The organism is Rhodococcus sp. Leaf247 (assembly GCF_001426185.1).
GTDB lineage: Bacteria > Actinomycetota > Actinomycetes > Mycobacteriales > Mycobacteriaceae > Rhodococcoides.
This window is the reverse complement of record NZ_LMRP01000004.1, coordinates 57,672-112,943: the sequence shown is the minus strand read 5'-3', so window position 1 is coordinate 112,943 and position 55,272 is coordinate 57,672. Positions and strand designations below refer to the sequence as shown.

The following is a 55,272-nucleotide window of genomic DNA, read 5'->3' as shown; positions in this document are numbered from 1 at the left end:
TTCCTTGCGGTCGGTGTTGGACCACTGGACGAGAAGAGCGAGCATTACCAGGATCAGCGGAACCTCGCCCGTCGCCCATGCGATACCGCCGCCGAGGCGTTGGTCCTGCAGAAGATCCGAATTCCACGGGAGCGACAGACCGCGGAAGAACGTCTGTCCCATGACGGTGTCCTGGCTCATCAGCGCGATACCGAAGAACGCGTGGAACGGCAGGGAACCGAACACCATGGCCAGCTTGGTCACCGGCGACAGCCGACGCGGGGCCGGGTCGATACCGATGACGACCCAGTAGAACAGGTAACCGCTGAGCAGGAAGTGCGCGTTCATCAGCAGGTGCGCACCGTGCGAGTCGACCGACGCGCCGTAGATCCCGCCGAGGTACAGGGCGTAGAAGCCGCCGACGAAGATGACGGCAGCCACGATCGGTTGCGTCAGGAATCGGGAGAACGGACTGTGCAGGGCGGCCAGGATCCACTCGCGGGGACCCGGAATCCCGTCCCTCCCCGCTGCCGGCAGGACGCGCAGGGCGAGCGTCACGCCGCCGCCGAGCGCCAGCAGCACCGGCGTCAGCATGGACAGCACCATGTGTGAGCCCATGTGCACGCTGAACATGGCCATCGAGTAGCGGTACACCCCCGACGACGTCGCGAACAGCAGCGTCGCGCACCCGAGCATCCACGCGATCGTGCGGCCCACCGGCCACGCATCGCCGCGGGCATGCAGACGGCGCACGCCGAGGAAGTAGACGACGGCCATCACGACGGCTGCAGTTCCGAAGATCAGGTCGAACCGCCAGTCGAACAGGAAGCGTCCGAGCGAGGGTGGCGCGGTGAGGTCGTATCCGAGTTCCACCTCGGTGATCGTCAGCTCGCGGGCACTGCCGAGTGGGGGCGGGGTGCGTGAGAGTCCGACGGCCAGACCGATGGTCGCCGCGAACACCAGGACCTCGGCCCCGGCGAACCGGACCAGATTCCCGCGTGACGACGGGTCCGCCGCGAGAGCGGGCAGAGCGCGCCGACGCTGCATGTACCCGAAGACGCCGAGAACGACGAGCGCGGCGACCTTGGCCAGAACCAGTCGGCCGTAGGTGGAGTCGACGAGTTCCGCGGGCTCGACGCGCACCAGCGCGTTGACGACGCCGCTGACGCCCATGACGACGAACGCGACCGTCGCGAGCAGCGAGAACCGTCGTGCCGCGACATCGGTGTGTGCCCCGCGACGGGTGGCGTGGGCCAGCACCGCGAACAAGCCGCCGGCCCACAGCGACGCAGCCACCAAGTGCAGGATCAGGCTGTTGGTCGCCACGTCGTGGGAGCCACCGGACGAGGAGTGTCCCGACAGCGCGAGCGGCATCAGCGAGCCCAGCGCCACCAGCAGCAGCACGGGTGTCCACGACCACCGCAGCACCGCGCGGCAACCGATCGCCAGCACGATCGCGATGATCGCCGTCCACTGCCATGCCCGGGCGAGTTCGATCTGCTCGATGCCCGACCACAGGTTCTGCGGCTTCATCGCCTCCGACAACGGCTGACCGGAGGTGTCCGACAACGTCAGCGGCACCAGCACGATCGAGCACGCGGCCCATACGATTGCGGCCGCCGACGCGGTGCGCACAGCCCGGTATCCGTCGATGTCCAGTACACCCGACTTCTGCGGCGGAACCAGGAACGCGGCGAGCAGCAGGGAGCCGACCGCGATGACGGCGGCGACCTCACCCAGAGCACGAACAGCGGGAAGTCCGTACGTGGTGACCGGTCCGGGATCGGGAATGCCGAGCAGGACGAGAGCCTGCGACGCCGACAGCGCCACGACGAGCCCTGCGACCACGGCGGCGATCAGACCGGCGGTAACGAACACCCCGCCCGATCCGGTGCTGCGTGCGGCGGGCGCAGTGCGCTCGACCTCCGTTGTTGCCATACCTCCAGGGTAGGAGGTGACTGGCGTCGCAGCACCTACGGGCTGTAGTACTTCCCGTCACCAGTGATGACCCCCCACCGCCCGCGACGGGGGTTACCGGTGGATCCGGCCCTCCCGCTCGCCGAGGGGCCTACCGCCCCCACCCCACCGGCGCGCCACGATCTCCGCCGCGATCGACACCGCGGTCTCCTCCGGTGTCCGCGCACCCAGGTCGAGCCCGATGGGAGACGAGAGTCGTGCGAGTTCGTCGTCGCCGATCCCCACCTCGCGCAGTCGCGCAACACGATCGTCGTGGGTCCGACGTGACCCCATCGCACCGATGTACCCCACGCGCGGGAGTCGCAACGCCACCTCGAGCAGGGGCACGTCGAACTTGGGGTCGTGGGTGAGCACACAGATGACGGTCCGATCGTCGATCTCACCCTCTGCCTGCAGTCGCTCCAGGTACCGATGCGGCCACTCGACGATCACCTCGTCGGCCGTCGGGAATCGCTCGGGCGTCGTGAACACCGGCCGGGCGTCGCACACCGTGACGCGATAGCCGAGGAGCGTGCCCTGACGCGCCACCGCCGACGCGAAGTCGATGGCGCCGAACACGATCATGCGGGCACGGGGCGCGAACGAGTTCACGAACACGGTCATGCCCTCGCCCCGTCGCTGCCCGTCCGGACCGTAATGCAGCACGTCGGTGCGGCCGGCCTCGAGCAGTCCGCGGGCGTCGTCGACAACCGCCGCATCGGCGCGGGCCGATCCGAGGGTGCCCGACGCCGTGTGCGGCTCCACGACGAGCCGAGCGCCGACACGAGAGGCGTCGGGGTGCTCGATGACGGTGGCCACGGCCACCGGTCGGTGCTCCTCGACGGCCGCAGCCACCGAGTCGAGGTCGGAAAACGTTGTACGAGAGATGGTCTCGACGAACACGTCGATGATTCCGCCGCAGGTGAGTCCGACAGCGAATGCGTCGTCGTCGCTGATCCCGTAGCGGTGCAGGCCGGTCTCACCGCTCTGCGCGGCGTCGTAGACAGCACCCTCGACGCAGCCGCCCGATACCGATCCGACGACTCGACCGTCGGCGAGGACCGCCATCGAGGCACCCGGCGGGCGCGGCGCCGAGCGGAAGGTGCGCACCACGGTGGCAACGCCGACCGACTCGCCCGCACGCCAGGCGGCGAGCACTCGATCCATCACGTCCAGCACCACCGCAGCCTTCCCTCGAACCGTGAAGTCTAAGCCGCACCTGCACCCGGGGCGCGGTGAGCGGCCTCGCTACACTCGACGGCGCATCGGACACCGATGCGCGCCTCCGTAGCTCAGGGGATAGAGCAAGGGCCTTCTAATCCCTTGGTCGCAGGTTCGAATCCTGCCGGGGGCACAACAGCCGGCTCACTCGCCTAGGCGGTAGACCACACCGGCCGCGACGAGGACCGCAGCGAGTGCAATCACGGGCGCGCCGAACCCCAGTCCCCGGAATGCCGCGGCGCCCGCCACCGCCCCGGCGCCGAGGGACAACCACATCGTCGACGGCCGCACCCAGGATCCTGTCGACCGTCCTCGTAGGCTCGCGGCGACGTTCTGCCCGGCCTTGACCAAGGCTCCGGTCATGTAGGTCAGCCCGATGGTGCCACCGTCCTTCTCGAAGACCGCGTTCTCCGCACCCATCGCCGCTGCCAGAACCATGGCGGACACGACCGTCGCGGCACCCAGCGCATGCGCGGATCCGGCAACGGCGAGCAAGGCGGCGACCAGGAGCAACACCCCCGTTTTGCGACGCGACCCGGCCAGGTCCCCGACGACCGATCCCGCGACCACCCCGACGACGAACGCCGCGATGATCGATGTCCCGATCAGCACACTCGTCAGGTCACCGTCCACGAGGTCGACGGCGGCGCGTGTGGAGTTGCCGGTCATGAAGGATACGAAGAACCCGCCGAGTGCGACGAAGCCGACGGCGTCGACGAAGCCGGCCACCGCCGCAAGGCCCGCAGCCACCACGAAGTCGCGTCGCTCGATGGTCATCATGGGCAGTCATTCCACCACCACGAGGCGCGGTAGCGTCGTAGAGGTGACTCGGCACGCGAAGACCTTCATCGTCCTCGGGCTGCTGTGCCTGGCGGGGTGCGCGAACGATGCCCCGGAGGCCGCCGTTCCGACCGAGACTCCCGCCACCACCACCACCTCGTCGGCTCCGGTCGGGCCCTCGGTACCGACGGGTCCCGACGCCGTCGCCGCAGACGACCTCTTCATCGCCGGACTCGACAGCGGCGCCGTCGAGTACACCGACCCGGCGACGATGAAGATTCTCGGGCGCGGTATCTGCACGGAACTGCAGCAGGGTCAGCCCGTGATCGCCGAGGTCGACGCCGTCACGACGGGCAGCCGAGGCAAGTGGGACGAGAGCGCCGCGGGAGCCATCGTCGGCACGGCCATCGGCGCCTACTGCCCGGAGTTCCGGGCACTGCTTCCACCCTGACGGGCACGCCGCAGCAGGAATCGCTGGACCTTTCCGCTGGGAGTCTTGGGCAGGGCGTCGACGAAGTGCACCGTGCGGGGATACGCGTGGGCCGCGAAGTTCTCCTTCACCATCTTCTGCAGTTCCGCTTCCAACTCGGAAGTTCCCGAGACGTTCTCGGCCAGCACGACATACGCCTCGATGACCTCACCGCGAATGTCGTCGGGCTGACCGACCACAGCGACGTCCATGACCGACGGGTGTTCCACGAGAACGCTTTCCACGTCGAACGGCCCGATCCGGTAGCCGGCCATGATGATCACGTCGTCGTTGCGGGCGGAGAAGAAGTACGACCCGTCCTGCACTCGCCCGGAGTCGCCGGTCAGGTACCAGGCACCGTCCTCGGTGAATCGCTCGGCCGTCTTCTCCGGCGCGTCGACATATCCGGTGAACCACATCAGCGGACTGCCCGCCACCTCGAAACCGATCTGATCCTCGACGACGCCGGCGGTGAAACCCGGCAACGGCTTTCCCATCGACCCGGGTAGCACGGGCTCGCGGACCGAGTCGTGCCATCCGTTCACGATCACCATGCCGTGCTCCGTCTGCCCGTAGTGGTCGCGGACGGGCACACCCAGCGCAGCCTCGGACCACACGAGTACATCGGGAGTCAGCGGCTCACCCGCCGACGACGCGCGCCGCAGGGTGATACCACCGACGGCGGGATCCTTGCTCAGGCTGCGGTAGACGGTCGGCGCGGCCGCGAAATTGGTGACGCCGAACTGCTGCATCACCGACACGGTCAGCTGCGGAGTGAAGCCGGCGTGCAGCATCAGACTGCGTCGACCCATCGCCATCGGCCCGAGGATTGCGTAGTACAGCCCGTAGGCCCATCCCGGATCGGCGGCGTTCCAGAAGACGTCGTCCTCTGAGACGTCGAGACCGTAGGTCATGTAGGCAACGAACGATGCGAGCGCCGTCACCGGCACGGGCACACCCTTGGGCTTACCCGTCGTCCCACTGGTGAAGAGCTGGATCATGACACCGTCGCCGCCGACTGCCACGGATTCGAGAAGCGGTTCGTGCTCACGGATCATCGCGTCGAATCCCTCCCCTGCCTCGATGACGGTGATGCCGTCGAGGGAGTCGAGCTTGCTGCGCTGGTCGGGTTCGGTGACGACGACTCGGGCCGCCGCGGCCTCGACCCGCATGGCGATCGCCGGAGTCGCGAAAGCGGTGAACAACGGGACGTGCACGGCCCCGAGTCGCCAGATGCCGAGCAACGCCACCACGAGCTCGAGTCGCTTGCTCATCAGCACGCCGACGCGGTCACCGCGGGCGATCCCCATCGCGGCGAGACCGGTGGCGAAGCGGGCGGACAGGTCACGCAGTTCGCCATAGGTGAGGTCTCGCGAGGAAAGGTCACTCTCGACGAACGTGAACGCGACGGCCGACGGGTCGTGGTCGTCGCACAGCAGTGCCGCCAGGTTCGCGTCCGCGGATCCGTACTTCTCGAGCAAGGCCGGAACATCATCGGTGATCGTCGTCATGATGGGAGTGTGGCGCAGAACACTGGGCGCCCGATACCCTCCGAAGAGGGTAGGAAGACGGAGACGATGATCGATACACACTTCGAGGACGCGGTGGGCAGGCTTCGCGCTGCGTCCGGGGTCTCGCTGGCGTTCGGCGGTGTCGTCTCGGGCGAGTTGCTGACGCTGCGGCATTTCGCCGGCCGCTCGGTCGGCGCGCTCGACGGGGTCGCACTCGAAGCGGGCCAAGGACTCGGTGGCAAGGTTCTCCAGGTCAACCGCACCGTCTCGTTGGACGACTACATGCGCACCCCGAAGATCAGCCATCGTTACGACGCCATCATCTCCGCCGAGGGACTGCGCGCGATGATCGCGGCACCGGTCGTCGTCGGCCGCACCGCGGTCGGTGTCCTCTACGGGGCGATGCACACCCCCGGGAACATCGGCGACCGCGTTCTCGACGTTCTCACCGAGGAAGCACGCGTGTTGGGTCAGGACATGGCTGTCGACGAGGCGCGGCGCGATGCCGACCGTCTGCGCGAGGACGTCCGGCTCACATACTCGCGACTGCGCGCGATGACCTCACGTGTCGACTCCGCTGAGCTCACCACCGTGCTCGACTCGATGCGGGCGTTCCTCGAACCACCGTCGACCGGCAAAGTCGTGCCGAACGTGACCATGCGCGAACGGGATGTCCTGTCGCTGGTGGCGCTGGGCCGATCCAATACAGCCATCGCCGACGAGTTGGGACTCACCGTCTCGACCGTCAAGAGCTACATGGAGTCGATCATGTCCAAGCTCGACGCGTCGACCAGACACGAAGCCGCAGTTGCTGCCCGACGGGCGGGCCTACTTCTCTGACGACGTCCGCAGCGTCTTCTCCAACGGCGTCGGAAAGCTCGGGGTGATTGCGGAACCGTCCAGATGCGCTGCGATGCGTGCACTTTCAGCCGCCACGGCCTCGTCGTCGACATCCTCGAAGAGGCGTGTCACCACATCGCCGGCACCGCGCACTGCCCAACCGCCCACCACGCGTCCGTCCATCCACACCGTCGGACCGACGTTGCCGAAGGTGTCGAAAAGGTCCGGCCGATACTCGTCGGGCAGGAACCAGCGACGGTCCTTCCAGCCCATCGGCGTCGCGTCGAGAGCCGGCAGCAGCGCGACCCCACCGTGCATTCCGTCGATATCGCTGTCGCGGAGCATGATTCCTGGTCCGGAGGACAGCTCGACCTCGACCGTGTCCAGCGCCGCCACCGCCTTCGTGGTGTGTCCCTTGTTCCAGCCCGTCCACCACTGCAGATCATCCATGGTCGCCGGACCGAACGACTCGAGCCATGCGCGTGCAAGTTCGACACGCGCCTCGGCTTCGTCCATCTTCGGTACGCCGTCGGGCCACCAGTAAGCGACGGGCGCCCACGTGTGGTGGCGAGAAGTCCACGTACCCCGAGGTTCCACCCGAACTATCCGACCTTCGGCCGACAACAGGGTCAGCAGCTGCGACGTCACATATCGCCGGACGTCGTATGCCTTGTCCGTCGTCGGGAGGAACGCGGTGCGCAACTGCGGTACAGCCGTGGACAATTCGGCCCCCGTGGCGGTACCCGCTGCCGCGAGCGCCGCATCGACATCGCGCTCCACCCGATCCAGCCACGTCGGCACGTCGTCGATCACCGGATCCGTCGGCATGGTCGACAGTTGTTTGACGAGGCGAGTTCGCAGAGTCCGCGCCACTCCCGCGCTCGCTCCGGCCTGCACGATCGGCATGAACGTCCTGTCGATGACGAACAACGTGCGCCGCATCGCCATCACCCGCACCAGACTGTGATCGGTGTACATCGCGTCGCGCATGGCATCGAGCGTCGCCGTCGTCGACCGCGCCAGCACCTGCAGAGACACTGTGGCCGGATCCGTCGCGTGCAGGGCCACCAGTCGCGTCGTCACCTCCGCCGGCGTCAGCGCCATACCCGCGCCGACCGCATGACGGCGCACCAGCAGGTGGCGCCGCTCCTCGTCCGTCACCTTCATCGGCATAGTCTGACCGACCCCGCTCCCGTGCGCACGTGCCCCGCGGCGCAGTTCGTGTGGTGCTCCCCCGATGGGGAGTGCGCGGGACGAACCGCGGTGCGCGAGTCCCGGCCCTCCCCCAGAACGCACAACGGCGCCACACCCGCAGGTGTGGCACCGTTGTGCAGCGTGCTCTAGCGACCGTTCGAACGCTTGGACCCCTCGAAGTCCCCCTCGATCACTTCGAAGGTGCGCGTATCGGATTCTGCGCGACGCGAGGCCTCGCGCATTTCGATGCCGTCGGTGACCAGGTCACCGATCTCGCGGGTGACGTCGCGGACCGCGGTCGCGATGATCACCGCGATCCGCCCGACGTGCATGGCTGCCGATTCGGTCAGGTCCTGCACTGTGTCCTTGTTGCGTTCGAACTTGCCCACCATGGCACTTACCTCTCAGGCTGCAGCTTTTTCGCGCTCGATGATCACACCGGTAACCTTGTCCACACCGGTGAAACGGTCGGGAAGGGCGAGCCGGAAGATCTTGCCCCACACAGTACCGATCTGATGGAAGAAGCCACCAGTGTTGTACGGAAGGCCGTATTCCTCACACAGCGCCTTGACCTCGGGCGCGATCTGCGGGTAGCGGTGCGCGGGCAGGTCCGGGAAGAGGTGGTGCTCGATCTGGTGCGAGAGGTTGCCGGACATGATGTGGAACAGCTGCCCACCCTCGATGTTCGCGGAGCCCAGCATCTGACGCACGTACCACTGGCCACGGGTCTCCTGCGCGGTCTCCTCGACGGTGAACGTCTGCACGCCCGTCGGGAAGTGGCCGCAGAAGATGATGGAGTAGGCCCACACGTTGCGGACGATGTTGGCGGTGAAGTTGCCCACCAGCGTCGGCACGAACATCGGCCCGGTCAGCGCGGGGAAGACGATGTAGTCCTTGAGAACCTGTCGTCCGGCCTTCTTCCACCAGCCCTGGATGAGGGGCTTGACGTCGTGCCACTTGCGCTTGCCCTGGATGACGTTCTCGGCCTCCAGGTCGTGCAGCATGACACCCCACTCGAAGAAGGTCATGAGCAGGAACGCGTAGATCGGGTTGCCCAGGTAGTACGGGTTCCACTTCTGCGCGCTGTCCATCCGCAGGATGCCGTAACCGATGTCGCGGTCCATGTCGAGGATGTTGGTGTAGGTGTGGTGCATGTAGTTGTGCGAGTGGCGCCACTGGTCGCCGGGGCACGTGTTGTCCCATTCGAAGACCTTGGAGTTCAGGCCCGGCTCACGCATCCAGTCGTACTGGCCGTGCATGACGTTGTGGCCGATCTCCATGTTGTCGAGGATCTTCGACAGGCTCAGGGCGCTGACGGCGGCGATCCATGCCGGCGGGAAGAAGCCGAAGTACATCAGTCCGCGACCGGCGACCTCGAGTCCGCGCTGCGCCTTGATGATCTTGAAGATGTAGTCGCGGTCTTCCTGACCGAGGTCCGCGACGGTGCGGGCGCGCAGGTCGTCGAGCTTGCGCCCGAGTTCCTCCACGGCCTCGTAGCTCAGGACGACGGGTCCGTCGGTGCCCGGTTTGTCCATCACGTCGACGCCGGACGTCGTGGTGTCGGGCGCCGAGCTGGAACCGATGAACGGGAGAAAGGACAGTGAGAGTCCGAACATGGTGACCTCCTCTTCGAGTGTGTGGATGGGTCAGACGTCGATGTCGACGTCGCCCACGGGGACGGAGATGCAGAGCTGGATTTCGTTGTCCGGATCGGAGTCGAGCTCACCGGTCTTGACGTTGCGGGTGCATCCCGACTTCTTGATTGCCGTGCAGGTGAAGCAGATTCCCATCCTGCAGCCGAATTCCGGTGTCAGCCCGGCATTCTCGGCCTGCTCCAGGAGGGTGGCGCCGTCGTTCTCCGCCTCGACGGACGAACCCGAGAACGACACGGTTCCCGAGGCATCCCCGTCGACGACCGGAACGGCGGTGACGAACTCCTCCGAGAACAACGACTCGGAGAGTCCGAGGTCGTCGAACACCGACCTGACGCCTTTCATCAGCCCGGGCGGCCCGCACAGGTACGTCTGCGCCGAGGCGTGCCAGGGTGCTGCGGCGTTCAGATGCTCGGTGTCGAAGAATCCGTGCAGATGACCACCGTTCTGCTGATCGGTGTACGCGTACAGGACGTCCACGTTGTCGTTCTCGGCCGCGATGCGGTCGAGTTCGGCGCGGTAGCAGACGTCGTTCTCCGTGTAGGCGTAGTGCAGGAACGCCACGCGTCCGGTGTACCCCTCGTGCACCAGCGTGCGCAGCATCGACATCACCGGGGTGATGCCGCTTCCACCACTGATCAGCAGAACGTGGTCCGGTCGCGGGCTCGGTAGCTCGAAGGTGCCCGTGGCGGGTGCGAGATTGACCACGAGACCGGGCTTCGCCGAGGCGACCAGGTAGTTGGACACGATGCCGTCCGGCTGAGCCTTGACGGTGAGCTCGATCGTGTCGTCGCCGGTTCCGGCAGTGCCGGCCGGGGAATAGCAGCGCGTGTGTCGGACGCCGTCGACCACGACACCGATCTGCACGAAGTGGCCGGCGGAGAACCCCTTCCACTGCCACGTGGGGCGCAGCGTCAGCGTGACGGTGTCGGAGGTCTGATGACGAACGGCGACCACCTCGGCGCGCATGTCGTCGACGGTCATCATGGGGTCGACGAGTTCGAGGTAGCGGTCGACCGCATGCGGCGTCGTCAGCGTCTCGAGCAACCGGGGGCGCAGCTTTGACAGCAGCGAACTGCGACGGCCGCGCGATGTGGGTGTGGTGGCGATGCTCAAGTCGTCCTCCTCGTATGACGGGCCGGTGACCGGATGATTTCTCCAGTGCACACGCGTTCACTGGAATCGAGTGTGACAGCCCGTACCGGCAACTATCAAGCCAAATGTGACGACGGACACGTACCGTGATCTGCAGTGACGCGCCTGGCTCCCGTGATGCGGAAGTGCACACTCATACACTGATGTCGGTTAATGTCGAGGGATGTCCGAGAACTCCGCAGGTTCCGCGACGGCCAGCAGGGCCGAACGCAAGGAACGAACCCGGCGGGCCCTCGTGGACGGAACGCTCGACGCCATCGCGGACCGCAGCTTCTCCAGCGTGAGTCTCCGCGAGGTCACCCGTGCAGCCGGAATCGTCCCGACAGCCTTCTACCGCCACTTCGCCTCGATGGAAGACCTCGGTGTGGCGGTGGTCGAGGACAGCATGCGGGTGCTCCGCAAGATCCTGCGCGACGTCCGCCGCCATCCCTCAGCCGACAACGCCCGCGAATCGCTCGAGTTGCTTATAAGTGAGATCCGGGAGCACGACGTCCAGTTCCGCTTCCTCATCCGCGAGCGGTCCGGCGGCATCGTCGAGGTACGACGGGCGATCGAGACGGAACTGCAGATGATCGTTCACGAGCTGACCCAGGACCTCTCGCGCATCCCCGCGCTCTCGTCCTGGCCGGGCGAGGATCTGGACATGGTCGCCGACCTCATCGTCAACACGATGCTGGCAACGGTCGTCGACCTCGTCGAAGTGTCGCCGTCCAGTGCCGCCGAGCGCGACATCGTCGAGCGCGCCCTGTCCCAGCTGCGAGTGATCATGCTGGGGATGGGTCAGTGGAAGCCCCGACAGTTCGGCGCGGCCCGCGGACCCGCGACCGCGCTGCGCGCGTAGCCACGCCCGACGCGACCGACGAGCCGCTAACCTCGGATGCATGCGCATCTCTGTCGGCGACCTCACTTTCGACGCGGATCGGTACGGAACGGCCGGTAACAGACCCGCCCTTCTCCTGCACGGATTCCCCGAGACGTCCGCGAGCTGGCACGACGTCGCCGTCCGGTTGGCCGACGCCGGCCGGGACGTCGTGGTTCCGAACCAACGCGGCTACTCCCCCGGCGCCCGCCCCGAGGGCACGGAGTCCTATCGGATCGACCACCTCGTCGACGACGTCGTCGGGACGCTCGACAGCCTGGGTCTCGACGCCGTCGACCTGGCCGGCCACGACTGGGGCGCGATAGTCGCCTGGTACGTCGCGGTGCGGCACCCGGAGCGGGTCCGCACCCTCACGGCCGTGTCGGTTCCGCATCCCGCTGCGTTCGGGTGGGCCATCCGCGAGGACGAGGACCAGAAGAAGCGCAGCGCGTACATGACGTTGTTCCGACAGCCCGGCAAGGCCGAGGATCTTCTGCTCGAGGACGGCGCGCGCCGCCTGATCGCGATGTTCTCCGGTGCCGAGGATCCGACGATCGTCCACAAGCACCTGTCTGTCATGGGCGATCGTGCGACCTTGACCGCGGCTCTCGAGTGGTACCGGGCCACGACGCGGGACTTCGCCGATCTCGGACCGGTGACCGTTCCGACGACCTTCGTCTGGGGCAACCAGGACACGGCCGTCGGTCGCGTCGCGGCCGAACTCTGCGCGCAGCACGTCAGCGGCACCTACGAATTCGTGGAGCTGTCGGGAAGCCACTGGATCCCCGAGGAATTCCCGGATCGACTCGCCGACGAGATTCTCGCGCGCTAGCGCGAGACGGGCTGCCGCAGGATCGTTCTCAGCCTCGAAAGATCCACTCGCCGCGGGTCGCTCAGATAGATCTCGTGATGACGCCCCGTCATGCCGAGCGAGTGCGCCGGGACGACGACGTCGTGCATCTCGGCCAGTACGGCAGCCTCGTCGTCGTAGGACCCGACGTGCAGAGTCTGCACACACAGGCCCTCGTCGAGACGCTCGAGCCGCACGTCGGAGATGCGCGGTGCGCTCTTCACAGCCCGCACCTCCTCGAGATGGTCGGCGGTGATCCAGTCCGGCACCATGATCATCGCCGTCCATTCCCACTGCGACTTGTCACGCCGACTGGTGAACGACTCCATGTCGTCGGACCACCACAATGCTTCGAGGGGCATCACGACGTGGTCGCGTCCGAGCTCGTTCCTGCTCAGGAACTTCAGTCCGTAGGCCAGCGGGTACAGCGACGCGATCGCATCCGCGTAGGCCGCCGTGTTCGGATCGCCCCGTCCGTCGACCATCAGATAGTCCACCGAGGGCACGGTCACGATGTCGAACCGGCCTCGCGACGCCGAATAGGTCGGCAGGTCTTTCTTGAAGTCGACCTTCACGCCGTCACCCGCGCCCGATCACCGTCCGGAGCCGCGACGCGCAGCAACGCCAGCAGGCCGGCGCCGAGTACCAGCAGCAGCCCCAGGATTCCTGCCCGGTCGGCGTCGAAAAGGTAGGCGAACAGGCCGAACAACGTCGGCGACAGGAACGACACGGCACGTCCGGTGGTCGTGTACAGACCGAACATCTGGCCCTCTCGACCCGGCGGCACGATGCGCGTGAGAAACGTGCGTGACGACGACTGCGCCGGGCCGACGAACAGACACAGGATCAGACCGAAGATCCAGAACATCAGCGGCCCCGACACCGCGAGCAGGATGGCCCCGGCAACGATCATGGACGCGAGCGAGACGACGATGACCCGCTTCGGTCCGATGCGGTCGTCCACGCGTCCGGCGACCAGAGCGCCCAGTGCAGCAACCACGTTCGCAGCGACGCCGAACAGCAGCACGTCGGCGGCCGAGATGCCGTAGACCGTCACCGCCAGCACCGCGCCGAACGTGAAGACCCCGGCGAGACCGTCCCGGAACAGTGCGCTGGCCACCAGGAACCATACGGTGCGACGCTCGGTCCGCCACAGATCGGACACGTCTCGCCACAGCACGCGGTAGGACTCGAGATATCCGGCGCGTGCGGCGGCCGCGTCGGGATCGAGGGCCGGGAGTTCGGGCACCGCGAACATGACGGGAAGGGCGAACAGGAGGAACCACACCGCCGCCATGAGGGCGATCAGACGGATGTTCAGCCCGCCGTCGGTGCTGACGTCGAAGAATCCGCGTGTATCGCCGTCGCCGGTGATGAAGCCGAAATAGCACAGCAACAGCAGGAAGATGCCGCCGAAATAGCCCATGGCCCAGCCGAATCCGGACACCCGACCCAGATTGTCGGGCGTCGACACCTGCCGCAGCATCGCGGTGTACGGAACCTGGGCGACCTCGAAGAGCACCGAGGCGATGGACAGCAGCACCAGTCCGAGCCACAGATAGTGGTAGTCGTCCTTGACGAAGAACAACGCCGCCATGCACACGATGGTCGCTGCGGTCAGGACGAACAGGAGTCGTTTGCGACGTCCCTTCGCGTCGCTGCGTTGACCCGACACGGGGGCGAGCAGGGCTATCGACAGCCCGGCGATTCCCAGTGCCCAGCCCAACCACGTGGTCGCCGAGATACTGCCGGGCAGGTCCGCTCCGACCGAGTCGGTCAGATACACCGAGAAGACGAAGGTGAGGATGACGGCCTGGAACGCCGCGCCACCCCAGTCCCAGAACCCCCACGACAGCACCTGCTTCTTCGACACCGCGCCAGGGCTACCCACAACGACCATGCGTCGGAGCATAAGGTGCCGAGATGACCGACTTCCCCGTTCTCCTGTCCCCGATCGAGGTCGGCCACACCACGCTGCGCAACCGCGTGATGATGGGATCCATCCACACAGGGCTCGAGGACCGGGCCAAGGACGTCGACAAACTGGCCGCCTACTTCGCCGAGCGGGCGCGCGGAGGGGTCGCGCTGATCGTCACCGGTGGGTACGCGCCCAACCGCACCGGCTGGCTTCTTCCGTTCGCGGCGAAATTGACCAACCGACTCGAAGCTCGACGCCACCGCCGCGTGACCGACGCGGTGCACCGGGAGGACGGCAAGATCCTGCTGCAGATCCTGCACGCAGGTCGGTACTCCTACCACCCGTTCAGCGTCAGCGCCTCGTCGGGAAAGTCGCCCATCACCCCCTTCCGAGCTCGAGGTCTGAGCGACCGCGGGGTCGAGTGGCAGATCAGGAACTACGTGCGCTGCGCTCGACTCGCCCAGCGCGCCGGGTACGACGGCGTCGAGATCATGGGCGGCGAGGGCTACTTCCTCAACCAGTTCCTCGCACCGCGCACCAACCAGCGCACGGACAGATGGGGCGGATCGGCGGAGAACCGCCGTCGTATCGCCGTCGAGATCGTGCATCGCACGCGGGCAGCGGTGGGTCCGACGTTCCTGCTCTCGTTCCGCATCTCGCTCGCCGATCTGGTCGAGGGCGGCCAGACGTGGGACGAGATCGTCGCGCTGGCCACCGACCTGGAGGCAGCCGGTGTCGATCTGTTCGATTCCGACTTCGGGTGGCACGAGTCCCGCGTCCCGACCATCGTCACATCGGTTCCTCGCGCACCGTTCATCGACTTCACCAAGCGTCTCGCCGAGGTGGTGACCGTGCCCGTCGCGGCCGCCAATCGCATCAACATGCCCGAAATCGCCGAGGAGATCCTGACCGACGGCAGCGCGCAGCTGGTCTCGCTCGCACGACCGATGTTGGCCGACCCCGAGTGGATCCTGAAAGCGCAGAGCGGCCGACGCGACCAGATCAACACCTGTATCGCGTGCAATCAGGCCTGCCTCGACCACGTCTTCGTACACAAGAAGGCCTCGTGCCTGCTCAACCCGCGCGCCGGTCGTGAGACCGAGTTGCTCCTGTCCCCCACTCGCCGGGCGACCGACGTGGCCGTCGTCGGAGCCGGACCTGCCGGCTTGTCCACCGCCGTCGCCCTCGGTCAGCGCGGACACCGGGTGACACTGTTCGAGGCACGTGCCGAGATCGGCGGCCAGTTCGCCATCGCGCGGCGGATTCCCGGTAAGGAGGAGTTCGCGGAGACCGTTCGCTACTTTTCCCACGCCCTCGATGCGGCGAACGTGACCGTTCGGCTCTCGACAACGGCGACTGCCTCCGAGTTGTCCGGGTTCGACCGTGTCGTTCTCGCCACCGGTGTGATCCCGCGTGTTCCGTCGATCCCGGGGATCGACCATCCGAGCGTGATGACATATGCCGACGCGGTCCTCGGGCACCGGACCATCGGCCGTCGAGTCGCCGTCATCGGTGCCGGCGGAATCGGTGTCGACGTCTCGGAGTTCCTCACCTCCGAGCCGGCGCCCAGTCTCGCCGAGTGGCGTGCCGAGTGGGGAGTCACCGACGATCCCACTGCTCCCGGTGCCGTGACGGACACTGCCGCCACACCGGCCCTGCGCGAGGTGTTCCTGCTCCAGCGCACGGAAGGGCGCATCGGGACGCGGCTGGGAAAGACGACCGGATGGGTGCACCGCGCCGCGCTGAAGAGCAAGAAGGTGACGCAGCTGTCCGGGGTCGCGTACGACCGTATCGACGACGCCGGTCTGCACATCACCGTGGACGGGGCGTCTCGCACTCTCGCCGTCGACAGCATCGTCGTCTGCGCCGGACAGGAATCGGTGCGCGACCTGCTCGACGAGCTGGTGGCATCGGGAACCGTCGTCGACGTCATCGGAGGTGCCGACGTCGCCGCGGAGGTGGATGCGAAGCGCGCGATCGAGCAGGGCACCCGCCTCGCCGCATCCATCTGACCCGCCGCTGCCGCGCCGGGACCGCTCACGCTAGCCTCGGACACCGTGAGCCTCCCAGCACCCTCCGCAGAGTCCCGTGCCGTCGTCACCGGAGCGTCGTCCGGTATCGGTGAAGCACTCGCCACCGAACTCGCCGCCCGCGGGCACTCGCTGATCGTGGTCGCACGACGCGGTGAGCTCCTCGAGGCCCTGGCCACGAAGCTCACGGCCGAGCACGGAGTCACCGTCGAGGTGCGCGTGAACGATCTGTCCGATCCCGCTCAGCGTCGGACGCTGGCGGACGAGCTGGCCGGCCGCGACATCTCGGTGCTGTGCAACAACGCCGGCATCGCGACGTTCGGGCCCGTCTCGGCACTCGACCCCGCCTACGAACGCGCCCAGGTGCAGCTCAATGCCGTTGCGGTGCACGACCTCACCCTGGCGGTGCTTCCCGGCATGATCGCGCGCAAGGCGGGCGGGATCCTCATCACGGGGTCGGCAGCAGGAAACATGGCCATCCCCAACAATGCGACCTACGCCGCGACCAAGGCGTTCGTCAACACGTTCTCGGAGTCGTTGCGCTCGGAACTGTCCGGCACCGGAGTGCACTGCACCCTGCTGGCACCCGGACCGGTCCGCACCGAGACGCCCGATCCGGCGGACGCCTCCATCGTCGACAAGCTGGTGCCGGATTTCCTGTGGATCGACAGCGCGTACACCGCACGAATCTCGCTCGACGGCCTCGAGAAGAACAAGATGCGCATCGTGCCGGGCATCCTCAGCAAGGGAATGTCCGTCGCCGGGCAGTACAGCCCGCGCTCCATCAGCGCCCCGATCATCGGCAGCTTCTACAAGAAGCTCGGCGGTTCCTGACCTCTTACCTGCGTCGACGGCGACCCGTCCCGAAGATGCTGCGTGAGATCTCCCGTCCTGCTGCACTCGCGGCCGAGCGGAGGAAACTTTTCACGGCCGGGTTCGCCATGATGCGCTCCGCCGCGGACGGGCCGTCGCGCTCCGGTTCGGGGAGCGGCGGTAGGTCGTAGGTCTGCGGCAGCGGCGGGAACTCCGGTGCCTGCGGTGTCGGCTCCGGCGCCATGCGGGCGTTCAACAGTTCGTAGGCGGACTCGCCGTCGACCGTCGTCCCGTAGGTGGCGTAGAGCGGGCTCGCTGTCGCAGCCGCGGTGATCGCGTCGGTGCCGATGGTGTCCATCAACGACTGCGGCGGTCGGATCCTCGTCCACGCCACGGGTGTCGGCGCTCCACGCTCGGACAACACGGTCACGATCGCTTCTCCGGTGCCGAGTGTCGTCAGAGCTTCCTCGAGGTCGTAGTCCTCGCTCTTCGGGTACGTCCGGACCGTCTTGGTCAGCGCTTTCTGATCGTCCGGGGTGAAGGCACGCAGCGCATGCTGCACACGCGCGCCCAGCTGCGACAACACCGGTCCCGGTACGTCCGAGGGCAATTGGGTGCAGAAGAAGATTCCGACGCCCTTGGAACGGATCAGCTTCACGGTCTGTTCGACCTGCTGCAGGAATGCTTTCGACGCGTCGGCGAACAGCAGATGCGCCTCGTCGAAGACGAACACGAGTTTCGGGGCGTCCAGGTCGCCCTCCTCGGGGAGAGTCTGGAAGAGATCGGCCAGAACCCACATCAGGAATGTCGAGAACATCACCGGACGTGCTGCGAGAGCGCCCAGTTCGAACAGCGTGATCACGCCGCGACCGTCGGGTGCGATACGGATCAGATCCTCCGTGCGCATCTCCGGCTCCCCGAAGAACGTGTCTCCACCGTCCGCTTCGAGATTCACCAGTGCCCTCAGGATGACTCCGGCCGTCGACGACGAGACGCCGCCGATGCCCTTCAGGTCGGCCTTGCCCTCGTCGCTGGTGAGATGGGTGATCACCGCGCGCAGGTCTTTCAGATCCAGCAGCGCGAGCCCCTGCGTGTCCGCCCAGTGGAAGATCAGGCCAAGGGTCGATTCCTGAGTAGCGTTGAGCTGCAGGACTTTACTCAGAAGGATCGGCCCGAAGGCCGTGATGGTCGCCCGGACCGGGACAGCGCCGCCCTCGGTACCGAGCGACAGGAATTCCACCGGGAACCCGGTGGGCGCCCACTCCGTCGCCGCGGTCTCCGTCGCGCGGGCCCGCAGACTTTCGGAATCGGTTCCGCCGGCAGACAATCCGGACAGGTCGCCCTTGATGTCCGCGAGCACGACGGGAACGCCTGCGGCTGAGAGCTGCTCGGCGATGACCTGGACGGTCTTCGTCTTCCCCGTTCCGGTCGCGCCCGACACGAGACCGTGCCGATTGACCATCTTCAACGGCAACCGCACCCGGGCCGAGGCGTCGGCCACGCCACCGAGCACGACACTGCCGAGTTCGATCGCCGGGCCCTGCGTCGCGTACCCCGCAGCGATGGCGGCTGCCCGTCCGGCAGTGGTGGAATCGGTCATCGTCTGCGGTGCTCCGTTCGGTGGGGGCGTTCGCGGTGAACTCTAGCGTCGACGTCGGGACTACTGTGGCAGCGGTGAACGACAAACTTGTGTGGATCGACTGCGAGATGACCGGTCTCGAGCTGGGCTCGGACAAGCTCATCGAGATCGCCGCTCTGGTGACGGACAGCGACTTGAACGTCCTGGGCGACGGTGTCGACATCGTCATCCACTGCGACGACGACTCCCTCGCGTCGATGCCCGACGTCGTGACCGCGATGCACGCCAAGTCCGGTCTGACCGAGGAGGTGCGCGCCTCCACCGTCACCATGGAGCAAGCGCAGAAGCAGGTGCTCGACTACATCCGTACGCACGTGCCCGCGGGCACGGCTCCGCTCGCCGGCAACTCGATCGGTACCGACCGTGGGTTCATCGCTCGGGACATGCCGGAACTGAACGACTACCTGCACTACCGGATGATCGACGTGAGTTCGATCAAGGAACTGTGCCGACGCTGGTACCCGCGCATCTACTTCGGTCAGCCTCCCAAGGGTCTGGCCCACCGGGCACTCGCGGACATCGAGGAGTCCATCCAGGAGTTGCGGTACTACCGACAGACCGCCTTCGTCGCGCCCCCCGGCCCGAGCACGGAGGACATCGCCTCCGTCGTGACCGCGTTGACCGACAAGGACGCCTGACCGAGTAACCGATTGGCATCCCGCGCCCGGGACACGCTAGTATCGAACGCGCTGCGAAGCCCTCCACGGGGCGGACACAGTGATGGTGGGCGTAGTTCAGTTGGTAGAGCACCAGGTTGTGATCCTGGCTGTCGCGGGTTCGAGTCCCGTCGTCCACCCCGAACAGAAAGGCCCCCGACTCACGAGTCGGGGGCCTTTCTCGTCCGTGATTCTCTAGCGCGGCAGGGCGTCGAGGTTCGTCCGCATCAGGATGACGTTGTAGGACGAGTACTGCGATGCCGTGAAGTACAACGCATTACCGGCGGACTTCGGGTGGATGTACGGGGCGTACAGGCCTCCGCCGGGGTAGTTGCCGATGTCGTTGTTGACCACGAGTGCTGTGGGCGCGCTCCACGGGCCCTCCGGAGACGACGCGGTGCGCGCCATGATCCGACCTTCGACGTCGTTGCCGTACAGCATGATGTATCGGTTCAGATAGGCGTTCCAGGCGACGGACATCTCCCCGACCGGTTGCCGGACGACGGGCACGGCCGCATCCACTCCGGGAGCCCACCCGCCGCCGTTCCAGTATTCGTAGCGGCTCAGGTCCAGCATGGCCTCGGGTGTGACGCGGGCGAGGTACGCAGCACCGAGACGGCCGTTCGGAGTCCCGTACTGGTAGACGAACCCGTCCTGGCCGCGGACGAAGGCCGCCTGCTGGAAGCGCGCATCCAGTTGTTCGGTGCCGGGAATCGTGACGCCGCTGTTGAAGCGGATCGTGCTCGGTTCGGGGAACCACGTCTGCCCGTTGTCCCGTGAGGTCGCGATACCGGCGTAGTTGGTCGACCAGACCGAGCCGCTCCACTCCCGAACCGACATGAAGTGCATGTACTGCACGCCGTTCACCGCGATGGCCGACGTCGGAACGATCGTGTACTCGACGGGTGAGAGCCCCAGCGCGGAGAGCAGCTGCGTGGCGAACCGTGGGTCGTTGCCGGCGACCACTGCACCCGACGAGGCATCGCCGGGAACTCCGTCCGCGAAGGTGATGCCGTCCGCGAGATCTGCGTCATTGCTGCGCAGAAGGACGTTGTGCCGCCATTGCCCACCCGGCACCGAGCAGTTGCCGAAGGTGTCGCCGAAGGCCATCAACGTCTGTCCGGCGCCGTTGTCCCAGCTGATGCCGAGATCCGTTCCCGAGATCCCGAAGCGGTCGAACGTCCTGTTCGCGCTCTCCTGTCCGGTCACCCACGCCACGGTGGACGTCGACGGCCCGTCGTATGCAGGCACGGGGCCCTGACGACCGGCCGGTTGCTGCCCCGGGAAGCCGATACCGCTGATTCCGGTGCCGGAGAGTCCCCCGCACGGTTCGGCGACGGCTACCGGTGCGAGCGCCAGGCTCGATCCCCCGACCACCATCAATGCCAGGGCAGCAGCCATCGCCCGTTGTCGTCCCATATCGAAAATCCCCCACAGTCGCGTTGCACGCGGCAGTAACCCCGCCCCGCACGAAAGGTATCAGTCGGCCATGGAGCCCGACCTCCCCGCATGAGCAGGGCCTCCGATGAATTACACGCATGTGTTTTCCCAGCTAGGCGGCGCCGCTCGAATTACGTTGGTGTAATTGAGCATTCGTGTTACTCAGCGATACTCAAGTCCCGTAGAGTGACCGATGGCGCTCTTGGGGAAGGTGCGCCCCGTGTTACCTGTGTTGTTCCACCGGTCGTACCCGAAAGCCAAGGGAAGGGCATTCGCGTTCGCCGGTGCGGCATGGCCGTGCTCTCGCGTCGCCCGCTCGTGCGGACCCGCGTGGCGTCGACGGCTGTGTCGTCAGTGGACGCCGCGGCACCTCGGGACGCCTCCTCCTCACAGTCCGCGCCGACGTGAGAAGTCGACGCCCCCGGGCGCATACGGAGGTATTTCGTGCACCGAACATCACAGATCAGCCCTGAATCGCGCTCCCCCCGACGGCGTGGCCGCTGGGGATCGGCCGCCATGGTCGGCGTCGCAGCGACAGGGGCACTCCTCTTCGCCGGTACGCCCACCGCCGCGGCAGCACCCGTGTTGCCGCCGTTGCCCGCACTACCGGCGTTCCAGATCCCGGGCATCCCGATGAACGCGAAGCAGCAGGCAGCCATCCTGGCGGCCGTCTTCGACGCAACCGGCGTCCTGGTCCAGGAAGTCGCAGGACTCGTCCTCGGCGACATCACACTGACGCCGGTGACTCCCGACCCGACACCGGACGCGACGTCGCCGTTCCAGGCGGCACCACTGGGTGTCGGTGGAGCTCGGTTGCCGTTGTCCCCCGGCACTTTCGAGGTCACCTCGGGCTACGGCGGACGCAGCAACCCGACAGGCAGCGGACAGCAGAACCACGAGGGCATCGACCTCGGTGCGGCCCAGGGCACCACCATCTACGCCGTCACCGGTGGCACCGTCGTGCAGGCCGGCGACGCGGGCGACGGCTACGGCAACCTGGTCAAGATCAAGAAGGGCGACACCGAGGTGCTCTACGGGCACCAGAGCCGTATCGATGTCGCTGTCGGCGACACCATCGCGCCCGGACAAGCCATCGGAGCGGTCGGCAGCACCGGCGACTCCAACGGCCCGCACCTGCACTTCGAGGTTCGCCGCGGCGGTGAGAGTGTCGATCCGGTCGGCTATCTCACCGCACTCGGACTCGCGGTCTGAGGCTCAGACGGACTGGGCGTTACCGGCTTTCCACTCGTCCCACGGAATGTTCCAGTCGCCCAGTCCGTCTGTGCCCGAAAGAGTTCCGCCCAGCGTGTTCTTGACGATGGTGATGTCGCCGCGTTTGGTGTTGTCGTACACCCACTTCGCGTTCGACGGGCTCAGATTCAGGCAGCCGTGGCTGACGTTGGAATAGCCCTGCGATCCGACGGACCACGGCGCGGAATGGAAGAAGATGCCGCTGTACGACATTCGGGTGGCCCAGTCCACCGGCGTGCGGTATCCCTGCGCGGAGTCCACGGCGACTCCGTAGGTGGACGAGTCCATCACCATGGACGCGAACTTGTCGCCGATGATGTAGACGCCGTTGTCGGTCGGTGTGCTGTTCTTACCCATGGACGTGGGCATCGTCCTGACGTCCACCCCGTTCACGGAGAACGTGACCTGCTTCGTGTCGTCGTCGGCCGTGGCGATCACCGCGTCTCCGATCGAGAACGACGTGGAGGCGTTCTCCTGCCCGAAGAGGCCCTCGCCGAGATCGCGGCCGAAGACGTCGACGTTCACGGTGACACGGGTGCCCGGTGCCCAGTAGTTCTGCGGGCGCCACCGCACCTCTTTCTGGTTGACCCAGTAGAACGCGCCTTCCACGGGCGGGTCGGTCACGACGGTGATGGCGTTCTGCGCGGCGATCTTGTCCGGAACGGGTTCGTCGAACTGCACGGCCACCGGCTGACCGATGCCGACGATCTCGTTCTCCGACGGAAGCAGGTAGGGCTTGGTGACGTTGTCGGGCGAGCTGGTCGTGAAGGTGGAGACCGACGAGGCTTCGCCGCCGAGGCCGAAGGCGCGGGTGCGGAGCGTGTAGGTGTCGTTGTACCCCAGCGGCTCGTTGTTGGTCCACGACGACCGGTCCGGGGACAGAACGCCGGGAACGACCGCTCCGGCCGCGTCGGCGAGGGTGACCTCGGACAGCGTCCCGTCCGTCACGGTGACGGCCACGGGAGCGCTCGGGGAGAAACCGACGGAGGCGTCCGGGACGGGAAGCGAGACCTTCGGCTTCATGAGTTCCGACAAAGGATTGGAGTCGATGGGTGCGGGCGGGGCAGCCGCGGCGCCTTCGGACCCGGCCGTGCAGCCGACGACGGAGACCGCAACGGCCATCACGGACGCGACCAGTGCCGCTTTCCCGAGTCCACCGATTCCGGACGACTTCCTCATACTCGAACTCCACTCACGCCGGCCCCGACCACTCGATCCGCCCACATCATGCCATTCACCTGCAGTTCTTCACCACTCGGCTGCGGTGCGCCGTGGTCACGGTCGCGTACCGATCGCTGCGAGGGACAGCCTCGAACCGGGCATCTCGGCGCCGCCGTGGGACGGAAAACCGACCGGACGTGCCATTTTGCCGAGTTGGACGCTGTTTTCCCGCGATCCTGTCGACAGTCACAAACGAACTCCGCACACGCGAAAGCCGCCGAGCATGATGCTCGGCGGCCTCGTGGACGGTGTCGGCCGTGCGCCTCTCGGCAAGTGGCCGCTCGCAGCGGCTTATGGGGTGGTACCCGGGGCATGGATCCGATCACTGTCGTACTGCACAACGCAGGCACGCCGCAGTCTGTTCCCGCCGACTACCATCACGTGGATGCGGATACAGGGACCGTCGGGCGCCGCATCTGCGTCCGAGCCTCACGGCGGAGCACGGTGAGCGGCCTCCGCGTGCGCGACGCCGCCGCTCTGGTCGGCGTCAGTGACGACACGGTCCGACGATGGGTCGACAGTGGCGTCGTCGCGTCCTCCAAGGATTCGTCCGGACGGACCGTCGTGGACGGCGCCTCTCTCGCGGCGCACTCGCGGGAACGCGCCGCCGCGCCGCCCGATCCCAGCGGCACGGTCAGCTCCGCCCGAAACCGGTTGGCCGGTCTGGTTACCTCCGTCGTCGTCGACACCGTCATGGCCGAGGTGCAGATGCAATGCGGACCGTTCACGGTCACGTCTCTGATGAGCGCAGAGTCGGTGCGGACTCTGGGCCTGGAACCGGGCAGTGTCGCCGTGGCTGTCGTCAAGGCCACGACCGTCATCGTCGAGACACCCTGAATGTCGGATACATCGTCCGTTCGACTGCCGGTGTGGATCCTCGCGCCGGCCGCCGTGGGCACGGTGCTCATCGCGGCTCCCCTCGTGGCGATGCTGCTGTCCGTCGACGCGCATCGCTTCCTTGCTCTCGTCACCTCCGCATCGTCACTCGCCGCACTGCGGCTGAGCCTGGAGACCGCCTCGGCGAGCACCGTCCTGTGCGTCGTTCTCGGGGTGCCCATGGCCGTCGTCCTCGCCCGGTCGTCGGGTCGCGTCATGACCGTGATCCGCGCTCTGGTGCTCCTACCGCTGGTACTCCCCCCGGTGGTCGGCGGAATCGCCCTGCTCTACACATTCGGCCGACGGGGACTGCTGGGTAGCCACCTGTCCGCCTGGGGTATCGACATCGCGTTCACGACGACGGCAGTAGTACTCGCCCAGACCTTCGTCGCACTCCCCTTCCTGGTGATCAGCCTCGAGGGTGCGTTGCGCACGGCAGGAACGAGGTACGACGTCATCGCCGCCACCCTGGGCGCCTCACCGACGACGGTTCTGCGCCGGGTCACGCTCCCCCTCGTCCTGCCGGCTCTGGTCTCGGGCGCGGTCCTGTCCTTCGCTCGGGCGCTGGGCGAGTTCGGGGCGACCCTCACGTTCGCCGGGTCGCTCGAGGGTGTGACGCGCACCTTGCCGCTGGAGATCTACCTCCAGCGTGAGACCGACCCCGATGCTGCCGTGGCCCTGTCGTTGGTTCTCATCGTCATCGCCGCGGTGGTCGTGATCGTCACCCGCAGCCGACGTCCGGTGGGCGTGCTGTGACGGAGGACCTCTCGTTGCACGTCGACGCCCGGTCCAGCGCCCGCGGCGTCGACCTCACGGTGACCGTGCCGTCCGGTGCTGTGACTGCCCTGCTCGGACCGAACGGCGCGGGCAAGTCGACGCTGCTGGCGTTCGCCGCGGGGCTCGTCCGTCCGGACGAGGGGACGGTGCGGATCGGCGCCCGCATGCTGACCGATACCGGTAGTGGACACTATGTTCCGCCGCACCGTCGCCGGGTCGCTCTCCTCGCGCAGGATCCGCTCCTGTTCCCGCACCTCGACGTTCTGCAGAACGTGGCGTTCGCACCCCGCTCACGCGGCGACGGTCGTGCACGCAGCATCCGCATCGCCCGGGACCGACTCGACACCGTCGGTGCTCTCGACCTCGCCGATCGACGGCCTCGGGAACTGTCGGGCGGTCAGGCCCAGCGTGTCGCCCTCGCACGCGCGCTCGCGGCGGATCCGGACGTGCTGTTGCTCGACGAGCCTTTCGCGGCACTCGACGCGGACTCCGCCCCGATGATGCGCCGCGTGCTGCGCGAGGTTCTGCAGGAGACTTCGCGAACGACGGTGCTGGTGACGCACGACCAGGTGGACGCTCTCACCCTCGCCCATCGTGTCGCGGTCGTCGAGAACGGTCGCGTGGTCGAGACAGGAACGGTGCACGACGTGTTGCGGGCTCCGCGCAGCACCTTCGCGGCGACGATCGCCGGGGTCAACTCGATCGAGGGGCGCTTCACCGCTCCCGATGTCCTGACCACCGCGTCGGGCACGGATATCCGGGGACATACCGACGAGCCCGTCGTGACCGGGTCGGCGGGTGTCGCGCTCCTGCACCCGACGGCGGTGGCAGTCTTCGTCGACGCGCCCGTCGGTAGTCCGCGCAACGTCCTCCCGGTGGAGATCGACCACGTGGAATCGACGGGTGCGTCCGTCCGCATCACTTCCGTGTCGACGGGCGGTCTTCGTCCACTGCATGCGGACGTGACCGTCGCGGCTGCGACGGAACTCGACCTCGTTCCCGGACGCAGGGTGTTCTTCGTCGTGAAAGCCGGGGAGGTAGCCCTGCACCGGGCGCGGGATCCGCACGCTCGCCTCGACCCGTGACGGGGCAGCTCTCCCCGCGAGGGCGCGCACTGGCCCGCGTCGCGGCAGACCTCTTCGGTGAACGTGGTTACGGCGCAGTCGGAATGGACGACATCGCGGCGGCGGTCGGCACGACGGGGCCGTCGGTGTACCGACACTTCGACACGAAGTACGACGTGTTGCGGGCGGTGCACCTCGACGCCGCGCGCAGGCTCGCCCGGCCGGTGCAGGTGCACACACCGGCGACACTCGACACCGTCGCGGCCGGTGCCGTCGCGGTCCGCCGATCTCTGGGCACGCTCAGACGGGATCGACGGAATCTGAACCAACACGATCGGACTGCCGTCGACGCGGCACTCGGATCGGTGAGACGGGCAGTCGAGCGTCGAGTCGCCTCGGCACGTCCCGACGTCGATTCCTCGGCGCTGCAGGACGTCACGACGTCTCTGCTGTCGATGATGTCCAGCATCGGCACCCATCGCACGAGCCTCGCGGCCGGCGCAATCACGCACCTGCTCGACGACGCAGCTTCCCGGATGCTGGCGACGCCACTGCCCCGCCGCTCGACCGCCGTCGGCCCGACGGCACGAGGAATCGGCGCCGTGGGCAAGCGCGAGGCGTTGGTGCGCTCGGCCACGGAACTCTTCGCCACACGGGATGCGTCCGAGGTGACCATGGCCGACATCGCATCGTCCGTCGACCTGGCACCGTCGAGCGTGTACCGGTATTTCGGAAGCAAGGCGGCCGTGCTGGCGGAAGCGTGTCTCGGAGCAGCGCGGCGGAACGCGGAGACGACGGCGCACGTCCTGTCCGACACGGACGACCCGCTACAGGCAGTGCGGACACTGGTGGCGCTGCGCACCCTCGACGCTTCGCGGTCACCAGGACTCCGCGTCATGAGAAGCCATGTGCACCAGCACGATCCCGAGATCCGTCGACGACTCGCGCACATGATCCGACAGGACCACGCCGAGTGGGTCCATCTCGTCCGACTCGTCGACCCGCAGCGACGCCGAGCCGAGGTCTCGTTCCTGGTGGAAGCGGCGTTCACCGTCATCGACGACATGTCCCGCACCACCGACGCGGCGACCGTGTCGACGATTGTCGACGCACTGCTCGACGTGGGATCACAGCAGTGAGCCCCGGCCGTCGACGACGACCGGGGCTCACCGCAGCCGGCTACGCCTGCAGAAGAGTGAAGGAGCGGTCCCGCACCAGGATCGACGTCGGCGCATCCGCCACCTTCTGATCCGGATCACTCGACAGCGCCAACGTCCACTTCTCGTCCGGCAGTGTGAATTCCACCGGTGTGTCGGCCGCATTCATCAACCACAGGAACACGGCGTCCTCGGCCGTCGACTTGTAGAGGACCGCGATGGACTTGTTCGACCCGTTGGTCCAGTCGCCCTCTTCCATCGCTACGCCGTCGGCGCGCTGGAAGTCGACGGTGTCTCCCGAGCCGCCTTCCTCGCCGTGGCGGAACCACACCGGCCGCAAGGACGGATGCTCGCGGCGCAGCCCGATCAGGGCGGTGGTGAACTCGACCAGCTGGTCGTCGGCGGCGGCCCAGTCGTACCAGGAGATCTCGTTGTCCTGGCAGTAGGCGTTGTTGTTGCCGCCCTGGGACCGAGCGAGTTCGTCGCCGCCCAGGATCATCGGCACACCGGCGGACAGGAGCAGAGTCGCGAGGAAGTTGCGACGCTGACGGTCGCGGAGCGCATTGACGTCGGCGTCGTCCGTCGGACCTTCCGCACCGCATCCCCACGATCGGTTGTCGGACTCGCCGTCCTGGCTGTCCTCACCGTTCTCCTCGTTGTGCTTCTCGTCGTACATCGTCAGGTCCGCCAGCGTGAAGCCGTCGTGGGCGGTGACGAAGTTGACGCTCGCCAACGTCGGGCGACGGTCGTTCTCGTACACGTCGGGACTGCCCGACACGCGCTGCGCCAGTGCGGGCAGACTTCCTTCCTCGCCGCGCCAGAAGTCGCGCACGTCGTCACGGAACTTGCCGTTCCACTCCGACCAGCGGGCCGGGAAGCCGCCCACCTGGTAGCCGGCGGTGTCCCACGGCTCCGCGATCAGCTTCACGGGAGCCAGGACAGGGTCCTGATGGACCATGTCGAGGAAGGCGCTGTGACGGTCGAGATCCTCGTCCTGGCGAGTCAGCGTGCTTGCCAGGTCGAATCGGAAGCCATCGACGTGCATCTCGGTGACCCAGTAGCGCAGCGAATCCATGATGAGCGCCAGGGCCGCCGGGTGGCCGACATTGAGGCTGTTACCGGTACCCGTGGTGTCGAAGTACGCGCTCCGGTCGTCCGGGACCAGGCGGTAGTGCGACCCGTTGTCAATCCCCTTCAGGGACAGCGTCGGACCGAGGTGGTTGCCCTCGGCGGTGTGGTTGTACACCACGTCGAGGATCACTTCCAGGCCGGCTGCGTGGAGCGCCTTGACCATGGACTTGAACTCGGTGACCTGACCGCCCGTGTCGCCGGCGCTGCTGTACTCGTTGTGCGGAGCGAGGAATCCGATGGAGTTGTATCCCCAGTAGTTCCGTCGACCCTCCTCCAGGAGATGCGAATCCTGCACGAACTGATGAGTCGGCAGCAGTTCGACGGCGGTGATACCCAGTCTGGTCAGATGCTCGATGGCGGACGGGTGCGCCAGACCTGCGTAGGTACCGCGGATGTCGGCGTCGACGGCCTCGTCGAGCTGGGTGAAGCCCTTGACGTGGACTTCGTAGATTACGGACTCGGACAACGGGATTCGAGGTGCCGCATCGTCGCCCCAGTCGAAATCGTCGTCCACCACGACGGACCTCGGCATGAACGGCGCCGAATCGGCGTCGTTGCGCTTCTCGGGCTCGTCGTGGTGATGGGAGAACACGGCCTCGTCCCACTCCACCGATCCGGCAACAGCTTTCGCGTACGGGTCGAGAAGCAACTTGGCCGCGTTGTGGCGAAGGCCCTCGGCCGGGTTCCACTCGCCGTCCACCCGGAAGCCGTACTTCGTTCCCACCGGCATGTTCTCGACGATCCCGTGGAACACGTGGCCGGTGTACTCGGGCAGAGGGGTCGATGCGCGCTCGGAGCCGTCGTCGTCGAACGTGACCACGGTCACCGATTCGGCTGTCTCGGAATAGAGTGCGACATTCGCACGTCCGTCGGATCGCCGACTGACACCCAGGGGGTAGGGGGTGGAGGTCGACGAGGTCGATGTCTTCGAGGTCACGTGTGGCACCAGTTCTGTTGGAGGGACTGGATGCCACTTACCCCGCCCGGGCAGCCACGAAACGGCGCAGGTTGAGCATGTGACGCATCGGGTAAAGACGCAGGATGGCCGGAACCCGTACCGCAGTCCGGATAGTGCAGGAGCGGTCGGAGATCGCGGCCGGCATGAAGCGCCGCCTCGCGGCACGCGACACCGCACTGGTCGCGGCGGGCATCACGTTCTACGGCGGCATCGCGCTGGTGCCGATGCTGCTACTGGGGCTCCGATCGACGGCCTTGCTGCTCGGTGACACCACCGTCGTCCGCTACGGCGAGGACATCGCCGGGCTGCTCCCCGGGGCAGCCGGAGCGCCGGACGCGGTCAGGACGCTGTTCGATGCGGGCGTGCACATCGGGTGGATCGGCATCCTGGTCGCCATTCTTCCCGCGACGTTCTATGGCGAGGGAATGCGTCGGGCTCTACTGGTGTACGAGCCGAAGAAGGAGAACTTCATCGGATGGCGCGGGCGAGCATCGTCGCTTCCCGTCCTCGTCGTGACCCCGTTGTTGACCATTCCCGTGTTGGCAGTCGGCTCGGCTCTGTCATCGGTGACCGGGGGTGTCGGCGCGGGAGCATTCCGGGTGTGGCTGGGATTCGTGACGATCTGGCTCGTCCTGTCCGTCCCGATCGGATGGACATTCCGCGTCGTGGCGCCGACGTCGCTGTCGTGGGGCGCCGTCGTGATCGGCGCCCTGACGACGGCCTCGTTCGTGTCGGGCTTCCTGCAGGGTTACGTTCTGTTCCTGGCGATACCCATCGACTGGTCCGGGCCGTTCGGAGGGCTCGAACCCGTCGGAGCAGCGGTGGCCACCGTGCTGTGGCTGTTCCTGTTGCACATCATCGTCATCGTCGGATGGGTGTTCACCCTCGAGTGCGACCGGGTCGAGGCGCAGGAAGGGCCCTGAGCGCGTGATGGATCGTCACGACGAGTTGGCTGAAGCCGACGACGGCCAGCAGGACGGCGACCCCGACGCCGATGGTCGCGAACACCGTGGTGTCGTCGACCATCGCACTGCCCAGCAGGGTGACCACCACGGCGATGACGCGCGACGGGCGCTCCCAGACGGTGACGACGCCGATGCTCGTCATGCCCGCCGAGACCGCACGGGCTCTCGCCGTCTCGTGCAGGAGGGTGAGGACGGCCACGGCCACCACGAGTGGAACCGGCGCTCCCAGAGCAGCCAGGATGGCGAAGGCCAGCATGTCCGACAGGCGGTCCGCGACGGAGTCCGCGACGTACCCGAACGCCGAGGAACGGCCTCGTAGCAGGGCGACCGCACCGTCCAGGCTGTCCACGAGGGCCGACGCGATCAGGAGAAGGGCCGCGCTGCCGGCACCCCAGGACCCGGCGCCGGCGGTCGACAACGCGATGACGGCGAAGACGACACCGACCGCAGTGACCGCGTTCGGGGCCACACCGGCGCGGGCCAGTGGGCGCGCCAGGACGTAACTCAGGGTCAACCATCCGCGGACCATGCGTGACGACGACGCGTCGTAGCCGCCGTGCAGGTCGGACCACAGAGTCAGGTACTCGGATCGCGTCGACGGTGTGTCCACGCCGACGGATACCCCGGATCTCGGCGCGACCGGCCGACGCCGAGCGTCTGCGGGCACGACGACATCGGGTCCCGCGGTCGCGGGACCCGAGAAGGACTCGTGGTCAGTGACCACCGGGATCGAGGAGGGACTTGCCCTCAGCAGCTTTGACACGCTTGCGTTCGAGCAGTACCAGCGCGAGTCCGGCGAGCAGCAGAACGGGGCACGCGATACCGGCGATCAGCACCCACCCCTCGAAGCCGCCACCGGCAGCAGTCAGCGTCAGACCCAAGGACATCAGGCCGAGTGCGATGAGGATGTACCCGGGCCATGCCCGACTGTCCGTGATGGCCTCGCCCGCGTGCGCCCTGGTGGTGCGGGCGAAGTCCTGGGGTTGTTCGTTCTCGTTCTGATGAACCATGACGGTGTCCCTTCGTTCATCTTCAGGTGCATGATTGCCCGGACGTCGCGTTCGGGAAACCCGGATGCCGTGCATCCACAGGGAAGATTCGGAACTGTCGGACCGTGCGACGGGGCATTACGGGGTGACGCGAGCAACGGTGCACGCTATGGTGTCCGCGACAACAGACTGCGCGGTCTCCGCCCGAGGTGCGAACTACGGGAGGTGCGGACCGCACCTAGCGTGAGGACCTGCGCGTGCCCTATCTCGGCTTGCTCATCGCAGTGCTGTGGATCTTCTGCCTGATCGACGTGATCACCGCGGACGAGGGCGGGATACGCCACCTACCCAAGACTGTCTGGCTCCTCCTGGTCGTCTTTCTCCCCCTCGCCGGATCCATCGCGTGGCTCGCCGCGGGACGACCCGTGGGTGGCGGCATCTGGGGTGGACCCGACGCCGGCAGGAAGCGACCGGCCGGCGCCTATCCCGAGTACGACGTCCGCCCGGGCCGCGCCGTCGCGCAGACTCCGGAGTCCGACGAGGAGTTCCTGCGGCGATGCCGCGAACGCGCGCAGCAGCAACGGGACGCCGCTCGCCGTCAGCGGGGCACGTCCGACTCCTGACGTCGCCACCGGCGCCGACGTCGGGTTAGGGTCGGCTAATGCATTCCGCCCCACCGTCCACCGGCGGCGCCATTCTTCGCAGAACTGCACGACGTCAGCGCGCCCGACTGATCGGGTCCTCCGCACTGTTCTGCGTCCACCAGTTCTGCGAGACCATGGTTCCCGTCGCGATCGGCCTGATCATCGGGCGCGCCGTCGCTACCGGTGACGTCACCGCGATGCTCCTGTCGCTGCTGGGGCTCGCAGCACTGTTCGTCGTCCTCTCCTACGCGTACCGCATCGGCGCTCGCATCATCGTGGTGGCCATCGAACGCGAGGCGCACCTGCTCCGCGTCGAGGTCGCCGGGCGGGTTCTCGACCCGCGAGGGGTGCACGTCGATCTCGGACCCGGCGAACTGCTGACCGTCAGCACGTCGGACGCGGAGAAGACCTCCTGGGTTCTCGACGCCGTCGCCCGCTTCGCCGCGGCGGCGACTGCCCTTCTCGTCACCGCGGTGGCGCTGCTGCTGATCGACCTGCCGCTCGGGCTCGCCGTCGTCGTCGGAACACCGCTGCTGTTGCTGCTGCTGCAGCTCAGCGCGCCGCTTCTCACCCGTGCGGCGACGGACCAGCAGGCGGAGGTCGCCCGCGTCTCGGGCCTGGCCACGGACCTGATCGGCGGCGTACGGCCGTTGCGCGGACTGGGCGCCGAGGACGCCGCGTCGCGCCGCTTCGTCGATTCCAGCCGCCGAGCGCTCGCGGCGACGATGCGTCTGGCGCGAGGGAACAGTGTGTATCTCGGGGTGTCCGCCACCGTCAGCGCACTGCTGTCGGTGGCCGTCGCCGGCACCGCGGGATTCCTGGCGCTCGAGGGCCGCATCTCGGTCGCCGAACTCATCACGGTGGTCGGGCTGGCGCAGTTCCTCATCGAACCGCTCGGCTCCCTGTCGCGGCTGCCGGGGCTGCTGGCCGTCATCCGCGGTTCGGCGGATCGCCTCGCCCTCGTGCTCGGCGCCGACCCCGTCGTGACATCGTCCGGAACCGGCACCGCGGATCCCGCGTCGATCAGTCTGTCCGACATACGGTTCGGATCGCTCGACGGGCTCGATCTGCATCTCGATCGCGGAGAGATGGTCGGCGTCGTCCCCTACGATCCCGCGGACGGTGACGCGCTGGCCGCGGTGCTGTCCGGCCAGGTGTCCGCGCGCGACGTCGCCGGACGCATCGCGATCGGCGGCGTCGACGTCTCCGACCTCGCGCTGCACGATGTGCGGCGCACGGTGCTCGTCGAACCGCACGGGTCGGATCTGTTCGCGGGCACCGTCCGCAGCAACATCGCCCTCCGCGGCACGGTCGACACAGGTCCCGCCGTCCGGGCGTCGTCGGTCACCGACATCGTCGACATGCACGACGGCGGACTCGATCATCCCGTCACCGATCGCGGCGCCAGCCTGTCCGGAGGACAGCGCCAACGTGTCGCGCTGGCCCGCGCACTCGCCGCCGAGCCACCCGTCCTCGTACTGCACGATCCGACCACCGCCGTCGACGCCGTCACCGAACATGCCATCGCTCGCGGGATCGCGGAGTTGCGTCACGACGGCGACGTCCGTACGCAGACGACGATCGTGATCACCACCAGTCCCGCGCTTCTGGCAGTCACCGACCGCGTCGTCACTCTCGACTCGGGTCGGGTCGCCGCGACCGGAACGCACCTGTCCCTCGCCGAGTCCGACCCGCGCTACCGTCGGGCGGTTCTGCGATGACCGAGATGTTGCCGGTTGCCGGCGGTCGTCGGTCAGGCGCCTTCATCTTCGACGAACTGCGGCAACGACCGGCCCTCACGCTGGTCACGGTCGTCGTCGGCGCCGTGGCGGCGGCCATGGCCCTCGTTCCCGTCTACGTGTTCGGTGTCCTGGTGGACCGCGTCCGTGAGGGCGCGCCCACGTCGACCATCGTCGGCGTGGTCGCCGTCATCACCGTCGCCGCGGTGGCCGGCGGTGTCTTCACCGGATTCGGGTCCTACGCCGTCTCGGTGCTCGGCGAGAAGATCCTGGCGTCCTTGCGCGAACGGGTTCTGGCCAGGGCCCTGCACCTTCCGGTGAGCACGCTGGAACGGGTCGGCAAGGGAGATCTGCTCTCTCGGGTCGGCGACGACGTCGCGGTGATGGCCAAGTCGCTGGGCGAGGTGATCCCGAACATCCTCGCCGCGGTGCTGCTGGTACTGCTCAGCGTCGTCACGATGCTGGGCCTCGACTGGCGTCTGGGACTCGCGGGCATGGTGGCGATCCCGCTGTACGTCCTGGCGTTGCACTGGTACCTGCCCAGATCCGCTCCCCTGTACGCGCTCGAACGTGTCGCGATGGGTGACCGTGCGCAGTCGCTCGTCAGCAGCATGCAGGGTGCACGGACCGTTCGGGCCTACGGAGTGGAGAGCGAACACCTGGCACGTATCGACGCGTCGTCGGGCCGCGCACGCGACATCGCGGTCACCGTCTTCCGGCTGTTCACGCGCTTCGGCTCGCGCAGCAACAGAGCGGAATGTGTTGGCCTGTCGGTGATTCTCACCGTCGGATTCCTGCTGGTGCGCGAGGACGCGGTGACGGTGGGGCAGACCACGGCGGCGGCGCTGCTCTTCCACCGCCTGTTCAATCCGATCGGCATGCTGATGTATTCGTTCGACGACATCCAGTCCGCAGGCGCGTCACTCGCACGACTCGTCGGTGTCATCGACATCCCGGACGACCGTTCGCCCGGCACCGGCGCCGTCCCTGTGGACAGCACGGTGGTGGTGACGGGGCTGACCCATTCCTACGACGGAGTGAACGACGTCCTGCACGACATCGAGTTCCGCGTCGAGGCGGAGACGACGGTGGCGCTCGTCGGGTCGACCGGCGCGGGCAAGTCGACCATCGCCGCGCTGGTGGCCGGATCGATGAGGCCCGGTTCCGGTTCCGTCCGCATCGGCGGGGTCGACCTCGCCGATATCGGCGCCGACCGGCTACGACGGCACGTCGCCATCGTCAGCCAGGAAGTGCATGTGTTCTCCGGCCGGCTGATCGACGACCTGCTCCTGGCCCGGCCCGATGCCGATCGCGCCGCTGTCCGGGACGCCCTGCGCGTCGTGGGTGCGGACGCGTGGGTGTCGGCTCTCGACGACGGCCTCGACACCGTCGTCGGCGAGGGTGGCCGCGAGCTCACTCCCTCTCGCGCTCAACAACTCGCCCTGGCCCGGCTGGTGCTAGCCGATCCTGCGGTGGCCGTGCTCGACGAGGCCACGGCCGAGGCGGGAAGCGCCGGAGCCCGCGACCTCGAGGACGCCGCTCACGCCGCGACGAGCGGCCGCACGACGATCGTCGTCGCGCACCGGCTGACGCAGGCGGCACGCGCGGACCGCGTGATCGTCCTCGAGCACGGGCGGATCGTCGAGGAAGGAACACCCGACGACCTGATCGCTGCCGACGGCAGATATGCCGAGCTGTGGTCGGCCTGGAGCGCCCGCTGACACACCCCGCTCACACCCGCAGCAGAGGAACGTCGGCGAGTTCCGGCGGTACCGGCGCGCCCGAGGTCACCACCAGTCCGTAGCTGCCGGGGTCCGGCACCGACTGCCCTCGCCGGAACACACGGATGCGCGCAGGATCGAGCCCCTCGAGTCGCATCGCCTCCGAGTCCGCGTCGGTGGGCACCCGTGCGATCGAGGCGGACACCGTGCCGCCCGGGTCCGACGCCGGCTCCGGGAGCACGTCGTCGTCGGCGAGGGCGGGCACGTCTCGAAGCACCGCCGTCCGCGCCGAGTGGACCAACGAGGCAGCGAGTGTCATACGCGCCGGATCGGCCGTGTCCACAGTCGCGGACTCGCCGCGGTTCACCGCGCGTAGTGCAGACCATTCCTCGCTCCCTACGTCGAACAGCTCTGCGGGAGAACCCATGTCGATCATCACGGACACCACGGCGGACGGAGAACCGGAGCACGGCGGCAGTGGCCAGGTCGGGAAGATCGAGCCCGGCCACACGTATCCGGTCTCGCCGGCCCAGTCTGCGGGATATGCCTGCGGCGCTTTGGCCGCCAGTGCCCGGCGGTGGCTGGCGTGGACGGCGTGGACGGCGTCGTCACCGCACCACGGAGGCAGCCGACCGTCGTCGCGTAACGCGTCGAAGGTGGACGCCGCGCCGGCGCTGTAGTCGAGCAAGCGGGGTTCCAGGGCGTCGGCATGCCCACGGGCCGTCCACTCGCGGCAGGTGGCCACGCCGTAGGACACCAGGGCGGGCGTGAAGCCGCGCCACATGACGACAGCGGGATGGTTCTTCCACCCGTAGGACGGCCAGACCAGAGCGCGGAGGATCTGGAACGTCTCCACGCGCTGTTTTCCCAGCCTCTTGTCGTCCAGCGCACGGGCGCTGCGCGCGAAACCCGGTTCGGGCAGGAACGTCTGCACGTCGTTCGCCTTCCACTCGGTCGTCGGCGGCGTTCGCCGGTCGAGAAGGGATGTCCGGCACGGGCGGTGCCGAAACGGCGTCGACCGCGAGCAGCGGACGTTCGATTCTCGTCGATCGGAACCCTGTGACGACGACGCGACGTGCGACACCATCGACGACATGACCACATCGATCGACTCGGAACAGTGGCGGCTGGCTGCGGTCTGCAGGGGTGATCGCAGCGACCTGTTCTTCTCCCCCGCCGGGGAGGGTCGGCGAGCGGCACGGCAGCGCGAGGAGATCGCGAAGACACTCTGCGCGCAGTGCCCGGTGCTGGACAGGTGCCGCGACGTCGCGCTCGCCACCCACGAGCCCTACGGAGTGTGGGGCGGCCTGTCCGCTCGGGAGCGTCAGGAGCAGCGCCGCATCGACGCGGAAGCGCGCCGGGCCTAGCGCCTCGCCGCGACGGGTCCTGTACTCCCCCTCACGACCAGCTGCGGTTCCACCACCAGTTCGGTCGGCACCGCGTCGTCGTTCTCGAGACGCCTGATCGCGAACCGGACGGCGTTGGCGGCCAACCCTTCCGCGTCCTGCCGGACGGTCGTGAGGTCGATGCGGGACAGGTGCGCCATCTCGCTGTCGTCGTATCCGACGATCGAGACATCGTCCGGCACGGTGATGCCCGCACGATGGAACGCATCCATCAGACCCACCGCACACAGATCGTTGCCGGCGACGACCGCGGTGGGCACGCGCTGCTCGGCGACCATGCGCGTGCCGGCGGCGCTGCCCGCCTCCTCGGTGTGCGCGCCCGGCCACACCACGGCTTGGAGACCGCGCTCCTCCATCGCCGCGCGGAACGCCGCCCGGCGCTCGGTCGCGCCGGAATCGGTCCCACCGTCGACGTGGTGGATATCGACGTGCCCGAGTCCGACGAGGTGCTCGACCGCCTGACGCACTCCATGGTCGTCGGCGCTGCGCACGACGTCGAAGTCGGTGGCGGGCAGTGCACGTCCGATCATGACCACCACGGCTCGCTCCTCGAGATGTGCGACGTACTCGGGTGAGGACGACGGACCGAGCAGGATCACACCTTCGCAGCGGTGGCTCAGCAGTGCCTCGATCGCCTTCGCCTCGTCCCGTCCGGGCGCGCTCGCCGACAGCAGCACCTCGTACCCGGCGGCCTCGGCCACGGGATAGATGTGGGTCACCAGATCGGCCTGGAACGGCTGCCGCACGTCGATGACCACACCCAACGTTCTGCTCCGCCCGCGGGCGAGGAGCCGAGCGGCATTGTCGGGTCGATAGTCGAGCTCGCGCGCAGCGGCGAGTACGCGCTCGCGGGTGTCGTCACTCGCTCCGGGTTTGCCGCTGAGAACGAACGACACCAGGGTCCGGGACACTCCCGCCAGAGCGGCGACGTCACTCATCGTCGTCTTGCGGGTGCGGGGCGGCGTGGACACCGGCACTCCTCTCGGATGGGGCTTGACACGGAAGCATGATCCACCTCATAGTAACTTAAGCGCGTTACTTAAGCGCGTTAGTGCCACAGCACGAGCGCCGGACATTCTTCGAGAGGAACCCCCGAGACATGAGCACGATTCGCGTCGGATCCGCCCCGGACTCCTGGGGAGTCTGGTTCCCGGACGACCCGCAGCAGACGCCCTACACCCGCTTCCTCGACGAGGTGTCGGCGTCGGGCTACGAGTGGATCGAGCTGGGCCCCTACGGCTACCTGCCCACCGATCCGCAGAAGCTGCTCTCGGAGTTGGAGTCTCGCAATCTGAAGATGTCGGCCGGCACGGTCTTCGAGCATCTGCATCAGGACGATGCGTGGGACGCGGTGTGGACTCAGATCGAGGACGTCGCCAAACTCACCGCGGCCGCCGGCGGCAAGCACGTCGTCGTCATCCCCGAGATGTGGCGCGACCCGTCCACCGGCGCAGTGCTCGAGGACCGCAATCTCACGGCGGACCAGTGGCGCAAGAAGACCGAAGGCATGAACGAGCTCGGCAAGCGCATGTTCGAGCAGTACGGCGTCAAGGCGCAGTACCACCCCCATGCCGACAGCCACGTCGACACCGAGGAGAACGTGTACCGCTTCCTCGACGGCACCTCCAGCGAGTTCGTGAACCTGTGCCTCGACACCGGTCACATCAGCTACTGCGGTGGCGACAACATCGCGATCATCGAGCGGGCACCCGAGCGCATCGGCTACCTCCACCTCAAGCAGGTGAACGAAGAGGTGCGCGCCAAGGTCGCCGCGGAGGATCTCCCGTTCGGCGAGGCCGTGAAGCTCGGCGCGATGACCGAACCGCCGCTCGGTATTCCGGACATGCCGCCGCTTCTCGCGACCATCGAGCGGCTCGCCGACGCCGGCACGCTCACCGCCGACATCTTCGCGATCGTCGAGCAGGACATGTACCCGTGCGCCGTCGACGCGCCGTTGCCGATCGCGAAGCGCACCCGCAAGTACCTCGGTACCTGCGGCGTCCCCTCCGTCACCTTCTCCTGACACCTCCTCTCCGGAACGGATTTCCCTCACCATGACCACCGAACTTCGCATCGCAGTACTCGGCGTCGGCATGATGGGCGCCGACCACGTCGCCCGCATCACCTCGAAGATCACCGGCGCCCGCGTCGCCGTCGTCAACGACTACGTCAGCGAGAAGGCGCACGAACTTGCCGCGACCATCCCCGGGTGCCGCGTCGTCGAGGATCCGCTCGACGCCATCGCCGACCCCGAGGTGGACGCCGTCGTCCTGGCCACTCCGGGCCCGACGCACGAGAAGCAGTTGCTGGCGTGTCTCGAGCACGGCAAGCCCGTCATGTGCGAGAAGCCGCTGACCACCGACGTCGCGACCTCCCTGGCAGTCGTCGAAGCCGAAGCGGCACTGGGCAAGAAGCTCATCCAGGTCGGCTTCATGCGCCGCTTCGATACGGAGTACGCACAGCTCAAGACGCTCATCGATTCCGGTGATCTGGGCCGTCCGCTGGTGGTGCACTGCGCACACCGCAACCCCGCCGTGCCGCCGCACTTCGACAGCGCCATGATCGTGCGGGATTCCCTCGTGCACGAGGTGGACGTCACGCGCTTCCTCCTCGACGAGGAGATCACCTCGGTGCAGATCATCAGCCCGTCGGCCAATCCCTCTGCGCCGCAGGGACTACGGGATCCGCAGATCGCCATCTTCACCACCGAGTCGGGCCGCCACGTCGACGCCGAGGTGTTCGTCACCACCGGCATCGCGTACGAGGTCCGCACCGAGGTCGTCGCAGAGCACGGCAGCGCGATGATCGGTCTCGACGTGGGCCTGGTCCGCAAGTCGGCGCCCGGAACCTGGGGCGGCACCATCACTCCCGGCTTCGTGCAGCGCTTCGGTCAGGCGTACGACACCGAGATCCAGCGGTGGGTGAACGCAGTCAAGGCGGGCGCCGAGACGGGCAACTACGTCGACGGACCCGGTGCATGGGACGGCTACGCGGCCGCCGCCGTGTGCGAGGCCGGCGTGAAGTCCCTCGAGTCCGGTGCTCCCGTAGCTGTCGAGATGGTGCAGCGCTCGTCCATCGTCGGTGCCTGAGATGAAGATCGCGCTCGATCCCACCCCGTTCCATCATTCGCATTCACTGCTCGAGCTGCCCGCCGTGGTCGCCGACCTCGGCTACGAGTGGCTGCAGCTCACCCCGCACGTGGACATGATCCCGTTCTTCAACCACCCCAAGGCCGACGACGGATTGGTCGCGAAGTTCCGCAAAGCCTGTTCTGACGCCGGCGTCGGGATCGCCTCGGTGCTGCCGGTGCTGCGGTGGTCCGGTCCCGACGAGGACGCCCGCGAGGCGGCCGTGCGGTACTGGAAACGCGCCATCCAGATCACCGTCGACCTCGGGGTGTCGACGATGAACACCGAGTTCTCCGGTCGACCGGAGAAGCCGGAGGAGTCCGAGCGGGCGTTCTACCGGTCGATGGAGGAACTGGTCCCCATCATCGAACGCGAAGGACTCGACGTCCTCATCGATCCGCACCCGGACGATTTCGTCGAGGACGGGCTCGCCGCGATCCGCACCATCCGCGGAATCAACTCCCCCAACATCGGGATGGTCATCGTGGCGTGCCACCAGTTCCACATGGGCGGTGACCTGCCGGCGATCATGGCCACCGCCGGGGACATGNCGGCGCGCAGAGACCGTGCGGTCGACGACGGGATTGGACTCGACGTCCTCATCGATCCGCACCCGGACGATTTCGTCGAGGACGGGCTCGCCGCGATCCGCACCATCCGCGGAATCAACTCCCCCAACATCGGGATGGTCATCGTGGCGTGCCACCAGTTCCACATGGGCGGTGACCTGCCGGCGATCATGGCCACCGCCGGGGACATGGTGCGTCTGGTGCACGTCGCGGACACGATGGACCATCACCGCTCGCACGGCTTGAGGTACATCACCAACCCACCCGGTAACGCGGTGCGGGTGCATCAGCACCTCGAGATCGGCGACGGCGACGTCGACTGGGACCAGTTCTTCGGCGGCCTCGGCGATCTCGGGTTCTACGACAAGGACACCGTCATGGTCTCGAGCGTCTTCGCCGAGAACGAGAACGCCCACGACGTCTCCCGGCGCCAACTCGACACCATGAACAAGTACGTCGAGAAGTTCAGCGTTCGCTAGTCGGTCAGGACGGCTGTGCCCCGGGGGTCCGGACGATCATCGGAACCCCGGGGAACACCGCGGCCATCTCCGAACGCGACTTCCGCAGAGCAGCGGTGCCGTAGCCCTTCTGGCGATGGCCCGGGTGAATCCACACGCGCAGATCGATCTCACCGTCGACGAGCTCGCCGAAGACGAAGCCCACCTTCTCCGATTCCTCCCGGGCGACGAACCACGCCGCCTGCTCGGAGTCGAGTCGGTCGCGCGCCGACGCCAGCTCCGAGTCCAGATCGCCTGCAGCGCCTCCTGATCCGTCACCGGCCGAGCCCACGTCGGCGAGCCGGGCAGCGAACAGGTCGCGGTCGTCGTCGGAGAAGGCGACAAGGACGAGGGACTCCCCCGCACTCGCGGGTCGATCGGCCAGCGTGAAGTTCAGGCGGCTGTCGAGGTCTTCGAGCTCGGCGGCGTTGCTCCGGCGAGCGTCCTTGGTGAGGCTCGAGAAGGACATTCCCATCACGGCCTCACCCCCGAGGCGCGAGGTACCCAGGAGCGCAGCGATGGCGTCGACGGCCTCGGGACGACTGTCGGCCTCGACGATGACGTCGAGCACCTCGTGACGTCGTTCGAAGGCCGCCAGAAGGGCGGACGTGATCTCTCGGCGAGCAGCAACAAGGTCGTGGTCGGTCATCGCGTGATCATAGGGCTTCACCCCCGCACGGGGGATCATGGACTCATGCAACCGAGACAGCTGCGCAGGATGGGTTTCCTCACGATCGGCCTCTTCGACGGGGACAACCCCGCCGCGGGGCACGAATCGACATTGCAGATCATCGAACTCGGTGAGCGCCTGGGCTTCGACAGCGCCTGGCTACGACACCGCCACCTGCAGTACGGCATCTCCTCACCGATGGCGGTGCTGGCCGCGGCGTCGCAACGGACGTCACGGATCGAGTTCGGTACCGCCGTCACCCCGCTGGGATGGGAGAACCCGATCCGGCTGGCGGAGGACCTCGCGACCGTCGACGTGCTGTCCGGCGGGCGACTCAACCCGGGTATCAGCGTCGGCCCGCCGATGAACTACGACCGTCTGCGCGACGCGGTGTATCCGGACACGGCCGATACTGAGGACTTCACCTTTCGACGGGTCGAACGACTGCTGGCGGCGGTGCGTGGCGACGCTGTGACCGGGTTCGAGGGAACCGAAGGGTTCGAAGCGTTCTCGTCACGCGTGCAACCACATTCGCCCGGTCTGGCGGCACGCATGTGGTACGGCGGTGCCAGCCTGTCGTCCGCCGAGCGGGCAGGTGACCTCGGCATGAACTTCCTGACCAGCAGCGTGGTCAAGGCCGAGGAGTCCGACCGGTTCGACGACATCCAGACCTCCCACATCCGCCGATTCCGCGCACGACACCCCCTGGGCGACCGTGCTCGCGTGTCCCAAGGTCTGGTCGTCGTCCCGACCGACTCGGCGACACCTCACCAGCGCGACAAGTACCACGCCTACGCCGAGTCGCGGATGGCCCGCACCAGCGCTCCGGTGGGGCCCGCCCGTCTGCTCTTCGCCCCGGACCTCGTGGGGCCGTCCGACGAACTGGTCGAACGGTTGCACGAGCTGGCCGCCTTCCGGGAGATCGACGAGGTGGCCTTCGCCCTACCCTTCAGCTTCGACCACGAGGACTACGTGCAGATGCTCACCGACATGGCGACCACGCTGGGTCCTGCGCTGGGGTGGTCGCCGGCGTCGTGACATCGGGCTCGTGACCCCGGGGATCACTGCACGCTGACCCAGTGTCGTATCGCTGCCTTGGCGTCCGCGAACGGATGGTCGACGAATCCCATTCCGGCGGCGACCAGGGCACCCTCGTGGAGGAGCATGATCACGTCGACGAGCCTGTCGGTGTCCGGACGTCCCGTGTCTGCGACGATGCCGCGGAACAGGTCTGCCATCCACGCCTTCTGACCCACGATGACGGGGAACGCCGGGTGCGCGGGGTCACTGATCTCCGCGTGTGCGTTGATCATGCTGCACCCCTTGCCACTTCGCGCTGCCGTCCAGTCGGCCGACGCGTCGAGGACCGTATCGAGTCGCCCGACGACGCCGCTACCGCCGCGCTCGAGTCGTTCACCGAGGAAGTCCCTCCACTGCCGGTCACGCTCACGGAGGTATTCCACGACCAGCCGTTCCTTGGACTCGAAGCGGTCGTACAGCGTCTTCTTCGTGACACCGGCATGGGCGGCGATGACGTCGACACCCACCGCATGTATCCCGTGGGCATAGAACAGCTCGTCGGCGGCGGCGAGCACCGCCCGAGCTTTCGGTGTCCACGTCACGTCCGTATCCATGTTTAGGACTATACCGATCTGTATATTCACCGTCCATGACTACACAGATCGGTATACCCACGCGGAACGGACGGGCATGGTCCATCGTCCTGGGCGTGTCGTTCGTCCTCTGCTGGTCCTCCGGCTTCATCGGCGCCAAGGTGGCCGGCGACGAGGCTCCGACGACGACCATCCTCATGTGGAGGTTCCTTCCCCTCGCGATCGTCCTGGCACCCGCCCTCGGAATCCGCCGCGGTCGAGCCGACCGGAATCCACCGCGCCAGATCCTCGTCGGTGCGCTGTCCCAGTCGGGATATCTGCTGACTGTCTACTGGGCCATCGACCTGGGAGTGTCCACCGGCACCACGGCACTCGTGGACGGTGTGCAACCACTGGTCGCCGCGGCGCTGGCCGGACCACTCCTCGGAGCGGCGGCGACCGGCCGACAGTGGATCGGTTTGATCGTCGGAGCGGGAGGTGTCCTGCTGGCCACCGCTGCCGACGCGACGGCGACGGCGTCGACACCGTGGTGGGCGTACTCGGTTCCTCTGGTGGGGATGCTCTGCCTGGTGGCAGCGACGTTCGTGGACAGACGAGGTGATTCGACGACACCGATGCGCGCGCTCGCCATCCACTGCGCCACGTCGGCGACCATCTTCACCGGTCTCGCCGTGGCGACCGGCACCGCTGTCCCTCCGTCCACGACCAGGTTCTGGCTCGCCGTGGCAGCCACCGTCGTCTTCGCGACCTTCGGCGGATACGGCCTGTACTGGCACCTGTTGGATCGCATCGGCGTCACCCGCGTCAACACGTTGTTGTTCCTCGTTCCGCCGGTCACGGCAGTGTGGGGAGCCACGGTGTTCGACGAGCCGTTCACCGCCATGACGGCAGGCGGACTGGGGCTCACCCTGATCGCGACATGGATCGTCACCGGAGACCACAGGCCTACCATCGGAATCATGAGTGGAGCCGAGAAGGACAGCGGCGAGCGGGAATACACCGACGACGGTCATTACATCGTCATCAAGGGCAGACGGTGGCGTGCCACGGACCCGGACATCCCCGACGAGCGGAACGCCGAACTACGGTCGATCCTGATGGCCTGGCGGCGCGACGTCCGCGCGACCGGCGGCGCGGACAGCTCCCGAGCCGGGGTTCAGGCGGCGAAAGTGGCTCTGGGAGAACGCGGGGACCCGTGGTGGGAACAGTCCCTCGACGAGCGCAAGGCCCGGTGGGAGGCCGACGTTCCTCGACCCGGCGACTGATTCGAGGCGTTTACGATTCCGCCTGCCGGGAACGCTGACGGTATGACCGAACCCGGCAACATCGACCATGACCAGCCGACGCTCGACGACGTGATCACTCCGACCGAGACGGCCCGACCCGATCACCGCGAGCACGCCAAGGAACCCCAACCGATCGACGACCAGGATCTGCAGGAGCGCACGCAGCACGAGCGCGAAGAGACCTCGTCCCAGTAGGTCGCAGGGGGGTGTGTGAACACCCCTTGCGTAAGGCGCACACCCACTGCCGCAGGTTGTAGGGGGTGTGCGCTTCGTGCGCCCGGTGTGTGCACCCTTTCCCGCACTTCGCAACAAGGTGTGACACCCGTGACACGAGCAAGTCCGCAAGTCCCGCTGACGCCGAACACCGAAGGTGACGTACATACCCCGCGCCAGTGACGCGCTGGATCTGGCAGACCACGGCGCGTCGTGGCTGGCGTGGATGGTCGGGCTCGACGATGCGATGGTGGTGCGCTCGGCGCCCACGTTCGATGCCGTCATCGACACCGCACGGGCGTACAGCGCAGCATGGAATGCTCGGGTCGCGATCATCGAAGATCCCGCGGGTAACCCTGTGGCGGAAGAACTGTGGGTTCCGTTGCTCCGCACCGACGACCCACTCCCCTATCTGTACACGGTGGAATGCCGTTCACCGTCCGTGGCCGGGAGAGAGTGCGTGTCGACGTTGTGGACCACCACCGATCTGGAATCCGCCATCCGCCACCGCGCACTCCTGCCGCAGCACCTGCGCACGCGGACGTTGATCGTCAGCAATTCCCCGGACGGCCGATCGCCGCGGTCGAACCGTCGACTCGAACGCGGCGATGCGCCGACCCGCCAACGCTCGTCGGCCCGGTGCTGACCGCTACTTGACCATTGTGAACTGTCGGACGTCGATCAACTTGCGATGGAACAGATCGGCACAGCCGGGCAGATATTGCATGTAGGTGTCGTACATCTTCTGGCCGGCGATGGCCACCGCGTCGTCACGTCGTTCCTCGAGAGCGGCCGTCCACATGTCCAGAGTCCGCGCGTAGTGCGGCTGTAGCGACTGGACATGCGTGACGGAGAATCCGGCCTTCTCACCATGATCGACGACGGTCTGCGGGGTCGGCAGCTCTCCGCCCGGGAAAATCTCCTCCACGATGAAGTCGGCGAAGTCCATGTCCGCGCGCGTCACTCGCGACTCCTGCCGGAACATGTCCCGGCCGAGTTGACAGATGGTGTGCAGCATCATCCGGCCGTCGGCGGGAAGGATGTCGTACGCCTTGGCGAAGAAGTCGTCGTACCGCGGCGACGTGAAGTGTTCGAATGCCCCGATGCTGACGATGCGGTCCACCGGTTCGTCGAATTCTTCCCAACCCTGCAGCCGCACCTCGACGGTGCGCTGGGTGTCGAGTCCACCGAGCATCGCCGACACGTGCTCGTACTGGTTCCGGCTGAGAGTCAGGCCGACGACGTCGACGTCGTACTTCTCCACGGCCCTGCGAAGAGTGCCGCCCCATCCGCATCCGACGTCCAGCAGTCGCATCCCCGGAGACAGATCGCACTTCGACAGCGACAGGTCGATCTTCGCCAGCTGCGCTTCTTCGAGGGTCATGTCCTCGCGCTCGAAGTACGCGCAACTGTAGGTCTGCGTCGGATCGAGGAGGAGACGGAAGAACTCGTCCGACAGGTCGTAGTGCGCTTGGACGTCGTCGAAAAAGGGTTCGAGTGTTGACACGAGGGTTCCTCCACAGGTCACCGGACAGCCGACGCGCAGCCGGCCGGAGTGCCGGATGCGTCCGCGGTGTTCCCGACTGCTGGTCGACAAAACCACCTGCGGAGGATGTTTACGCGGGGCTCGACAGACGGCACGACGGGTCCCGGCACCACTCCGGTGCCGGAACCCGTCGCTCGAGTGTCGTCCGTCAGCCCGCGTTGGGGTCCAGCGTTTCCTTGATCTTGCCCATCACGCCCTTCTCCGTGCCGAGCGCTGCGTTGGACGGTTCGCCCAGCCCGCCGTCGTAGGTGGCGTAGAGCTTGGGATCCGGCGGCGGTCCGCTCTGCTTGTTTCCCAGAGCCTGCGGATCCGCGAGGAACCGATTCTCGTGCCGGCCGTCCGGCGCGGTGCCGTGCGCCCACCGACCCTTGTCGGACTCGGTTCCGTCGGACAGATGCCAGAGCGTGCTCGCGTGCTCCTCGTACTCCTCGTCGAACAGATCGTTCGGTGCCATGACGCCCTCCACTCCGTCCGCTTGCAGTTCCTCGATCGCCGCGAGCCACATGTTCTGGTGGTACGTGTCGCGGGCGAGGTTGAACTTGAGCATTGCCTTGACGCCGGGGTCGTCGGTCATGTGCCACAGGCGCGCTGTCTGAACTCGGCCCTGGGCCTCGGCAGCGACGTTCGCGCGGAAGTCGGCCAGCAGGTTTCCGCTGGCGACGATGAAGCGGCCGTTCCACGGGACACCGTTGCTGTCGGCGAGCGTCGGTCCGCCGCCCGACACGATTGCCTGCTGCGGGTCCATGCCCCCCCCAGAACTGCCGCGACCACCGGATCAGCTGCCGCGTTCTTCGTCGACTCGGTAGCCGGCGCACCCTCGAGAAGACGCGCGACCATGGTCGCGAGCATCTCGACGTGACCGATCTCCTCCGTGGCGACATCCATGATGAGGTCCTTGTACTTGCCCTTCATGCGGCAATTCCAGCCCTGGAACAAGTACTGCATCGTGACCGTCATCTCGCCGTACGCGCCGCCGATCAATTCCTGCAGTCTGCGGGCGTAGACGGGATCCGGCTTCTCCGGCTTGACGTCGAATTGGAGATGGTCGGTATGACGAAACATGAGCGCTCCCAACGATGCTGACGTGCGTACTCGGTCCCGGTCCGACTACCCGAGGCAATCGCACGCAAACGGAACCGACTCATCACTCCTGTACTGCATAGTTGCGATGTCGGCGGGTACTGCACTCTGTTGGACGTGGACTCAGGGCGTGCGGAATCCGCGGAACGTCACCTGTCGTCGAGTCCGGTATCCGAGGCGTTCGTACACCCCGATGGCCCGATCGTTGGACTCCGCCACGTGCAGGAACGGTGAGTCTCCCCGCGCGGTGATGCGTGCGCCGAGTTCAGTCACCAGATGCGCCGCATACCCGCGGCCACGCATCGCGGGGACGGTGCAGACCGCACTGATCTCCGTCCACCCCGGCGGACTCAGTCGCTCACCGGCCATCGCCACCAGGCTGCCGTCGACGACCACGCCCAGGTACGTCCCCATCTCGATGGTCCGCTGTCCGAATGGGCCCGGGCCCGTCCGCTCGATCAGGTCGAGCATGGCGGGAACGTCCGCGGACGTCAGCTGCACGACGTCCGGTCCGTCCGCTGCCGGGCTCGCGTAGCCGACGCCGTCGTGAATCATCTGTCGACCCGGCAACGTGAACACCGGCTCCCACCCCGCCGGCGGTTCCAGCGGTGAGCTGAACATGTCGGCGAACCCGCCCGGACCCAGCACCTCGGCAAGGTCCGACCACGGGGCGCCGTCGTCGAGCGCACAGAATGTCGCGACACCGGCCGCATACGTCGCCGCGCCACCGACACGTCGACCGAGGTGCGCATGGCGACCGCGCAACGAACTACCTACCGGATCGTCGAGCGCAGCATCGGTCATGGGTGGATTATGGGCCACCGGCCATCCGCTCTGCGCTACCCGCTACTGGCGCCCTTACTTCCGCCAGAAGAGGTGATGAACGATGCCGCTGGCGCTGGGGACAACCTCGTGCTCGAAGCGATCGTTCAGTTCCTCCGGCGACTCCCACAGCGTCAGGCCCGGCGCGAGGTCTATGGGCGCGACGGCGATGTGCATCGTGTCGACGAGGTCGGCGTCGAGGAACTCGCGAATGGAGGTCACGCCGCCACCGAGGCGCACGTCGCGACCGTCGGCGGCTGCCTTCGCCCGGGCGAGCACCTCGGACGGTTCGGCGTCGATGAAATGGAACGTGGTGTCGGACAGTGTGATCGACGGCCGTTCGTGGTGAGTCAGCACGAACACGGGGGTATGGAACGGCGGCTCGTCGCCCCACCACCCTTCCCATTCGAAGTTCTCCCACGGTCCGCGCTGAGGGCCGAACTTGTTCCGCCCCATGATCTCTGCGCCGATGTTGTTGGAGAAGTCGCGCGCGAAGTAGTCGTCGAGGCCGCGGGTACCGCCCGGCTCGGTCCTGTTGGGCCAACTCGCGGTGGCACCGCACCACGACATCAGCGTCGAGTGGTCGAGCCCGAACGGACTCTCGAAGCTCTGATCGACGCCGGCCGCGACTCCGTCACGCGAAATGGTGAAGTTCTGGACTCGTAGCAGCTGTGTCATGTGGCTCCGCCCTCGACGACACCGGACACCGTCGTCCTGTGCGTCAGGAGAGACTAGCCGTCCGGGAATCATCAAGGGCAGAGGTACCAGCCGACCGTTACGACACCTCGGCGGCAGATTTCGGTGCGTTCTCGGACCCGTGCAACGCCACGTACCCGAGTGCGCCGACGAGCCCACCGATCAGCGGGAAGACGATGAAGACCCATAGTTGCGTCACAGCGTCACCTCCCGCGAACAGAGCGGGTCCGATGGAACGCGCGGGATTGACCGATGTCGAGTCCACTCCGATAGCGAGGAGGTGAACGAACGCCAAGGTCAACCCGATCGGAACTCCGGCAGCGGCAACGGGATTGCGTCCGGTCACGGCGAGCACGACCAGGACGAGGATCGCGGTGGCGACTATCTCGACGAGTGCAACGGAGAAGAGGGAGTAGTTGCCGGCCGACGCGTCGCCGTATCCGTTCGCACCGAGGCCGTCCACGGACCGGTCGTACCCGGGCCGACCGGACGCCATCGCGAACACCACGAGCGCACCGATCGCTCCACCGACCACCTGCGCCGCGACGTATCCGGCGGCGCGTGCGGCCGTCATCCGACGCGTGATCAGGAATCCGAGCGTGACGGCCGGGTTGATGTGGCAGCCCGACACGGGGCCTAGAACGAACACCATCGCGAGAAGGGTCAGCCCGAAAGCCAGCGCGATCCCGGTCGTGCCGATGTCGTCGCCCGCCAACACTGCAGTACCCACACCGCCGATCACGAGAATCGCTGTGCCGATCGCTTCCGCGACGTACACGGTCCATCTGGTCATCGTCGTCCCCCCTTCGCGCTGCGACGCTCGTCGAGCTTGCGCTTGGCGTATCCCCAGGTGACCCGTCCGAGACCCTCGAAGAGGCGACTCGACAGGCTTCTGCGGCGGCTCACGACGCCGCCTCGAAAACTGTGGAACGTGGTGTCATGTCTGTGTCCTTCCATGTCGAAGAAGCCCGTTGTCAACGGGCAGCAATGCGAATCGGGGTCAGGCGAGGGCGGAGTTCGGTGCCAGGTGAACGTCGTGCACGACGATGTCGACCGGCACGCATCGGAGACCGGTCATGGCGTGCACCGCGCTGGTGACGTTCCGGCGCACGTCGGCAGCCAGATCTGCGATCGCAGTTCCGTAGTCGGCGACGAGGTCGATGCGTACCGACGCGCGGTCGTCGTCTACCCGGGCCGCAACACCCTGTGACGGTGCGGATTTCACGCCGGGAACTTGCTCGCGAAGAGCACCGACGGCGCGAGTAGCACCGTCACCCGTGGCGTACACACCCGGCACTTCGCGTGTCGCGATCCCGGCCACCGTGGCCACGACCTTCGGCGCGATCACAGTTCGTCCCGTCCGTACGGGTTGCTGTTCGATCGCCTGATCACTGTGTGCGACCGACGTCTTCACGGCGGGATCGGTCGCGGTGCGCGGGGCGTTCACTCATGTCCTTTCGTCGTGGTCGAACAACTGTGTCGACCGGTTACGACTACTGAGTCGCGTTCGCGAGCGGAAAGCGCACGTTCCGATTCGAGTGACGCGCATCACAGAGGTTTGCCGGACAGCCTGGTCGGGCATCTCGAATGGACGTGAAGTAGTTGCGTCATCAAGCACCGGGGGTGTGTCGACCCCGATGGGGTTCCGGGGGGAAGCAATGCTCAGTCGTCCATCGATGGCGCCCGACCCCGGAAGTCCCGGCGTTGCCGGCGCCACGGAACCCGGGGACACACGCCTCCGACACCCTGACGGCACCGCGGCGATCCGCGCCGAACTGGCCGAGCTTCCGGATCGGGCACTCGCCGCGGCGGCGGCCGTCGGCGACCGATTCGCGTTCGAGGAAATCGCGCGGCGCTTCGGACCGGACATGCTGCGCTACGCGACTCATCTACTGTCCGACCGCGGTGCGGCCGAGGACATCGTGCAGGATTCCCTCGTCGACGCATGGAGAGGAATTCGCACTTTCCGTGCGGAATCCAGCGTGCGCACATGGCTGTTCAGCGTCGTCTCGCACAAGGTGATAGATCACCGGCGCAGACGCAGCGTGGCCCCCGTCGAAGATTGGGTCTTAGAACGGCCCAGCCTGGACCCGAAGGACGATCCGTCGTCGGCCGCGTCCGAGGCGAGCTTCCTGTCGGCGCTCGATGTCGCACTCGCTGGGCTACCGTACCGACAGCGGGCGTGCTGGTTGCTTCGTGAAGTCGAAGGCATGAAGCATGCAGACATCGGAACTGTGATGTCCCTGTCACCCGGTGCCGTTCGCGGTCACCTCACCCGCGCCCGCGCGACACTCGGCGAACGATTGGAGACATGGAAATGACGTCGGGCGACCATGCTCCGATTCTTCGACACGCGGCGGAGGCCCTGCGGGACTCCCCTGTCCGCGGGTGGGTCGACATCAGTGCGTCCGCCATCTCGCGCGTCCGTGCCGTGGGAATCAGAACATGGCCTCTCGACGCCCGCTACCCGGATGACGACGCTCCCGCCACGGACACGCTGCGCATCAGCGACGCGATCGTTCGAGTGACGCTTCGGCGAGCTGTTGCCGAGGTTCCGGAAGCGGAACCGTCCGACATCTCGCTCTATACCGACGGGCACGTGTGCACCGGTGCACGTATCACCGTGATCGCCGCCTACGACTCGGATCTGGCCGACGTCGGCGCGCAGGTGTCGACGCGTGCGGCCGCCGCGTTGACCGACATCCTGGGATTTCCGTTCGTTTCCCAAGACGTCGACGTACTGGTCGTCGACGTGGACGGCCCTGCCTGATCACCTCAGGTGGAGCGGCGCTGACGTAAACCTGTCACGATCGCGGTGACCACCAGAATCAGCCCGATGAACTGCAACCCCGGTGAGTCGTCGGCGCCGCCGAGGACGATCGCCGCGATGCCGAGCAGACTCAGAAGGACCACGCCCACCCATCCACGCACGCTGCACTCCTTCGGTCACCGCGATCCAGCCGTCGTCGACACCGTACCTGCGGCGCGAGTGGACGAGGTGTCGTCAGTGTGCGGCCACGGCCTCTGTGCCGACCATTGCCGATTCGACGAGGTTGTTCTTGTCCAGCGCCGATCCCGAGCGCACGGCGTCGACCCACTGTTCCGTTGTCGCCACTGCGGCGAAATTGGAGTGCAGCAGTGTCATCAGCGTCGTGTGAAGGATTTCGGCCGACACGGTTCCCGCTGCATTGGACAGATTGATGGCACCGGTTGCGTCGGACAGGATCTCCGCTGCGAATCCGAGGCCCTCGGCTTCGACGGCGGTCGCAAGATCGCAATTGTTGGTCATGAAGCCCACGATGGTCACGGTGTCGACCTCGAGCGTGCGGAGCTGTTCTGCCACATCGGTTCCGGCGAAAACGCTCCCGAAACTCTTGGTCACTCGTGTCGTTGCCGACGGCAGAGCGGCGACGACCTCGGGGTGCAGATCGAACCCGTCTGTTCCGTCCACGAAGACGGGAGCCTCCTCGGGCATGGAGTGCTGCACTGCGATCACGGGCAGACCGGCGGCGTCGGCTACCTGGATCGCCGTGATCACGTTGGACAGCGACTCGGCGCGCGGCGGGTACGCGATTTCGAGGGGACCCGAGAAGTACTCCTGCTGGATGTCGACGACGATGAGTGCGCGGCGCGGTGCCATGGTGTGTCCTCTTTCTCGTGTGCGATCCGCCGGGACGGCGGCCGACCACCTCAGTGTTCGCCCGCCGGCGGATCTTCGACAGTGGCACACATGCACGGTTACGATGGATTCGGGCCAAACCAGGGAGAGCTGTGCGCATTGCCATCTACGCATTCGACGACATCACCATGTTCCATCTCGCCGCACCGTTGATGGTGTTCGGCGAGGTCCAGCGCCTCGGTCTGGCCACCGACTGGGAGACACGAGTGTGGTCGGACACCGAGGGAAGTATCCGTACATCCGAGGGATACTCACTCGGCGACATCGCCGGCCCGGAGACCGCGGAATGGGCGGATATCGTGATCGTTCCGTCCTGGCACGTGTCCCTCGATTCCTTCGGAACTGTCGTCAGAACTGCTGTGCTGAAAGCTCATTCACGAGGCGCAGCGATTGTCGGGCTGTGCCTGGGGGCGTTCGCGGTAGCTGACGCGAACCTCTTGGGAGGACGGTCGGCAGTGACCCACTGGGCGGCACTGTCCGAGCTCGCAGAGCGTAGCGGCGGAAGTTCGGTCGACGCGTCCGTGCTCTACATCGACCACGACGACGTCATGACGTCGGCAGGTACCGTGTCGTCGATCGACGCCTGCCTGCACATCGTCCGCAAGCATCTGGGCACGTCAGCAGCCACCCGCGTCGCCCGGCAACTGGTCGTCGCGCCCCATCGAGAGGGCGGCCAGGCGCAGTACATCGAGAGACCACTGGCCGACCGTGCCACCGACACCACCATCGCCGACATCCAGGAATGGATACTGGCTCACCTCGACCAGAATCTGTCCGTCGACGATGTCGCACGACATGCGCGGATGAGCCGACGGAGCTTCGTGCGACATTTCAAGCTCTTCACCGGCACGACGCCGGCGCGGTGGATTCTGGAACGACGATTGGACGAGGCGCGACGACTGCTCGAGACGACGGACTGGCCGATCGACGCCGTTGCCACTGCGTGCGGATTCGGTAGCGATGTGACTCTGCGGCAACGGTTCGCGGCGATGTTCTCGACGACTCCGTCCGAGTACCGACGACATTTCGCGGCGCGCGCTCCGGCGTGACCGATGGGTCACGCCGGAGCCGGCATCAGTTCGTACCCCAGAATTCGTCCTCGGCGTCGCCGTCCGAGGAGAACAGGTGCACGTCGACGATCTTCCCGTTCACGACGGTCAGGAGATCGAGGCCCGACATGTCCATCGATGCGTGCTGCAGTCGACCCGTGAACCGCACCGGCACGGCGACATTGGTGCCGTTGACCATCATCGGGCCCTCCACGGTCAGTCCGAACGTTCCTTGACTGGTCGTCATCATGGCGCTCAGCAGTGCGCCGACACCGCCTACACCTCGGTGTTCGCCCGAGAACTGATTCGCGCCCGGCTGATGCCAGACGACGTCGTCGTCGATAAGACCCATCAGGGTCGACATGTCGCCGGTACTCAGAGCGTCGAAGTAACGGGTGGCGACATCGAGAGCGGTGGACTCGGTCATGGTGGCAGCTCCTCGGAGTGGGGACATCAACGCGCCGAGAGTGACAGCCACTAGCCTCTAACCTCAACGTAACTGTCGATGACCTGGGGGGACGATGACAACGCCGGTATGGAATGTCCTGTTGGAAGACTGTCCGTCGCGCACGTCGCTGGCCAGAATCGCCAACAAGTGGACGGCGATGATCGTCATCGCCCTCGGCGACGACCGCGTGCGGTTCGGCGAACTCCGAACGCAGGTCGGGGGTATCAGCGCGAAGGTCCTCGCCGACACTCTGCGGGACCTGGAACGAGATGGCATCGTCGCCCGACACGCCTACGACCAGATGCCACCGAAGGTGGAGTACGAGCTGACCGACCTCGGCCGGACTCTGCACGATCCGCTGCAGGCCCTCCGAACCTGGGCCGAGGCTCATTACGCTCAGGTGAGTCGAGCACGAGAAATGTACGACAGGGAGAAGTCGAGCTGACCTGAGCAGGCCGATGATCGATCAGTACTTCCGACCGATCGGTACGCTGACGCTCATGATCGTCTTGGCGATGCTCATCGCGGCTGCGGCCCTCCGCATCTGGACCGACGCGCTGGGCCCGACACCGAGTTTCGTCGTGACGGCCATCATCGTGGTCATGGTTCTGTACGTGCCGAGCGCGGTGATCACCGCGATCCACAATCGTCGATACGACGGGCACGCGCTTGAACGATGACCGGCATCATCACGCAGATTCGCGCACGGGCCAACCGATCTCGGTCACCAGGTCCCCGCCGTGCACACCGGCAAGGTACCGCTCTCTGACCGGACCGGCGACACCGATGTTGCGGGACGAAACGTATTCGCCCAGAGCCGCGTACGTCTCGTCGATGCGTGCGTCCGGTCCTCGATGAACTGCTACGGCGTAGCGGGCTTCGGCGTACGGCACCACGTCCAGTCCTTGCCGGGCTGCGTCCACGGGGTCGACCGGGTACCACAGCGATGCGGTTCCCTTCTCGTCCGAGAAGAGTTCCATGTCGAAGTCGGCACCGAGAACGCCCACCGCGTCGACATGGAACTCGCGTAGACGGGATGTCAGGGTGTCGCGAGCGTCGTTCCACCACGGTGCGATCGCCGACAAGGTGACCGTGTCGGTGACGACAGTCGCGAC

At 66.9% G+C, this 55,272-nt stretch carries 58 protein-coding genes, 2 tRNA genes and 3 pseudogenes (2 of these 63 running past the window's edge); 33 read left to right on the top strand and 30 right to left on the bottom strand.

The window, feature by feature from the left end; translation table 11 throughout:
- On the bottom strand, positions 1 to 1,917 hold the 5' portion of the coding sequence (locus ASG64_RS18585; protein WP_056075447.1) for a cytochrome c oxidase assembly protein. 105 nt of this gene lie to the left of the window's left edge; only the first 1,917 of its 2,022 coding nucleotides appear in the window; its start codon is at positions 1,915 to 1,917; its stop codon lies off the left edge, out of view.
- A gap of 93 nt (positions 1,918 to 2,010) precedes the next feature.
- Positions 2,011 to 3,114 carry an XdhC family protein gene (locus ASG64_RS18580; RefSeq protein WP_056076235.1) on the bottom strand — a complete coding sequence of 368 codons (1,104 nt, stop codon included), beginning with the start codon at positions 3,112 to 3,114 and terminating at the stop codon, positions 2,011 to 2,013.
- Between the two features lie 102 nt (positions 3,115 to 3,216).
- Here ASG64_RS18580 and ASG64_RS18575 point away from each other — a divergent pair.
- Positions 3,217 to 3,289 (top strand) — tRNA-Arg (locus ASG64_RS18575).
- 11 nt (positions 3,290 to 3,300) lie between these two features.
- On the opposite strand, the gene ASG64_RS18570 is transcribed toward ASG64_RS18575, so the two are convergent.
- Positions 3,301 to 3,936: a YoaK family protein gene (locus tag ASG64_RS18570; protein WP_056075443.1), complete on the bottom strand. Its 636-nt coding sequence runs from the start codon at positions 3,934 to 3,936 to the stop codon at positions 3,301 to 3,303.
- A 43-nt stretch (positions 3,937 to 3,979) separates the two neighbouring features.
- Here ASG64_RS18570 and ASG64_RS18565 point away from each other — a divergent pair, with 43 nt between their 5' ends.
- Positions 3,980 to 4,387 carry a DUF732 domain-containing protein gene (locus tag ASG64_RS18565; RefSeq protein WP_056075440.1) on the top strand — a complete coding sequence of 136 codons (408 nt, stop codon included), beginning with the start codon at positions 3,980 to 3,982 and terminating at the stop codon, positions 4,385 to 4,387.
- Here the strand turns inward: ASG64_RS18565 and ASG64_RS18560 are convergent.
- A complete protein-coding gene (locus ASG64_RS18560) occupies positions 4,351 to 5,916 on the bottom strand; it encodes an AMP-binding protein (protein ID WP_056075437.1) in 1,566 nt (521 codons plus the stop codon). The genes ASG64_RS18565 and ASG64_RS18560 overlap by 37 nt on opposite strands.
- A 66-nt stretch (positions 5,917 to 5,982) precedes the next feature.
- Between ASG64_RS18560 and ASG64_RS18555 the strand changes: the two genes are divergently transcribed.
- Entirely contained in the window at positions 5,983 to 6,756 is a 774-nt protein-coding gene (locus tag ASG64_RS18555; protein WP_056075434.1) for a helix-turn-helix transcriptional regulator, read from the top strand.
- Here ASG64_RS18555 and ASG64_RS18550 read toward each other — a convergent pair.
- The 4 genes from ASG64_RS18550 to ASG64_RS18535 all read right to left on the bottom strand — a co-directional run bounded on the left by ASG64_RS18550 (position 6,745) and on the right by ASG64_RS18535 (position 10,718).
- Positions 6,745 to 7,923: a winged helix DNA-binding domain-containing protein gene (locus tag ASG64_RS18550; RefSeq protein WP_056075431.1), complete on the bottom strand. Its 1,179-nt coding sequence runs from the start codon at positions 7,921 to 7,923 to the stop codon at positions 6,745 to 6,747. The genes ASG64_RS18555 and ASG64_RS18550 overlap by 12 nt on opposite strands.
- 173 nt (positions 7,924 to 8,096) lie before the next feature.
- Complete coding sequence (locus ASG64_RS18545; RefSeq protein ID WP_056075428.1) at positions 8,097 to 8,342, bottom strand: hypothetical protein; 246 nt, start codon at positions 8,340 to 8,342, stop codon at positions 8,097 to 8,099.
- A 12-nt stretch (positions 8,343 to 8,354) separates the two neighbouring features.
- Positions 8,355 to 9,566, bottom strand: coding sequence for a fatty acid desaturase family protein (locus tag ASG64_RS18540; RefSeq protein ID WP_056075425.1), 1,212 nt, complete (start codon positions 9,564 to 9,566; stop codon positions 8,355 to 8,357).
- Between the two features lie 30 nt (positions 9,567 to 9,596).
- Complete coding sequence (locus ASG64_RS18535) at positions 9,597 to 10,718, bottom strand: ferredoxin reductase (protein ID WP_042576001.1); 1,122 nt, start codon at positions 10,716 to 10,718, stop codon at positions 9,597 to 9,599.
- Between the two features lie 202 nt (positions 10,719 to 10,920).
- Between ASG64_RS18535 and ASG64_RS18530 the strand changes: the two genes are divergently transcribed.
- Both ASG64_RS18530 and ASG64_RS18525 read left to right on the top strand, forming a co-directional pair.
- Entirely contained in the window at positions 10,921 to 11,598 is a 678-nt protein-coding gene (locus ASG64_RS18530; RefSeq protein ID WP_056075422.1) for a TetR family transcriptional regulator, read from the top strand.
- A gap of 40 nt (positions 11,599 to 11,638) precedes the next feature.
- Positions 11,639 to 12,448 (top strand): alpha/beta fold hydrolase, encoded by an 810-nt coding sequence (locus ASG64_RS18525; RefSeq protein WP_056075419.1) that lies wholly within the window; start codon positions 11,639 to 11,641, stop codon positions 12,446 to 12,448.
- On the opposite strand, the gene ASG64_RS18520 is transcribed toward ASG64_RS18525, so the two are convergent.
- Positions 12,445 to 13,041: a GyrI-like domain-containing protein gene (locus tag ASG64_RS18520; protein ID WP_056075416.1), complete on the bottom strand. Its 597-nt coding sequence runs from the start codon at positions 13,039 to 13,041 to the stop codon at positions 12,445 to 12,447. The genes ASG64_RS18525 and ASG64_RS18520 overlap by 4 nt on opposite strands.
- Complete coding sequence (locus ASG64_RS18515; RefSeq protein ID WP_231568763.1) at positions 13,038 to 14,366, bottom strand: MFS transporter; 1,329 nt, start codon at positions 14,364 to 14,366, stop codon at positions 13,038 to 13,040. Before ASG64_RS18515 ends, ASG64_RS18520 begins: the two co-directional genes overlap by 4 nt.
- 23 nt (positions 14,367 to 14,389) lie before the next feature.
- Between ASG64_RS18515 and ASG64_RS18510 the strand changes: the two genes are divergently transcribed.
- Together ASG64_RS18510 and cmrA are read left to right on the top strand one after the other, a co-directional pair.
- Complete coding sequence (locus tag ASG64_RS18510) at positions 14,390 to 16,396, top strand: NADPH-dependent 2,4-dienoyl-CoA reductase (RefSeq protein WP_056075413.1); 2,007 nt, start codon at positions 14,390 to 14,392, stop codon at positions 16,394 to 16,396.
- A gap of 45 nt (positions 16,397 to 16,441) precedes the next feature.
- Positions 16,442 to 17,248, top strand: a complete 807-nt coding sequence (cmrA, locus tag ASG64_RS18505) for a mycolate reductase (RefSeq protein ID WP_042575984.1) — start codon at positions 16,442 to 16,444, stop codon at positions 17,246 to 17,248.
- A gap of 4 nt (positions 17,249 to 17,252) precedes the next feature.
- Here cmrA and ASG64_RS18500 read toward each other — a convergent pair whose 3' ends face one another.
- Positions 17,253 to 18,827, bottom strand: coding sequence for a helicase HerA-like domain-containing protein (locus tag ASG64_RS18500; protein WP_056075410.1), 1,575 nt, complete (start codon positions 18,825 to 18,827; stop codon positions 17,253 to 17,255).
- A gap of 74 nt (positions 18,828 to 18,901) precedes the next feature.
- Between ASG64_RS18500 and orn the strand changes: the two genes are divergently transcribed.
- Entirely contained in the window at positions 18,902 to 19,504 is a 603-nt protein-coding gene (orn, locus tag ASG64_RS18495; protein WP_042575999.1) for an oligoribonuclease, read from the top strand.
- Between the two features lie 85 nt (positions 19,505 to 19,589).
- A tRNA-His gene (locus ASG64_RS18490) sits at positions 19,590 to 19,662 on the top strand.
- A gap of 55 nt (positions 19,663 to 19,717) precedes the next feature.
- Here ASG64_RS18490 and ASG64_RS18485 read toward each other — a convergent pair.
- Entirely contained in the window at positions 19,718 to 20,941 is a 1,224-nt protein-coding gene (locus tag ASG64_RS18485) for a DUF4185 domain-containing protein (protein WP_056075407.1), read from the bottom strand.
- 537 nt (positions 20,942 to 21,478) lie between these two features.
- Between ASG64_RS18485 and ASG64_RS18480 the strand changes: the two genes are divergently transcribed.
- Positions 21,479 to 22,174 carry a M23 family metallopeptidase gene (locus tag ASG64_RS18480; protein ID WP_052493360.1) on the top strand — a complete coding sequence of 232 codons (696 nt, stop codon included), beginning with the start codon at positions 21,479 to 21,481 and terminating at the stop codon, positions 22,172 to 22,174.
- A 3-nt stretch (positions 22,175 to 22,177) separates the two neighbouring features.
- Here ASG64_RS18480 and ASG64_RS18475 read toward each other — a convergent pair whose 3' ends face one another.
- Positions 22,178 to 23,392: a L,D-transpeptidase gene (locus ASG64_RS18475; RefSeq protein WP_056075404.1), complete on the bottom strand. Its 1,215-nt coding sequence runs from the start codon at positions 23,390 to 23,392 to the stop codon at positions 22,178 to 22,180.
- A 486-nt stretch (positions 23,393 to 23,878) separates the two neighbouring features.
- Here ASG64_RS18475 and ASG64_RS21685 point away from each other — a divergent pair, with 486 nt between their 5' ends.
- Genes ASG64_RS21685 through ASG64_RS18455 form a run of 4 tightly spaced genes read left to right on the top strand, consistent with a single transcriptional unit; the run spans position 23,879 to position 27,290 of the window.
- Entirely contained in the window at positions 23,879 to 24,271 is a 393-nt protein-coding gene (locus ASG64_RS21685) for a TOBE domain-containing protein (protein ID WP_056076232.1), read from the top strand.
- A complete protein-coding gene (locus ASG64_RS21680; protein ID WP_056075401.1) occupies positions 24,272 to 25,066 on the top strand; it encodes an ABC transporter permease in 795 nt (264 codons plus the stop codon).
- Positions 25,063 to 26,172 carry a sulfate/molybdate ABC transporter ATP-binding protein gene (locus ASG64_RS18460; RefSeq protein ID WP_235579616.1) on the top strand — a complete coding sequence of 370 codons (1,110 nt, stop codon included), beginning with the start codon at positions 25,063 to 25,065 and terminating at the stop codon, positions 26,170 to 26,172. The genes ASG64_RS21680 and ASG64_RS18460 overlap by 4 nt, the downstream gene beginning before the upstream one ends.
- Positions 26,169 to 27,290, top strand: a complete 1,122-nt coding sequence (locus tag ASG64_RS18455) for a TetR/AcrR family transcriptional regulator (protein WP_056075398.1) — start codon at positions 26,169 to 26,171, stop codon at positions 27,288 to 27,290. The genes ASG64_RS18460 and ASG64_RS18455 overlap by 4 nt, the downstream gene beginning before the upstream one ends.
- 40 nt (positions 27,291 to 27,330) lie before the next feature.
- Here ASG64_RS18455 and glgX read toward each other — a convergent pair whose 3' ends face one another.
- Positions 27,331 to 29,376, bottom strand: coding sequence for a glycogen debranching protein GlgX (glgX, locus tag ASG64_RS18450; RefSeq protein ID WP_056075395.1), 2,046 nt, complete (start codon positions 29,374 to 29,376; stop codon positions 27,331 to 27,333).
- A 104-nt stretch (positions 29,377 to 29,480) separates the two neighbouring features.
- On the opposite strand from glgX, the gene ASG64_RS18445 reads away from it, so the two are divergent.
- Positions 29,481 to 30,320: a YhjD/YihY/BrkB family envelope integrity protein gene (locus tag ASG64_RS18445; protein WP_056075392.1), complete on the top strand. Its 840-nt coding sequence runs from the start codon at positions 29,481 to 29,483 to the stop codon at positions 30,318 to 30,320.
- Here ASG64_RS18445 and ASG64_RS18440 read toward each other — a convergent pair.
- Positions 30,277 to 31,029: a CDP-alcohol phosphatidyltransferase family protein gene (locus tag ASG64_RS18440; protein ID WP_156388414.1), complete on the bottom strand. Its 753-nt coding sequence runs from the start codon at positions 31,027 to 31,029 to the stop codon at positions 30,277 to 30,279. The genes ASG64_RS18445 and ASG64_RS18440 overlap by 44 nt on opposite strands.
- Positions 31,030 to 31,075: 46 nt before the next feature.
- Complete coding sequence (locus tag ASG64_RS18435) at positions 31,076 to 31,372, bottom strand: hypothetical protein (RefSeq protein WP_042576551.1); 297 nt, start codon at positions 31,370 to 31,372, stop codon at positions 31,076 to 31,078.
- A 236-nt stretch (positions 31,373 to 31,608) separates the two neighbouring features.
- Here ASG64_RS18435 and ASG64_RS18430 point away from each other — a divergent pair, with 236 nt between their 5' ends.
- Genes ASG64_RS18430 through ASG64_RS18420 form a run of 3 tightly spaced genes read left to right on the top strand, consistent with a single transcriptional unit; the run spans position 31,609 to position 35,455 of the window.
- Positions 31,609 to 31,974 carry a PLD nuclease N-terminal domain-containing protein gene (locus tag ASG64_RS18430; protein ID WP_042576552.1) on the top strand — a complete coding sequence of 122 codons (366 nt, stop codon included), beginning with the start codon at positions 31,609 to 31,611 and terminating at the stop codon, positions 31,972 to 31,974.
- A 38-nt stretch (positions 31,975 to 32,012) separates the two neighbouring features.
- Positions 32,013 to 33,716, top strand: a complete 1,704-nt coding sequence (locus ASG64_RS18425) for an ABC transporter transmembrane domain-containing protein (protein ID WP_200933499.1) — start codon at positions 32,013 to 32,015, stop codon at positions 33,714 to 33,716.
- Positions 33,713 to 35,455 (top strand): ABC transporter ATP-binding protein, encoded by a 1,743-nt coding sequence (locus ASG64_RS18420; protein ID WP_056075386.1) that lies wholly within the window; start codon positions 33,713 to 33,715, stop codon positions 35,453 to 35,455. The genes ASG64_RS18425 and ASG64_RS18420 overlap by 4 nt, the downstream gene beginning before the upstream one ends.
- A 10-nt stretch (positions 35,456 to 35,465) precedes the next feature.
- Here the strand turns inward: ASG64_RS18420 and ASG64_RS21335 are convergent, their stop codons facing one another.
- Entirely contained in the window at positions 35,466 to 36,389 is a 924-nt protein-coding gene (locus tag ASG64_RS21335; RefSeq protein ID WP_082518583.1) for an MSMEG_6728 family protein, read from the bottom strand.
- A gap of 160 nt (positions 36,390 to 36,549) precedes the next feature.
- On the opposite strand from ASG64_RS21335, the gene ASG64_RS18410 reads away from it, so the two are divergent.
- Entirely contained in the window at positions 36,550 to 36,822 is a 273-nt protein-coding gene (locus ASG64_RS18410; RefSeq protein WP_056075384.1) for a WhiB family transcriptional regulator, read from the top strand.
- Here the strand turns inward: ASG64_RS18410 and ASG64_RS18405 are convergent.
- Positions 36,819 to 37,799 carry a LacI family DNA-binding transcriptional regulator gene (locus ASG64_RS18405; protein WP_082518582.1) on the bottom strand — a complete coding sequence of 327 codons (981 nt, stop codon included), beginning with the start codon at positions 37,797 to 37,799 and terminating at the stop codon, positions 36,819 to 36,821. The genes ASG64_RS18410 and ASG64_RS18405 overlap by 4 nt on opposite strands.
- Positions 37,800 to 37,960: 161 nt before the next feature.
- Here ASG64_RS18405 and ASG64_RS18400 point away from each other — a divergent pair, with 161 nt between their 5' ends.
- The 4 genes and pseudogenes from ASG64_RS18400 to ASG64_RS18385 all read left to right on the top strand — a co-directional run.
- The gene (locus tag ASG64_RS18400; RefSeq protein WP_056075381.1) at positions 37,961 to 38,884 is read left to right on the top strand and encodes a sugar phosphate isomerase/epimerase family protein; all 924 of its coding nucleotides are present in this window, start codon (positions 37,961 to 37,963) and stop codon (positions 38,882 to 38,884) included.
- Positions 38,885 to 38,915: 31 nt separating this feature from the next.
- On the top strand, positions 38,916 to 39,950 hold the full coding sequence (locus ASG64_RS18395) for a Gfo/Idh/MocA family protein (RefSeq protein ID WP_056075378.1): 1,035 nt from the start codon (positions 38,916 to 38,918) through the stop codon (positions 39,948 to 39,950).
- 1 nt (position 39,951) lies between these two features.
- Positions 39,952 to 40,539 (top strand): annotated as a pseudogene (locus ASG64_RS18390) (sugar phosphate isomerase/epimerase family protein); the annotation flags it as partial.
- A gap of 1 nt (position 40,540) precedes the next feature.
- Positions 40,541 to 41,037 (top strand): sugar phosphate isomerase/epimerase family protein (locus tag ASG64_RS18385; RefSeq protein ID WP_156389137.1); only part of this gene is annotated, 497 nt, incomplete at its 5' end.
- Between the two features lie 4 nt (positions 41,038 to 41,041).
- Here ASG64_RS18385 and ASG64_RS18380 read toward each other — a convergent pair.
- Positions 41,042 to 41,704, bottom strand: a complete 663-nt coding sequence (locus tag ASG64_RS18380; RefSeq protein ID WP_056076219.1) for a GNAT family N-acetyltransferase — start codon at positions 41,702 to 41,704, stop codon at positions 41,042 to 41,044.
- A gap of 45 nt (positions 41,705 to 41,749) precedes the next feature.
- Between ASG64_RS18380 and ASG64_RS18375 the strand changes: the two genes are divergently transcribed.
- Positions 41,750 to 42,763, top strand: a complete 1,014-nt coding sequence (locus tag ASG64_RS18375; protein WP_056075376.1) for an LLM class flavin-dependent oxidoreductase — start codon at positions 41,750 to 41,752, stop codon at positions 42,761 to 42,763.
- 23 nt (positions 42,764 to 42,786) lie between these two features.
- On the opposite strand, the gene ASG64_RS18370 is transcribed toward ASG64_RS18375, so the two are convergent.
- Entirely contained in the window at positions 42,787 to 43,359 is a 573-nt protein-coding gene (locus tag ASG64_RS18370) for a TetR/AcrR family transcriptional regulator (protein WP_056075373.1), read from the bottom strand.
- Positions 43,360 to 43,394: 35 nt separating this feature from the next.
- Here ASG64_RS18370 and ASG64_RS18365 point away from each other — a divergent pair.
- The 4 genes and pseudogenes from ASG64_RS18365 to ASG64_RS18360 all read left to right on the top strand — a co-directional run.
- Positions 43,395 to 44,210 (top strand): annotated as a pseudogene (locus ASG64_RS18365) (DMT family transporter); the annotation flags it as partial.
- Positions 44,211 to 44,297: 87 nt separating this feature from the next.
- On the top strand, positions 44,298 to 44,603 hold the full coding sequence (locus ASG64_RS21945) for a hypothetical protein (RefSeq protein ID WP_200933517.1): 306 nt from the start codon (positions 44,298 to 44,300) through the stop codon (positions 44,601 to 44,603).
- 42 nt (positions 44,604 to 44,645) lie between these two features.
- Positions 44,646 to 44,819 (top strand): hypothetical protein, encoded by a 174-nt coding sequence (locus ASG64_RS21940; protein WP_197074849.1) that lies wholly within the window; start codon positions 44,646 to 44,648, stop codon positions 44,817 to 44,819.
- Between the two features lie 175 nt (positions 44,820 to 44,994).
- Complete coding sequence (locus ASG64_RS18360; RefSeq protein WP_056075370.1) at positions 44,995 to 45,483, top strand: hypothetical protein; 489 nt, start codon at positions 44,995 to 44,997, stop codon at positions 45,481 to 45,483.
- A 3-nt stretch (positions 45,484 to 45,486) separates the two neighbouring features.
- Here ASG64_RS18360 and ASG64_RS18355 read toward each other — a convergent pair whose 3' ends face one another.
- From ASG64_RS18355 to ASG64_RS18330, 6 genes and pseudogenes are all read right to left on the bottom strand, one after another.
- A complete protein-coding gene (locus ASG64_RS18355) occupies positions 45,487 to 46,344 on the bottom strand; it encodes a cyclopropane mycolic acid synthase family methyltransferase (RefSeq protein WP_056075366.1) in 858 nt (285 codons plus the stop codon).
- Positions 46,345 to 46,531: 187 nt separating this feature from the next.
- A pseudogene (locus ASG64_RS18350) lies at positions 46,532 to 47,445 on the bottom strand (manganese catalase family protein).
- A gap of 141 nt (positions 47,446 to 47,586) precedes the next feature.
- Positions 47,587 to 48,267 carry a GNAT family N-acetyltransferase gene (locus tag ASG64_RS18345; protein ID WP_056075364.1) on the bottom strand — a complete coding sequence of 227 codons (681 nt, stop codon included), beginning with the start codon at positions 48,265 to 48,267 and terminating at the stop codon, positions 47,587 to 47,589.
- 54 nt (positions 48,268 to 48,321) lie between these two features.
- On the bottom strand, positions 48,322 to 48,963 hold the full coding sequence (locus ASG64_RS18340) for a dihydrofolate reductase family protein (protein ID WP_056075361.1): 642 nt from the start codon (positions 48,961 to 48,963) through the stop codon (positions 48,322 to 48,324).
- Between the two features lie 97 nt (positions 48,964 to 49,060).
- Positions 49,061 to 49,774, bottom strand: coding sequence for an aquaporin (locus tag ASG64_RS18335; protein WP_082518496.1), 714 nt, complete (start codon positions 49,772 to 49,774; stop codon positions 49,061 to 49,063).
- A 207-nt stretch (positions 49,775 to 49,981) separates the two neighbouring features.
- A complete protein-coding gene (locus ASG64_RS18330; RefSeq protein WP_056075356.1) occupies positions 49,982 to 50,428 on the bottom strand; it encodes an Asp23/Gls24 family envelope stress response protein in 447 nt (148 codons plus the stop codon).
- 211 nt (positions 50,429 to 50,639) lie between these two features.
- Here ASG64_RS18330 and ASG64_RS18325 point away from each other — a divergent pair, with 211 nt between their 5' ends.
- A complete protein-coding gene (locus ASG64_RS18325) occupies positions 50,640 to 51,302 on the top strand; it encodes an RNA polymerase sigma factor (protein ID WP_235579615.1) in 663 nt (220 codons plus the stop codon).
- Positions 51,293 to 51,751, top strand: a complete 459-nt coding sequence (locus ASG64_RS18320; protein WP_156388413.1) for a hypothetical protein — start codon at positions 51,293 to 51,295, stop codon at positions 51,749 to 51,751. The genes ASG64_RS18325 and ASG64_RS18320 overlap by 10 nt, the downstream gene beginning before the upstream one ends.
- A gap of 5 nt (positions 51,752 to 51,756) precedes the next feature.
- On the opposite strand, the gene ASG64_RS21935 is transcribed toward ASG64_RS18320, so the two are convergent.
- Together ASG64_RS21935 and ASG64_RS18315 are read right to left on the bottom strand one after the other, a co-directional pair.
- Positions 51,757 to 51,912, bottom strand: coding sequence for a hypothetical protein (locus tag ASG64_RS21935; protein ID WP_200933498.1), 156 nt, complete (start codon positions 51,910 to 51,912; stop codon positions 51,757 to 51,759).
- A 73-nt stretch (positions 51,913 to 51,985) separates the two neighbouring features.
- A complete protein-coding gene (locus tag ASG64_RS18315; protein ID WP_056075350.1) occupies positions 51,986 to 52,621 on the bottom strand; it encodes an isochorismatase family protein in 636 nt (211 codons plus the stop codon).
- Positions 52,622 to 52,752: 131 nt separating this feature from the next.
- Here ASG64_RS18315 and ASG64_RS18310 point away from each other — a divergent pair, with 131 nt between their 5' ends.
- Positions 52,753 to 53,709 (top strand): GlxA family transcriptional regulator, encoded by a 957-nt coding sequence (locus tag ASG64_RS18310; RefSeq protein ID WP_056075347.1) that lies wholly within the window; start codon positions 52,753 to 52,755, stop codon positions 53,707 to 53,709.
- A 25-nt stretch (positions 53,710 to 53,734) separates the two neighbouring features.
- Here ASG64_RS18310 and ASG64_RS18305 read toward each other — a convergent pair whose 3' ends face one another.
- Entirely contained in the window at positions 53,735 to 54,136 is a 402-nt protein-coding gene (locus ASG64_RS18305) for a nuclear transport factor 2 family protein (RefSeq protein ID WP_056076216.1), read from the bottom strand.
- Positions 54,137 to 54,230: 94 nt separating this feature from the next.
- Between ASG64_RS18305 and ASG64_RS18300 the strand changes: the two genes are divergently transcribed.
- Positions 54,231 to 54,602 carry a winged helix-turn-helix transcriptional regulator gene (locus ASG64_RS18300; RefSeq protein ID WP_042576569.1) on the top strand — a complete coding sequence of 124 codons (372 nt, stop codon included), beginning with the start codon at positions 54,231 to 54,233 and terminating at the stop codon, positions 54,600 to 54,602.
- A gap of 55 nt (positions 54,603 to 54,657) precedes the next feature.
- Complete coding sequence (locus ASG64_RS18295; RefSeq protein WP_156388412.1) at positions 54,658 to 54,837, top strand: hypothetical protein; 180 nt, start codon at positions 54,658 to 54,660, stop codon at positions 54,835 to 54,837.
- A 9-nt stretch (positions 54,838 to 54,846) separates the two neighbouring features.
- Here ASG64_RS18295 and ASG64_RS18290 read toward each other — a convergent pair whose 3' ends face one another.
- A protein-coding gene (locus ASG64_RS18290) for a MerR family transcriptional regulator (RefSeq protein WP_235579647.1) crosses the window boundary here: on the bottom strand, positions 54,847 to 55,272 show its 3' portion. It continues 366 nt past the right edge of the window; only the last 426 of its 792 coding nucleotides appear in the window; its start codon lies off the right edge, out of view — the gene reads right to left on this strand; it ends in the stop codon at positions 54,847 to 54,849.

What these genes read in the sequence shown, in the direction of transcription:
- ASG64_RS18570 (WP_056075443.1), bottom strand. Translation starts at nt 3,936, where the DNA reads ATGATGACCATCGAGCGACGCGACTTCGTGGTGGCTGCGGGCCTTGCG.
- ASG64_RS18560 (WP_056075437.1), bottom strand. Translation starts at nt 5,916, where the DNA reads ATGACGACGATCACCGATGATGTTCCGGCCTTGCTCGAGAAGTACGGA.
- ASG64_RS18555 (WP_056075434.1), top strand. Translation starts at nt 5,983, where the DNA reads ATGATCGATACACACTTCGAGGACGCGGTGGGCAGGCTTCGCGCTGCG.
- ASG64_RS18550 (WP_056075431.1), bottom strand. Translation starts at nt 7,923, where the DNA reads ATGAAGGTGACGGACGAGGAGCGGCGCCACCTGCTGGTGCGCCGTCAT.
- ASG64_RS18545 (WP_056075428.1), bottom strand. Translation starts at nt 8,342, where the DNA reads ATGGTGGGCAAGTTCGAACGCAACAAGGACACAGTGCAGGACCTGACC.
- ASG64_RS18540 (WP_056075425.1), bottom strand. Translation starts at nt 9,566, where the DNA reads ATGTTCGGACTCTCACTGTCCTTTCTCCCGTTCATCGGTTCCAGCTCG.
- ASG64_RS18530 (WP_056075422.1), top strand. Translation starts at nt 10,921, where the DNA reads ATGTCCGAGAACTCCGCAGGTTCCGCGACGGCCAGCAGGGCCGAACGC.
- ASG64_RS18525 (WP_056075419.1), top strand. Translation starts at nt 11,639, where the DNA reads ATGCGCATCTCTGTCGGCGACCTCACTTTCGACGCGGATCGGTACGGA.
- ASG64_RS18515 (WP_231568763.1), bottom strand. Translation starts at nt 14,366, where the DNA reads ATGGTCGTTGTGGGTAGCCCTGGCGCGGTGTCGAAGAAGCAGGTGCTG.
- ASG64_RS18510 (WP_056075413.1), top strand. Translation starts at nt 14,390, where the DNA reads ATGACCGACTTCCCCGTTCTCCTGTCCCCGATCGAGGTCGGCCACACC.
- ASG64_RS18500 (WP_056075410.1), bottom strand. Translation starts at nt 18,827, where the DNA reads ATGACCGATTCCACCACTGCCGGACGGGCAGCCGCCATCGCTGCGGGG.
- ASG64_RS18485 (WP_056075407.1), bottom strand. Translation starts at nt 20,941, where the DNA reads ATGGGACGACAACGGGCGATGGCTGCTGCCCTGGCATTGATGGTGGTC.
- ASG64_RS18480 (WP_052493360.1), top strand. Translation starts at nt 21,479, where the DNA reads ATGGTCGGCGTCGCAGCGACAGGGGCACTCCTCTTCGCCGGTACGCCC.
- ASG64_RS18475 (WP_056075404.1), bottom strand. Translation starts at nt 23,392, where the DNA reads ATGAGGAAGTCGTCCGGAATCGGTGGACTCGGGAAAGCGGCACTGGTC.
- ASG64_RS21680 (WP_056075401.1), top strand. Translation starts at nt 24,272, where the DNA reads ATGTCGGATACATCGTCCGTTCGACTGCCGGTGTGGATCCTCGCGCCG.
- ASG64_RS18445 (WP_056075392.1), top strand. Translation starts at nt 29,481, where the DNA reads ATGGCCGGAACCCGTACCGCAGTCCGGATAGTGCAGGAGCGGTCGGAG.
- ASG64_RS18435 (WP_042576551.1), bottom strand. Translation starts at nt 31,372, where the DNA reads ATGGTTCATCAGAACGAGAACGAACAACCCCAGGACTTCGCCCGCACC.
- ASG64_RS18425 (WP_200933499.1), top strand. Translation starts at nt 32,013, where the DNA reads ATGCATTCCGCCCCACCGTCCACCGGCGGCGCCATTCTTCGCAGAACT.
- ASG64_RS18420 (WP_056075386.1), top strand. Translation starts at nt 33,713, where the DNA reads ATGACCGAGATGTTGCCGGTTGCCGGCGGTCGTCGGTCAGGCGCCTTC.
- ASG64_RS18410 (WP_056075384.1), top strand. Translation starts at nt 36,550, where the DNA reads ATGACCACATCGATCGACTCGGAACAGTGGCGGCTGGCTGCGGTCTGC.
- ASG64_RS18405 (WP_082518582.1), bottom strand. Translation starts at nt 37,799, where the DNA reads ATGAGTGACGTCGCCGCTCTGGCGGGAGTGTCCCGGACCCTGGTGTCG.
- ASG64_RS18400 (WP_056075381.1), top strand. Translation starts at nt 37,961, where the DNA reads ATGAGCACGATTCGCGTCGGATCCGCCCCGGACTCCTGGGGAGTCTGG.
- ASG64_RS18395 (WP_056075378.1), top strand. Translation starts at nt 38,916, where the DNA reads ATGACCACCGAACTTCGCATCGCAGTACTCGGCGTCGGCATGATGGGC.
- ASG64_RS18380 (WP_056076219.1), bottom strand. Translation starts at nt 41,704, where the DNA reads ATGACCGACCACGACCTTGTTGCTGCTCGCCGAGAGATCACGTCCGCC.
- ASG64_RS18375 (WP_056075376.1), top strand. Translation starts at nt 41,750, where the DNA reads ATGCAACCGAGACAGCTGCGCAGGATGGGTTTCCTCACGATCGGCCTC.
- ASG64_RS18370 (WP_056075373.1), bottom strand. Translation starts at nt 43,359, where the DNA reads ATGGATACGGACGTGACGTGGACACCGAAAGCTCGGGCGGTGCTCGCC.
- ASG64_RS21945 (WP_200933517.1), top strand. Translation starts at nt 44,298, where the DNA reads ATGAGTGGAGCCGAGAAGGACAGCGGCGAGCGGGAATACACCGACGAC.
- ASG64_RS21940 (WP_197074849.1), top strand. Translation starts at nt 44,646, where the DNA reads ATGACCGAACCCGGCAACATCGACCATGACCAGCCGACGCTCGACGAC.
- ASG64_RS18345 (WP_056075364.1), bottom strand. Translation starts at nt 48,267, where the DNA reads ATGACCGATGCTGCGCTCGACGATCCGGTAGGTAGTTCGTTGCGCGGT.
- ASG64_RS18340 (WP_056075361.1), bottom strand. Translation starts at nt 48,963, where the DNA reads ATGACACAGCTGCTACGAGTCCAGAACTTCACCATTTCGCGTGACGGA.
- ASG64_RS18335 (WP_082518496.1), bottom strand. Translation starts at nt 49,774, where the DNA reads ATGACCAGATGGACCGTGTACGTCGCGGAAGCGATCGGCACAGCGATT.
- ASG64_RS18325 (WP_235579615.1), top strand. Translation starts at nt 50,640, where the DNA reads ATGCTCAGTCGTCCATCGATGGCGCCCGACCCCGGAAGTCCCGGCGTT.
- ASG64_RS18320 (WP_156388413.1), top strand. Translation starts at nt 51,293, where the DNA reads ATGGAAATGACGTCGGGCGACCATGCTCCGATTCTTCGACACGCGGCG.
- ASG64_RS18315 (WP_056075350.1), bottom strand. Translation starts at nt 52,621, where the DNA reads ATGGCACCGCGCCGCGCACTCATCGTCGTCGACATCCAGCAGGAGTAC.
- ASG64_RS18305 (WP_056076216.1), bottom strand. Translation starts at nt 54,136, where the DNA reads ATGACCGAGTCCACCGCTCTCGATGTCGCCACCCGTTACTTCGACGCT.
- ASG64_RS18300 (WP_042576569.1), top strand. Translation starts at nt 54,231, where the DNA reads ATGACAACGCCGGTATGGAATGTCCTGTTGGAAGACTGTCCGTCGCGC.
- ASG64_RS18295 (WP_156388412.1), top strand. Translation starts at nt 54,658, where the DNA reads ATGATCGTCTTGGCGATGCTCATCGCGGCTGCGGCCCTCCGCATCTGG.